The sequence below is a fragment of the Microbispora oryzae genome (genome assembly GCF_017896165.1).
In the GTDB taxonomy this organism is placed as follows: domain Bacteria; phylum Actinomycetota; class Actinomycetes; order Streptosporangiales; family Streptosporangiaceae; genus Microbispora; species Microbispora oryzae.
Genome location: NZ_JAFCNB010000012.1, coordinates 110,452 through 164,141, shown reverse-complemented (window position 1 = coordinate 164,141; position 53,690 = coordinate 110,452). Strand labels below are relative to the sequence as shown.

The 53,690-nt window shown below is 69.6% G+C and carries 63 protein-coding genes, 3 tRNA genes and 1 pseudogene (2 of these 67 only partly in view); 30 read left to right on the top strand and 37 right to left on the bottom strand.

All coding sequences use genetic code 11. The features are described 5' to 3' along the window. On the top strand, window positions 1-989 hold the 3' portion of the coding sequence (locus JOL79_RS22050; RefSeq protein WP_210157777.1) for an amino acid permease. It extends 559 nt beyond the left edge of the window; the window shows 989 of its 1,548 coding nt (coding positions 560-1,548); its start codon lies beyond the left edge, outside the window; it ends in the stop codon at window positions 987-989. Between the two features lie 42 nt (window positions 990-1,031). Here JOL79_RS22050 and lipB read toward each other — a convergent pair whose 3' ends face one another. The 3 genes from lipB to JOL79_RS22035 all read right to left on the bottom strand — a co-directional run bounded on the left by lipB (window position 1,032) and on the right by JOL79_RS22035 (window position 3,113). Further along, entirely contained in the window at window positions 1,032-1,667 is a 636-nt protein-coding gene (lipB, locus tag JOL79_RS22045) for a lipoyl(octanoyl) transferase LipB (RefSeq protein WP_210157776.1), read from the bottom strand. A gap of 99 nt (window positions 1,668-1,766) precedes the next feature. Continuing rightward, the gene (locus JOL79_RS22040) at window positions 1,767-1,961 is read right to left on the bottom strand and encodes a PspC domain-containing protein (RefSeq protein ID WP_210157775.1); all 195 of its coding nucleotides are present in this window, start codon (window positions 1,959-1,961) and stop codon (window positions 1,767-1,769) included. A 108-nt stretch (window positions 1,962-2,069) separates the two neighbouring features. After that, window positions 2,070-3,113: a lysylphosphatidylglycerol synthase transmembrane domain-containing protein gene (locus JOL79_RS22035; RefSeq protein WP_210157774.1), complete on the bottom strand. Its 1,044-nt coding sequence runs from the start codon at window positions 3,111-3,113 to the stop codon at window positions 2,070-2,072. Between the two features lie 305 nt (window positions 3,114-3,418). Here JOL79_RS22035 and JOL79_RS22030 point away from each other — a divergent pair, with 305 nt between their 5' ends. Together JOL79_RS22030 and rho are read left to right on the top strand one after the other, a co-directional pair. Further along, complete coding sequence (locus tag JOL79_RS22030; protein WP_210157773.1) at window positions 3,419-3,997, top strand: LURP-one-related family protein; 579 nt, start codon at window positions 3,419-3,421, stop codon at window positions 3,995-3,997. A 276-nt stretch (window positions 3,998-4,273) separates the two neighbouring features. Next, a pseudogene (rho, locus tag JOL79_RS22025) lies at window positions 4,274-5,413 on the top strand (transcription termination factor Rho); the annotation flags it as partial. 56 nt (window positions 5,414-5,469) lie between these two features. Here rho and JOL79_RS22020 read toward each other — a convergent pair. Genes JOL79_RS22020 through deoC form a run of 4 tightly spaced genes read right to left on the bottom strand, consistent with a single transcriptional unit; the run spans window position 5,470 to window position 8,928 of the window. Further along, a complete protein-coding gene (locus JOL79_RS22020; protein ID WP_210157771.1) occupies window positions 5,470-6,336 on the bottom strand; it encodes an aldehyde dehydrogenase family protein in 867 nt (288 codons plus the stop codon). After that, a complete protein-coding gene (locus JOL79_RS22015) occupies window positions 6,329-6,562 on the bottom strand; it encodes a hypothetical protein (RefSeq protein ID WP_210157770.1) in 234 nt (77 codons plus the stop codon). The genes JOL79_RS22020 and JOL79_RS22015 overlap by 8 nt, the downstream gene beginning before the upstream one ends. Next, window positions 6,552-7,979: an aldehyde dehydrogenase family protein gene (locus tag JOL79_RS22010; RefSeq protein WP_210157769.1), complete on the bottom strand. Its 1,428-nt coding sequence runs from the start codon at window positions 7,977-7,979 to the stop codon at window positions 6,552-6,554. Before JOL79_RS22010 ends, JOL79_RS22015 begins: the two co-directional genes overlap by 11 nt. A gap of 4 nt (window positions 7,980-7,983) precedes the next feature. Beyond that, on the bottom strand, window positions 7,984-8,928 hold the full coding sequence (gene deoC, locus JOL79_RS22005; protein WP_210157768.1) for a deoxyribose-phosphate aldolase: 945 nt from the start codon (window positions 8,926-8,928) through the stop codon (window positions 7,984-7,986). A gap of 205 nt (window positions 8,929-9,133) precedes the next feature. Here deoC and JOL79_RS22000 point away from each other — a divergent pair, with 205 nt between their 5' ends. Together JOL79_RS22000 and JOL79_RS21995 are read left to right on the top strand one after the other, a co-directional pair. Beyond that, window positions 9,134-9,301: a hypothetical protein gene (locus tag JOL79_RS22000; protein WP_210157767.1), complete on the top strand. Its 168-nt coding sequence runs from the start codon at window positions 9,134-9,136 to the stop codon at window positions 9,299-9,301. A gap of 176 nt (window positions 9,302-9,477) precedes the next feature. Beyond that, window positions 9,478-12,342 (top strand): ATP-binding protein, encoded by a 2,865-nt coding sequence (locus JOL79_RS21995; protein ID WP_230985210.1) that lies wholly within the window; start codon window positions 9,478-9,480, stop codon window positions 12,340-12,342. A gap of 88 nt (window positions 12,343-12,430) precedes the next feature. Here the strand turns inward: JOL79_RS21995 and JOL79_RS21990 are convergent, their stop codons facing one another. From JOL79_RS21990 to JOL79_RS21940, 11 genes are all read right to left on the bottom strand, one after another. Continuing rightward, window positions 12,431-13,006, bottom strand: coding sequence for a TMEM165/GDT1 family protein (locus tag JOL79_RS21990; RefSeq protein ID WP_210157765.1), 576 nt, complete (start codon window positions 13,004-13,006; stop codon window positions 12,431-12,433). A gap of 272 nt (window positions 13,007-13,278) precedes the next feature. Then, the gene (locus JOL79_RS21985) at window positions 13,279-14,328 is read right to left on the bottom strand and encodes a UDP-N-acetylmuramate dehydrogenase (protein ID WP_210157764.1); all 1,050 of its coding nucleotides are present in this window, start codon (window positions 14,326-14,328) and stop codon (window positions 13,279-13,281) included. A gap of 245 nt (window positions 14,329-14,573) precedes the next feature. Continuing rightward, window positions 14,574-14,999 (bottom strand): hypothetical protein, encoded by a 426-nt coding sequence (locus JOL79_RS21980; protein ID WP_210157763.1) that lies wholly within the window; start codon window positions 14,997-14,999, stop codon window positions 14,574-14,576. Between the two features lie 79 nt (window positions 15,000-15,078). After that, complete coding sequence (locus JOL79_RS21975) at window positions 15,079-15,507, bottom strand: MaoC family dehydratase (protein ID WP_210157762.1); 429 nt, start codon at window positions 15,505-15,507, stop codon at window positions 15,079-15,081. A 2-nt stretch (window positions 15,508-15,509) separates the two neighbouring features. Further along, window positions 15,510-15,959 carry a MaoC family dehydratase N-terminal domain-containing protein gene (locus JOL79_RS21970; protein WP_210157761.1) on the bottom strand — a complete coding sequence of 150 codons (450 nt, stop codon included), beginning with the start codon at window positions 15,957-15,959 and terminating at the stop codon, window positions 15,510-15,512. Window positions 15,960-16,173: 214 nt separating this feature from the next. Beyond that, complete coding sequence (gene rpmG, locus JOL79_RS21965; RefSeq protein WP_203881979.1) at window positions 16,174-16,338, bottom strand: 50S ribosomal protein L33; 165 nt, start codon at window positions 16,336-16,338, stop codon at window positions 16,174-16,176. A gap of 75 nt (window positions 16,339-16,413) precedes the next feature. Further along, a tRNA-Met gene (locus tag JOL79_RS21960) sits at window positions 16,414-16,490 on the bottom strand. A 160-nt stretch (window positions 16,491-16,650) separates the two neighbouring features. Then, a tRNA-Thr gene (locus JOL79_RS21955) sits at window positions 16,651-16,723 on the bottom strand. Window positions 16,724-16,816: 93 nt separating this feature from the next. Beyond that, entirely contained in the window at window positions 16,817-17,260 is a 444-nt protein-coding gene (locus JOL79_RS21950; RefSeq protein ID WP_210157760.1) for a hypothetical protein, read from the bottom strand. A 154-nt stretch (window positions 17,261-17,414) separates the two neighbouring features. Next, the gene (locus JOL79_RS21945; RefSeq protein ID WP_210157759.1) at window positions 17,415-17,624 is read right to left on the bottom strand and encodes a transposase; all 210 of its coding nucleotides are present in this window, start codon (window positions 17,622-17,624) and stop codon (window positions 17,415-17,417) included. A 103-nt stretch (window positions 17,625-17,727) separates the two neighbouring features. Continuing rightward, window positions 17,728-18,222: a C40 family peptidase gene (locus JOL79_RS21940; protein WP_372446803.1), complete on the bottom strand. Its 495-nt coding sequence runs from the start codon at window positions 18,220-18,222 to the stop codon at window positions 17,728-17,730. Between the two features lie 230 nt (window positions 18,223-18,452). On the opposite strand from JOL79_RS21940, the gene JOL79_RS21935 reads away from it, so the two are divergent. From JOL79_RS21935 to JOL79_RS21925, 3 genes are all read left to right on the top strand, one after another. Next, window positions 18,453-18,803 (top strand): STAS domain-containing protein, encoded by a 351-nt coding sequence (locus JOL79_RS21935; RefSeq protein ID WP_210157757.1) that lies wholly within the window; start codon window positions 18,453-18,455, stop codon window positions 18,801-18,803. A gap of 133 nt (window positions 18,804-18,936) precedes the next feature. Then, window positions 18,937-19,257, top strand: coding sequence for a hypothetical protein (locus JOL79_RS21930; protein WP_210157756.1), 321 nt, complete (start codon window positions 18,937-18,939; stop codon window positions 19,255-19,257). Between the two features lie 67 nt (window positions 19,258-19,324). After that, window positions 19,325-19,975: a class I SAM-dependent methyltransferase gene (locus JOL79_RS21925; RefSeq protein WP_210157755.1), complete on the top strand. Its 651-nt coding sequence runs from the start codon at window positions 19,325-19,327 to the stop codon at window positions 19,973-19,975. Between the two features lie 25 nt (window positions 19,976-20,000). Here JOL79_RS21925 and JOL79_RS21920 read toward each other — a convergent pair whose 3' ends face one another. The 5 genes from JOL79_RS21920 to JOL79_RS21900 form a co-directional block, all read right to left on the bottom strand. Beyond that, a complete protein-coding gene (locus tag JOL79_RS21920; protein WP_210157754.1) occupies window positions 20,001-20,363 on the bottom strand; it encodes a fluoride efflux transporter FluC in 363 nt (120 codons plus the stop codon). Further along, window positions 20,360-20,887, bottom strand: coding sequence for a fluoride efflux transporter FluC (locus tag JOL79_RS21915; protein ID WP_210157753.1), 528 nt, complete (start codon window positions 20,885-20,887; stop codon window positions 20,360-20,362). The genes JOL79_RS21920 and JOL79_RS21915 overlap by 4 nt, the downstream gene beginning before the upstream one ends. 206 nt (window positions 20,888-21,093) lie before the next feature. Next, the gene (locus JOL79_RS21910; protein ID WP_210157752.1) at window positions 21,094-21,351 is read right to left on the bottom strand and encodes a hypothetical protein; all 258 of its coding nucleotides are present in this window, start codon (window positions 21,349-21,351) and stop codon (window positions 21,094-21,096) included. Between the two features lie 209 nt (window positions 21,352-21,560). After that, on the bottom strand, window positions 21,561-23,387 hold the full coding sequence (locus JOL79_RS21905) for a ferritin-like domain-containing protein (RefSeq protein WP_210157751.1): 1,827 nt from the start codon (window positions 23,385-23,387) through the stop codon (window positions 21,561-21,563). Next, complete coding sequence (locus JOL79_RS21900) at window positions 23,380-23,610, bottom strand: hypothetical protein (RefSeq protein ID WP_210157750.1); 231 nt, start codon at window positions 23,608-23,610, stop codon at window positions 23,380-23,382. The genes JOL79_RS21905 and JOL79_RS21900 overlap by 8 nt, the downstream gene beginning before the upstream one ends. 208 nt (window positions 23,611-23,818) lie before the next feature. On the opposite strand from JOL79_RS21900, the gene JOL79_RS21895 reads away from it, so the two are divergent. After that, window positions 23,819-24,766, top strand: a complete 948-nt coding sequence (locus JOL79_RS21895; protein ID WP_210157749.1) for an RNA polymerase sigma-70 factor — start codon at window positions 23,819-23,821, stop codon at window positions 24,764-24,766. Here JOL79_RS21895 and JOL79_RS21890 read toward each other — a convergent pair. Beyond that, entirely contained in the window at window positions 24,696-25,937 is a 1,242-nt protein-coding gene (locus tag JOL79_RS21890) for a low temperature requirement protein A (RefSeq protein ID WP_210157748.1), read from the bottom strand. The genes JOL79_RS21895 and JOL79_RS21890 overlap by 71 nt on opposite strands. Window positions 25,938-26,189: 252 nt before the next feature. Here JOL79_RS21890 and JOL79_RS21885 point away from each other — a divergent pair, with 252 nt between their 5' ends. After that, on the top strand, window positions 26,190-26,954 hold the full coding sequence (locus JOL79_RS21885) for an SDR family NAD(P)-dependent oxidoreductase (RefSeq protein WP_210157747.1): 765 nt from the start codon (window positions 26,190-26,192) through the stop codon (window positions 26,952-26,954). 32 nt (window positions 26,955-26,986) lie between these two features. On the opposite strand, the gene JOL79_RS21880 is transcribed toward JOL79_RS21885, so the two are convergent. Beyond that, window positions 26,987-27,439 carry an ArsI/CadI family heavy metal resistance metalloenzyme gene (locus JOL79_RS21880; protein ID WP_210157746.1) on the bottom strand — a complete coding sequence of 151 codons (453 nt, stop codon included), beginning with the start codon at window positions 27,437-27,439 and terminating at the stop codon, window positions 26,987-26,989. A gap of 215 nt (window positions 27,440-27,654) precedes the next feature. Between JOL79_RS21880 and JOL79_RS21875 the strand changes: the two genes are divergently transcribed. The 4 genes from JOL79_RS21875 (at window position 27,655) to JOL79_RS21860 (ending at window position 32,933) form a co-directional block, all read left to right on the top strand. After that, window positions 27,655-30,444, top strand: coding sequence for an ATP-binding protein (locus JOL79_RS21875; protein WP_210157745.1), 2,790 nt, complete (start codon window positions 27,655-27,657; stop codon window positions 30,442-30,444). A 143-nt stretch (window positions 30,445-30,587) separates the two neighbouring features. Then, a complete protein-coding gene (locus JOL79_RS21870) occupies window positions 30,588-31,379 on the top strand; it encodes an alpha/beta hydrolase (RefSeq protein WP_210157744.1) in 792 nt (263 codons plus the stop codon). Window positions 31,380-31,476: 97 nt separating this feature from the next. After that, window positions 31,477-32,478, top strand: coding sequence for an alpha/beta fold hydrolase (locus JOL79_RS21865; RefSeq protein WP_210157743.1), 1,002 nt, complete (start codon window positions 31,477-31,479; stop codon window positions 32,476-32,478). After that, entirely contained in the window at window positions 32,475-32,933 is a 459-nt protein-coding gene (locus JOL79_RS21860) for a cupin domain-containing protein (RefSeq protein ID WP_210157742.1), read from the top strand. Before JOL79_RS21865 ends, JOL79_RS21860 begins: the two co-directional genes overlap by 4 nt. Window positions 32,934-33,235: 302 nt before the next feature. On the opposite strand, the gene JOL79_RS21855 is transcribed toward JOL79_RS21860, so the two are convergent. The 4 genes from JOL79_RS21855 to JOL79_RS21840 all read right to left on the bottom strand — a co-directional run bounded on the left by JOL79_RS21855 (window position 33,236) and on the right by JOL79_RS21840 (window position 37,308). Next, window positions 33,236-36,076: a helix-turn-helix transcriptional regulator gene (locus tag JOL79_RS21855; protein ID WP_210157741.1), complete on the bottom strand. Its 2,841-nt coding sequence runs from the start codon at window positions 36,074-36,076 to the stop codon at window positions 33,236-33,238. Window positions 36,077-36,243: 167 nt separating this feature from the next. Next, entirely contained in the window at window positions 36,244-36,951 is a 708-nt protein-coding gene (locus JOL79_RS21850) for a dihydrofolate reductase family protein (RefSeq protein WP_210157740.1), read from the bottom strand. A gap of 70 nt (window positions 36,952-37,021) precedes the next feature. Beyond that, the gene (locus JOL79_RS21845; protein ID WP_210157739.1) at window positions 37,022-37,117 is read right to left on the bottom strand and encodes a YciI family protein; all 96 of its coding nucleotides are present in this window, start codon (window positions 37,115-37,117) and stop codon (window positions 37,022-37,024) included. Further along, complete coding sequence (locus JOL79_RS21840) at window positions 37,114-37,308, bottom strand: YciI family protein (RefSeq protein WP_210157738.1); 195 nt, start codon at window positions 37,306-37,308, stop codon at window positions 37,114-37,116. Before JOL79_RS21840 ends, JOL79_RS21845 begins: the two co-directional genes overlap by 4 nt. A gap of 218 nt (window positions 37,309-37,526) precedes the next feature. Between JOL79_RS21840 and JOL79_RS21835 the strand changes: the two genes are divergently transcribed. The 3 genes from JOL79_RS21835 (at window position 37,527) to JOL79_RS21825 (ending at window position 38,983) form a co-directional block, all read left to right on the top strand. Further along, window positions 37,527-37,946, top strand: a complete 420-nt coding sequence (locus JOL79_RS21835) for a hypothetical protein (RefSeq protein ID WP_210157737.1) — start codon at window positions 37,527-37,529, stop codon at window positions 37,944-37,946. A gap of 2 nt (window positions 37,947-37,948) precedes the next feature. Further along, window positions 37,949-38,173, top strand: coding sequence for a helix-turn-helix transcriptional regulator (locus tag JOL79_RS21830; RefSeq protein WP_210157736.1), 225 nt, complete (start codon window positions 37,949-37,951; stop codon window positions 38,171-38,173). A 99-nt stretch (window positions 38,174-38,272) separates the two neighbouring features. After that, on the top strand, window positions 38,273-38,983 hold the full coding sequence (locus tag JOL79_RS21825) for a DUF4386 domain-containing protein (protein ID WP_210157735.1): 711 nt from the start codon (window positions 38,273-38,275) through the stop codon (window positions 38,981-38,983). Window positions 38,984-39,052: 69 nt separating this feature from the next. On the opposite strand, the gene JOL79_RS21820 is transcribed toward JOL79_RS21825, so the two are convergent. Next, a complete protein-coding gene (locus tag JOL79_RS21820; RefSeq protein WP_307848661.1) occupies window positions 39,053-39,457 on the bottom strand; it encodes a WYL domain-containing protein in 405 nt (134 codons plus the stop codon). Window positions 39,458-39,623: 166 nt separating this feature from the next. Between JOL79_RS21820 and JOL79_RS21815 the strand changes: the two genes are divergently transcribed. Both JOL79_RS21815 and JOL79_RS21810 read left to right on the top strand, forming a co-directional pair. Beyond that, the gene (locus JOL79_RS21815) at window positions 39,624-39,821 is read left to right on the top strand and encodes a VOC family protein (protein ID WP_210157734.1); all 198 of its coding nucleotides are present in this window, start codon (window positions 39,624-39,626) and stop codon (window positions 39,819-39,821) included. Beyond that, a complete protein-coding gene (locus JOL79_RS21810) occupies window positions 39,818-40,924 on the top strand; it encodes a winged helix DNA-binding domain-containing protein (protein ID WP_210157733.1) in 1,107 nt (368 codons plus the stop codon). Before JOL79_RS21815 ends, JOL79_RS21810 begins: the two co-directional genes overlap by 4 nt. A 37-nt stretch (window positions 40,925-40,961) precedes the next feature. Here the strand turns inward: JOL79_RS21810 and JOL79_RS21805 are convergent, their stop codons facing one another. Further along, on the bottom strand, window positions 40,962-41,831 hold the full coding sequence (locus JOL79_RS21805) for a TIGR03619 family F420-dependent LLM class oxidoreductase (protein WP_210157732.1): 870 nt from the start codon (window positions 41,829-41,831) through the stop codon (window positions 40,962-40,964). A gap of 325 nt (window positions 41,832-42,156) precedes the next feature. On the opposite strand from JOL79_RS21805, the gene JOL79_RS21800 reads away from it, so the two are divergent. The 3 genes from JOL79_RS21800 (at window position 42,157) to arsM (ending at window position 44,323) form a co-directional block, all read left to right on the top strand. Then, entirely contained in the window at window positions 42,157-42,657 is a 501-nt protein-coding gene (locus JOL79_RS21800) for an SMI1/KNR4 family protein (RefSeq protein ID WP_210157731.1), read from the top strand. Between the two features lie 71 nt (window positions 42,658-42,728). After that, complete coding sequence (locus tag JOL79_RS21795) at window positions 42,729-43,064, top strand: ArsR/SmtB family transcription factor (RefSeq protein ID WP_210157730.1); 336 nt, start codon at window positions 42,729-42,731, stop codon at window positions 43,062-43,064. Between the two features lie 11 nt (window positions 43,065-43,075). Continuing rightward, window positions 43,076-44,323, top strand: coding sequence for an arsenite methyltransferase (gene arsM / locus JOL79_RS21790; protein ID WP_210157729.1), 1,248 nt, complete (start codon window positions 43,076-43,078; stop codon window positions 44,321-44,323). Here arsM and JOL79_RS21785 read toward each other — a convergent pair. After that, window positions 44,310-44,891 carry a hypothetical protein gene (locus tag JOL79_RS21785; protein ID WP_210157728.1) on the bottom strand — a complete coding sequence of 194 codons (582 nt, stop codon included), beginning with the start codon at window positions 44,889-44,891 and terminating at the stop codon, window positions 44,310-44,312. The genes arsM and JOL79_RS21785 overlap by 14 nt on opposite strands. Beyond that, window positions 44,873-45,211, bottom strand: coding sequence for a PadR family transcriptional regulator (locus JOL79_RS21780; RefSeq protein ID WP_210157727.1), 339 nt, complete (start codon window positions 45,209-45,211; stop codon window positions 44,873-44,875). Before JOL79_RS21780 ends, JOL79_RS21785 begins: the two co-directional genes overlap by 19 nt. 87 nt (window positions 45,212-45,298) lie before the next feature. Here JOL79_RS21780 and JOL79_RS21775 point away from each other — a divergent pair, with 87 nt between their 5' ends. Next, on the top strand, window positions 45,299-45,805 hold the full coding sequence (locus JOL79_RS21775) for a hypothetical protein (RefSeq protein ID WP_210157726.1): 507 nt from the start codon (window positions 45,299-45,301) through the stop codon (window positions 45,803-45,805). A gap of 426 nt (window positions 45,806-46,231) precedes the next feature. Here the strand turns inward: JOL79_RS21775 and JOL79_RS21770 are convergent. Beyond that, window positions 46,232-46,316: transfer RNA gene (locus JOL79_RS21770), tRNA-Tyr, on the bottom strand. Between the two features lie 295 nt (window positions 46,317-46,611). On the opposite strand from JOL79_RS21770, the gene JOL79_RS21765 reads away from it, so the two are divergent. The 7 genes from JOL79_RS21765 (at window position 46,612) to JOL79_RS21735 (ending at window position 51,534) form a co-directional block, all read left to right on the top strand. After that, window positions 46,612-46,953: an STAS domain-containing protein gene (locus JOL79_RS21765; protein WP_210157725.1), complete on the top strand. Its 342-nt coding sequence runs from the start codon at window positions 46,612-46,614 to the stop codon at window positions 46,951-46,953. 176 nt (window positions 46,954-47,129) lie between these two features. Beyond that, complete coding sequence (locus tag JOL79_RS21760) at window positions 47,130-47,624, top strand: YajQ family cyclic di-GMP-binding protein (protein ID WP_210157724.1); 495 nt, start codon at window positions 47,130-47,132, stop codon at window positions 47,622-47,624. A gap of 543 nt (window positions 47,625-48,167) precedes the next feature. Further along, the gene (locus JOL79_RS21755; RefSeq protein WP_307848660.1) at window positions 48,168-49,031 is read left to right on the top strand and encodes an ABC transporter substrate-binding protein; all 864 of its coding nucleotides are present in this window, start codon (window positions 48,168-48,170) and stop codon (window positions 49,029-49,031) included. Window positions 49,032-49,036: 5 nt separating this feature from the next. Beyond that, window positions 49,037-49,861 carry an amino acid ABC transporter permease gene (locus tag JOL79_RS21750; protein ID WP_307848659.1) on the top strand — a complete coding sequence of 275 codons (825 nt, stop codon included), beginning with the start codon at window positions 49,037-49,039 and terminating at the stop codon, window positions 49,859-49,861. Then, window positions 49,858-50,598: an amino acid ABC transporter ATP-binding protein gene (locus JOL79_RS21745; protein WP_210157722.1), complete on the top strand. Its 741-nt coding sequence runs from the start codon at window positions 49,858-49,860 to the stop codon at window positions 50,596-50,598. Before JOL79_RS21750 ends, JOL79_RS21745 begins: the two co-directional genes overlap by 4 nt. A gap of 139 nt (window positions 50,599-50,737) precedes the next feature. Continuing rightward, entirely contained in the window at window positions 50,738-51,328 is a 591-nt protein-coding gene (locus JOL79_RS21740; RefSeq protein ID WP_210157721.1) for a pyridoxamine 5'-phosphate oxidase family protein, read from the top strand. Next, complete coding sequence (locus JOL79_RS21735) at window positions 51,325-51,534, top strand: hypothetical protein (RefSeq protein WP_210157720.1); 210 nt, start codon at window positions 51,325-51,327, stop codon at window positions 51,532-51,534. Before JOL79_RS21740 ends, JOL79_RS21735 begins: the two co-directional genes overlap by 4 nt. 18 nt (window positions 51,535-51,552) lie before the next feature. On the opposite strand, the gene htpX is transcribed toward JOL79_RS21735, so the two are convergent. The 3 genes from htpX to JOL79_RS21720 all read right to left on the bottom strand — a co-directional run. Next, complete coding sequence (gene htpX / locus JOL79_RS21730; RefSeq protein WP_210157719.1) at window positions 51,553-52,401, bottom strand: zinc metalloprotease HtpX; 849 nt, start codon at window positions 52,399-52,401, stop codon at window positions 51,553-51,555. Window positions 52,402-52,588: 187 nt separating this feature from the next. Continuing rightward, entirely contained in the window at window positions 52,589-53,302 is a 714-nt protein-coding gene (locus JOL79_RS21725) for a 4Fe-4S binding protein (RefSeq protein WP_307848658.1), read from the bottom strand. A gap of 292 nt (window positions 53,303-53,594) precedes the next feature. Continuing rightward, on the bottom strand, window positions 53,595-53,690 hold the end of the coding sequence (locus JOL79_RS21720; RefSeq protein ID WP_210157717.1) for an NADH-quinone oxidoreductase subunit C. It continues 453 nt past the right edge of the window; only the last 96 of its 549 coding nucleotides appear in the window; the start codon falls outside the window, past its right edge; its stop codon occupies window positions 53,595-53,597.

Sequence of the window (53,690 nt, the reverse complement as noted above, 5' to 3'; positions counted from 1 at the left end):
CGGCGGTCGTGGTGCTGATCCTGATCTTCGGCCCGTCCCGGCACCAGAGCGTCGGCTTCCTGTTCGAGCAGTTCAACAACTCCGGCTTCGGCAGTGGCTCGTCCGGCCCGTCCTTCTGGCTGTACGTCCTGCCGCTGGGCTTCCTGCTCACCCAGTACACGATCACGGGCTTCGACGCCTGCGCCCACGTGTCGGAGGAGACGCACGGAGCGGCGAAGTCGGCCGCGCGGGGCCTGTGGCAGTCGATCTTCTACTCGGCGGTCGGCGGCTGGATCCTGCTGCTGTCGTTCCTGTTCGCGGCGACCGACGTGGACGCGATCAACAAGGAGGGCGGCTTCGTCGGCGCGATCTTCACCTCGTCGCTGTCGTCCACCCTGGCGACCGTCGTCTTCGGCATCTCGACCATCGGGCAGTTCTTCTGCGGGATGAGCTGCGTGACGTCGATGTCCCGGATGACATACGCCTTCTCCCGCGACGGCGCCGTCCCCGGCTGGCGGCTGTGGTCGAAGGTCGACCGCAACCGCACGCCGGTCAACGCGATCATCGGCGGGTGCCTGGTGGCCCTGCTGATCACCCTGCCCGCGCTCTACGCGCCTCCCGGCAGCACCACCCCCGTGGCGTTCCTGGCCGTGGTCTCGATCGCGGTGATCGGGCTCTACCTGGCGTTCCTCATCCCGATCTGGCTCCGGCTGCGGGCCGGTGACTCCTTCCAGCCCGGGCCGTGGACGCTCGGCCGCAAGTACAAGCCGCTCGGCTGGATCGCGGTGATCGAGATCGCCGTCATCTCGATCTACTTCATCCTGCCCATCGCGCCGTCCGGCGTGCCCGGCGACGCCGACTTCACCTGGACCTCGGTGAACTACGCTCCGATCGCCGTCGGCGCGGTGCTCCTCGGCATCGCCCTGTGGTGGCACCTGTCCGCGAAGCGCTGGTTCACCGGCCCGCGCCGTACGGTCGACGACGTCGACCTGCCGGAGCCTGTCGGCTGAGCGCCGGCTGAGCGACGGCTGAGCGACGGGCCGAGCGGCGCGTCAGGACGCGTCGAACGCCTCCGCGACGGCTCGGCGGGCCTCTTCCATGGAGCCCCGGCCGAGCTCGTTCGCGACCGACGTCATCCGCACGTCCGGCATCCCGCAGGCGACGGCGAGGTCCCACGGCGTGAGGTCGCCGTCGACGTTGAGCGCGAAGCCGTGGCTGGTGACGGCGCGGCTGGCGCGCATGCCGATCGACACGATCTTCCCCCCGGTGTCGCGGGTCCAGACCCCGGTCAGCAGCTCCGACCCCGGCGGGGTGTCGCGCCGCTCGGCCGCCACGCCGAGCTTCTCCAGCGCCTCGACCAGCCGCAGCTCGACCTCGCGGATGTAGTCCACGACGCCCTCGCCGTCGCGCAGCTTGACGATGAGATAGCCCACGAGTTGCCCCGGCCCGTGGTAGGTGAGCTGGCCGCCGCGCCCGGTCGGCACCACCGGGATGCCCGCGGACGGCGCCGGAAGGTGCGACTGGAGCGTCCGCTTGCCGATGGTGAAGACGGAAGGATGGCTGAGCAGCCAGAGCGTGTCCGCCCGCGCGTCGTTCTGCCGCTCCTCGACCAGAGCGGCCATGCGCTCCATGGCCTGCTCGTAGTCGACGAGGTCGTCCTGGATCAGGGTCAGGGGCCGTTGCACCATAGTCGCGTCACCTCTCCACCAGCGAGCATAGACGCGGGCGCGGAGCGGGCAGGCCCGGGGGCGCCGGGCCCCCGGTCGGTCCCGCCGTCAGTCACGCGGTCAGTACGGGTGACCGTAGCGCTCCGGCTCGTTGGGAACGATGATCCACATGATCAGGTAGGCCACGAACTGGGGCCCGGGAAGCAGGCAGGAGAGCAGGAACAGCAGCCGCACCATGGTGGGCGGCATGCCGAACCTGTCCGCTATGCCCCCGCAGACCCCCGCGATGATCCTGTGCCGTCTCGATCGGTACATCCGTCGGCTCCCTTCCACGATCAGTCCGACCCGTCCAACGAACGGCCCTGCGATCAGGCTTCCACAGGCGGCCCTGAGAAAACCCTGATCGGCGAACCCTCACCGGGCTCAGGGGCGCCGGAAGGTGTTCAGGCGGAAGCCGTAGAGGCCGGCGGCGGGCTCCATGGCGGCCGCCAGGCGGAGCAACACGGACAGCAGCACCCGGCCGCCGCCGGCGAGCCGCGCGCGCACCGAGTCGAGCAGCAGCACCCAGCAGATCCAGCCGACCAGCAGCACCGCCCAGAAGGAGATGAGCCGGTAGAGCAGCACGACGGCCGTGGCGGCGCCGCCCGCGACCCCGGCCGCGACAAGCGTCGCGCCCAGGCCGAGCTCGGCCGCGCCCAGCCCGCCGGGGATCAGGGCGAGCATCCCGGCGCCCTTGGCGGCGACGTAGCCGAGCAGGACGGTCGGAGCGCCGACCTCCACGCCCGAGGCCGCGCAGACGGCGGCGAGGCAGGCCATGTCGAGCACCCAGTTGCCCAGGGCCAGGGTCACCAGCGCCAGCCGATCGCGCCCTCCCGGACGGACGGCGGCGAAGGCGGCCTCCAGCTGCGTCATCACCGCCGGCACGCGCGCCGTAAGCCAGGCGCGGACGGACCTGAACCGCGGCCGGGCGACCGCCCACACGATGAGGGGCAGCGCCACGAGCAGCGCCAGCACCGCCGCGGTGAACGGCCGGGCGGCCGGCTCGGCGAGCAGGGCCACCAGGCCGAGCAGCACGAAGGTGGCCGACGAATACACTCCGCTGAGCACGAGGGTGGCCGCGATCAGCGGCTTCGCCGCCCCCGCGCGGCTGAGCTGCCGGGTCACGTAGGCGAGCGACAGGACCGACCCCGCCGGGAGCGAGTTCGACAGCGCGGTGCGGGCGTAGGTGAGCGCCACCGCCCGAGGCAGGGGCAGCCGCGTCCCGCCCACGACGAGGACGCGCCGCACGAGCCGGGCGAACATCGCCATCGAGATCCACTGCGCGAGCGCCGCGACGCCCAGCCATCCGAGGTCCAGGCCGGTCAGCGCCTGTGCGACGGCGCTCCCGTCCGGCAACCGGTCTCTCAGGACGAAGACCGCGAGCCCGGCGGCGCCGGCCACCGGCACCCACCTCAACCGCGAAGACATCGCCACTCCTTCTATCCTGTACGACTCCCCCGCGCGGTGGCGGAGCGCTACCGCCGGATTCACCGGAATGTTGCTTCCGAAGGCGTGCCCGGCGCGATGCCGCGACCCGGGAAGATCGGGGCCCCCACGTTGCCGGGACCCGGAACACCGGCCTCCGACCAGCCCACCGCCGACCCCACGCGTGCCGAACCCCTCATCCGGACCGCGCATTCCCGGAAAGCCGGGTGATTTGCCCTTTCGTCGTGGTGATCTTCTCCGCCAACAGGGGCATATAGAGAGCCAAGACACGCCCTATGGAGATTCAGATGGATATCGCGGCGCTGCAGGCGCAGACCAGACTGTTCCTGCGTCAGAAGATCACCATGATGGTGAACCGGTACGTCGTGCATGGGGCCGGTCCCGGTGGCTCGGAGGGCCCGGTGATGGCCTTCGCCGAGCAGAAGCGGATGGCGTTCAAGGAGCAGGTCACGATCTACACCGACGAGTCGGGGAGCGAGCCCCTGGCCGGCTTCAAGGCCCGCCAGGTCATCGACCTCGGCGGCGAGTACGACGTGGTGGACCACACCGGGCTGCCGATCGGGATGTTCCGCAAGGACTTCGCCCGGTCGCTGCTCCGCTCGACCTGGCACCTCCAGCAGCCCGGCCTGCCCACTCTGACGGGCCAGGAACGCAACCTTCCGGTGGCCCTGCTGCGCCGGTTCACCGACTCGCTGTCGTGGCTGCCGTACCACTTCGACTTCAGCATCGGGGCGTCGATCGCCTTCTCGGTCGACCGTCGCTGGGGGCTGCGCGACCGCTACGTCATCGAGATCCACGACCCGCGGCTCGACCGCCGTCTCGTCATCGCCGTCGCCGTGGCCCTGGACGCCCTCCAGGCCCGCTGAGCCACCGGGCATTCGCCGGGAATCACGGAAAAACTACGGGAATCGCCGCGTGGGGTGCCCTGTTATAGTCGGCAGTGAGCCGCACGGTTCTGGCCCCATTTGGGGCACGTGCGGCGGTCTCTCCACTTAGGTGCGTTCGCGCACTTCGTGGCGTCATCGCCCGGCCCCCGTACGACCGGCTTCTCCGGCCGTCCCGCGTCTTCGCGTTCTGACCGCGTCCGGCGACCGCGCCCCACCCTTCTCTCCTCAGGAGTCGTCTTGACCACCACCAGTATTGGAACCGCCGGTTCCCGCCCACGGACGGCGGACGGCAGGGCCGGACACGCGCGGGCCCCGAGGCCGTCGCAGAGCCCCGTCACCGTCACCGGCCTGCTCGACGTCACCGGCAGGAACACCGTCATCCGGACCGCGGGCTACCTGCCCGGCCCGGGGGACGTCACCGTGCCGGCCGCCCTGGTCACGTCCCAGGGGCTGCGCCGCGGCGACGTCGTCCACGGCACGGCCGTCGGCGGCCGGCTGGCCGCCGTCGCCACCGTGAACGGTGAGCAGCCCGGCCGTCCCCGGTCCGACTTCGCCGACCTCGTCCCCGTCCATCCCAGCGAGCGGCTGCGTCTTGAGACCTCACCCGGCGTGCTCGCCACCCGCGTCATCGACCTGCTCGCCCCGATCGGCAAGGGCCAGCGCGGACTGATCGTCGCCCCGCCCAAGGCCGGGAAGACACTGCTGCTCAGGGCCGTCGCCGACGCCATCAGCACCAACCACCCCGAATGCCACCTCATGGTCGTCCTGGTCGACGAGCGGCCGGAGGAGGTCACCGACATGCGGGAGCACGTACGGGGCGAGGTGATCGCCTCCGCCTTCGACCGTCCCCCTCAGGACCACATCACCCTGGCCGAGCTCGCCGTCGAGCGGGCCAAACGCCTCGTCGAGCAGGGCCGCGACGTGGTGATGCTGGTCGACTCGATCACCCGCCTCGGCCGGGCGTACAACCTGGCGGCTCCGAGCGGCGGCCGCATCCTCACCGGCGGCATCGACTCCCGGGCCGTGTACCCGCCCAAGCGCCTGCTGGGCGCGGCCCGCGACGTCGAGGGCGGCGGCTCCCTCACGATCCTCGCCACCGCGCTCGTCGAGACCGGATCGAGGATGGACGAGCACCTCTTCGAGGAGTTCAAGAGCACCGGCAACATGGACCTGCGGCTCAACCGCTCCCTGGCGGAGCGGCGGGTCTTCCCCGCTGTCGACGTGACCGGGTCGGGCACACGCCGGGAGGAGCTCCTCCTCGACCCCGCCGAGTTGGTCCTGGTCCGGAAGCTGCGGCGGGCCCTGCAGGACCAGGAGGCGTTCGAGCCGTTCCTGGCCGGGTTGAAGGCCACGAAGACCAACGCCGAACTGCTCCTGGGCCTGCGGAACGCGTGACCACGGCGTGCGCGGCCCGGCCCCGGTCCGGATGACCGAGGCCGGGACCGGTGTGATCAGGTGCCGATGGGGTGCCAGACGGTCTTGGTCTCCAGGAACGCCGCCATCCGCTCCACGCCCGGATCGGCCAGCCAGTCCACCGGCTTCGCCGCGGGACGCAGCACCCGCTTGAGATTCTCCGCGGCCAGCTCCTCGCAGGTCACGGCGAGATCGGGGGCCGCGCCCGTGAGGTCGACGGCGTTCACGTCCATGTGCCCGGCCAGCCACGGCGCGATCTCGGCCGCCGAACCGGTGAGGATGTTCACCACACCGCCCGGCAGGTCGGAGGTGGCCAGCACCTCGGCCAGCGTGATCGACGGGAGCGGCGCCCGCTCGGAGGCGATGACCACGCAGGTGTTGCCCGTGACGACGACCGGCGCGATCACGCTGACCAGTCCGAGCAGCGGCGCCGACGGCGGCGCCACGACGGCGACCACACCGGTCGGCTCCGGGCTCGACAGGTTGAAGTACGGCCCGGCGACCGGGTTGGACGCCCCCAGCACCGCGCCGATCTTGTCGGACCATCCCGCGTACCACACCAGGCGGTCCACGGCCGCGTCCACCAGCTCACCGGCCTTCTTCGCGCCGACGCCGTCGGCGTCGGCCACCTCGGCCGCGAACTGGGCCCGCCGGCCCTCCAGCATCTCGGCGACCCGGTAGAGGATCTGCCCCCGGTTGTACGCCGTGGCGCCCGACCAGCCGGGGAACGCCTTGCGGGCGGCCGTCACCGCGTCCCTGGCGTCCTTGCGCGACGCCTTCGACACGTTGGCGAGGAAGTCGCCCTTCGACGAGGTCACCACATAAGACCTTCCGCTCTCCGAGCGCGGGAACGCCCCGCCGATGAACAGCTTGTACGTCTTGCGCACGGCGAGGCGCTCACTCATCGAAGGTTCCAATCTCGAGCGGACGGGCCGGCTGGTAGGTCTGGCCGCACCGGCAGACGCCGCCCCGGTGGGCGAACCAGCCGTGCCGGACGGCGAAGCGGCGGGAGCGGCGGCCGCGCGAGTAGCCGCCGCCGGCCCCGGCCGCGACGCGGCGGGCCAACCGGCGGCGACGGCGCCGGTCGCAGTCCGGCCCGTGCGCGCCCCTGCGGGCGTCGTCACACGTCAAGGTAGGCCTCCAGACCGTGGCGTCCGCCCTCGCGGCCGTACCCGGACTCCTTGTAGCCGCCGAACGGCGAGGTCGGGTCGAACCGGTTGAACGTGTTGGACCAGACGACGCCCGCGCGCAGCCGCGCCGCCGCCCACAGCATCAGGGAGCCCTTCTCGGTCCACACCCCGGCCGACAGCCCGTACGGCGTGTTGTTGGCCTTCTCGATCGCCTCGGCCGGGGTGCGGAACGTCAGCACGGAGAGCACCGGGCCGAAGATCTCCTCGCGGGCGATCCGATGCGACTGGGCGACCCCGGTGAAGACGGTCGGCGGGAACCAGAACCCCCGGTCGGGGATCGGGCACACGGGCGACCAGCGCTCCGCGCCCTCCGACTCGCCCGCCTCGGAGAGTTCCCGGATCTTGGCGAGCTGGGCGGCCGAGTTGATCGCCCCGATGTCGGTGTTCTTGTCGAGCGGGTCGCCCAGCCTGAGCGTGGACAGCCGCCGCTTGAGCGCGTCGAGCATCTCCTCGGCGATCGACTCCTGCACCAGCAGGCGGGAGCCCGCGCAGCACACGTGGCCCTGGTTGAAGAAAATGCCGTTGACGACGCCCTCGACCGCCTGGTCGATCGCCGCGTCCTCGAACACGATGTTGGCGGCCTTGCCGCCGAGCTCCAGCGTCAGCTTCTTGCGCGATCCGGCGACGGTCTTCGCGATGAGCCGCCCGACCTCGGTCGAGCCGGTGAACGCCACCTTGTCGACGCCCGGGTGACGCACCAGGGCGGCGCCGGTCTCGCCCGCGCCGGTCACGATGTTGACCACACCGGGCGGCAGGTCGGCCTGGCGGCAGATCTCCGCGAACGCCAGCGCGGTCAGCGGGGTCGTCTCGGCCGGCTTGAGCACGACCGTGTTGCCGCACGCGAGCGCCGGGGCGATCTTCCAGGCCAGCATGAGCAGCGGAAAGTTCCACGGGATGACCTGACCGGCGACGCCGAGCGGCCGGGGGTCCGCGCCGAATCCGGCGTGCGACAGCTTGTCGGCCCAGCCCGCGTAGTAGAAGAAGTGCGCCGCCACCAGCGGCAGGTCGACGTCGCGGGACTCCCGGATCGGCTTGCCGTTGTCGAGCGACTCCAGCACGGCCAGCTCCCTCGACCGCTCCTGGATGATCCGGGCGATCCGGAAGATGTACTTGGCGCGCTCCGACCCCGGCAGGGCCGACCAGGTGGCGAACGCCTTCCTGGCCGCCTCGACGGCGCGGTCGACGTCCGCCTCGCTCGCGTAGGCGATCTCCGAGAGGACCTCCTCGGTCGCCGGGTTGATCGTCTTGTGCCGCTCCTCGCCCTGCGGCTCGACCCACTCGCCGTTGATGAACAGGCCGTACGAGGGCCTGATGTCCACGATGTCCCGCGACTCAGGCGCGGGTGCGTACTCGAACATGCCCTCAGTCCAGGGTGAAGTAGTCGGGACCGGCGTACCGGCCGGTGGTCATCTTCTGACGCTGCATCAGCAGGTCGTTGAGCAGCGACGAGGCGCCCAGGCGGAACCAGTCGGGATCGAGCCAGTCCGGGCCGGCCGTCTCGTTGACCAGGACGAGATACTTGATCGCGTCCTTCGTCGTCCGGATGCCCCCGGCCGGCTTCACGCCGACCTTGCGGCCCGTCGTCCGCAGGAAGTCGCGCACGGCCTCCAGCATGACCAGCGTCACGGGCAGCGTCGCCGCCGGCGCCACCTTGCCCGTGGAGGTCTTGATGAAGTCCGCCCCGGCGATCATGGCGAGCCACGAGGCGCGGCGCACGTTGTCGTACGTCGCGAGCTCACCGGTCTCCAGGATCACCTTGAGGTGCGCGCCGCCGGGGCCGCAGGCGGCCCTGACGGCCGCGATCTCCTCGTAGACCTTCAGATAGTCGCCGGCCAGGAAGGCGCCGCGGTCGATCACCATGTCGATCTCGGACGCCCCGGCCGCCACCGCGAGCTCGGTGTCCTTCACCTTCACGTCGAGCGACGAGCGGCCGCTGGGGAACGCGGTGGCCACGGACGCCACCTTCACGCCCGTGCCGTTCAGGGCCGCGACCGCCGTGGGAACAAGGTCGGGGTAGACGCAGACGGCCGCCACGGACGGCACGGACGCGTCGACGGGATCGGGGTGGACGGCCTTGGCGCACATCGCCCGCACCTTGCCGGGGGTGTCGGCGCCCTCCAGGGTGGTGAGGTCCACCATGCGGATGGCGAGGTCGATGGCCTGCTTCTTGGCTGTGGTCTTGATGGATCGCGTGCCCAGCGTCGCGGCCCGGGCGTCCGCGCCGACCCGGTCTACACCGGGAAGGCCGTGCAGGAACGCCCGCAACGTCGAGGTGGAAGAGGCGACCTCCGCGAGCGGGGTAGTCATAGTCGACACGAGACCAGCATCGCCGACCGGCGGGAATGATTCCAAACCGGCCTCGGGCGAGAGCCGCTAAGGCGGCAGGCGACCGCCTTAGCGGTCCTAGGACCTCAGCCGTGTCCCTAGATAAGGCATACGCCCGATGTGGTGACCGGGGCCTTAGCCCGAACCTTGAAGGTGTCAGGAAATGAACGAACAAGGAGACACCGTGATGGGTCCCGAGATTCACTACCAGTTCGTCGTCGGCCGGGCTGCCGAGCTCCAGAGGGAGGCCGCGGACCAGCGCCGCGTCCGTGAGGCGGCGTCCGCCAGGAAGGCGAGCCAGCGGTCCGGTGAGCGCCGGCAGCGTGGCGCGTTCGGCAAGCTCCGCACCTCATGACGCCCGCCACGAAGCCCGGCCGGAGCCTCCCTCCCGGCCGGGCAGTACGCCCTCCGTGAGCCCCCGCGCCGCCAGGCACTGCGCCGCCGCGCCGGGACAGCGCGGCACGGACAGCGCGGCGGCACAGCCGAAAAACCAGGCGAAGCCCCACGAAGGGTCATGACATGCTTAACCCCATGGCGCGCCGGGCTGTCAGCCCCGTCTTCGTCGGGCGGGGCGCCGAGCTGGAGAACTTGACGGAAGCCTACGAGCAGGCACGCAAGCAGGCCGCTACGGCCGTCCTCGTGGGTGGCGAGGCCGGTGTGGGGAAGACCCGTCTGACCGCCCGGTTCGCCGAGCAGGCGGAGCAGGACGGCGCCCACGTGCTTGTCGGGGGCTGCGTGGAGCTGTCCGCCGAGGGACTCGCCTACGCCCCGTTCACGGCGGCGCTCCGCCAGCTCGTCAGGGAGACGAGCGCCGCCGACGTGGTGGCCCTCCTTCCGGAGGGCGCGGGCCGTGACCTGGCCCGGCTCCTGCCCGAATTCGGCGAGCCGAGCGGCGACGGCGAGAGCGAGTCCGCCCGCGCCAGGCTCTTCGAGCTCATCCTGACGCTGCTGGAACGGCTGGCCGAGCAGCGTCCCGTGGTCCTCGTGATCGAGGACATCCACTGGGCCGACCGGTCCAGCCGCGACCTCATCTCGTTCCTCAGCCGCAACCTCAAGTCCGCGCCGGTCCTCATGGTGCTGACGTTCCGGTCGGACGAGTTGCACCGCACGCATCCGCTGCGGCCGGTGCTGGCGGCGCTGAGCCGGGTCGACGGCGTGACCCGCGTCGATCTCCCCCGTTTCACGCAGGACGAGGTGGCCGCCCAGATGGCCGGCATCCTCGGCGTCACCCCGGAGTTCGCCCGGGTCGACCGCGTCTTCGCCCGCAGCGGCGGCATCCCCCTCTTCGTGGAGGCCCTGCTCGACTGCGGCAACGACGGGTCGTTCCCCGAGTCCCTCCACGATCTGATCATCGGCACGGTCGAGCGGCTGCCGGAGGAGACGCAGCGGGTACTGCGGATCGCCTCGGCCGGCGGGGTCCGCGTCGGCCACGACCTGCTCGCGGCGGCCAGCCGCCTGTCCGACCCGGACCTGGAGGACGCGCTGCGCCCCGCGATCTCCGCCAACGTGCTGCAGATCGCCGACGGCCGGGCCTACGCGTTCCGGCACGCCCTCATCCGCGAGGCCGTCCACGACGAGCTGCTTCCGGGTGAGCACGCCCGGATCCACGCGCGGTACGCGGAGGAGATCGACCGCGATCGCGGCCTGGTACCCCACGGCCGCGCGGCAATAGAGATCGCGCACCACTGGTACTCCGCGCGCGACGACGTCTGGGCTCTCATCTCGGCCTGGGAGGCGGCGCGCAAGGCCGCCAAGTCGTTCGCGTACACCGAGCAGCTTCAGCTCCTGGAGCGGGTGCTGGGCCTGTGGGACAAGGTCCCCGACGCCGGCGAGCGCATCGAGGTCGACCACTGCGAGGTGCTGGATCGCGCGTCCGAGGCCGCCTACGTCAGCGGCGACATGGACCGCTGCCTCAAGTACGTCAAGGGGGCGCTCGCGGAGCTGGACGAGAGTGAGTCGCCCGAACGGGTCGCCCTCCTCATGGTGCGGAAGGCCAACGCGTACCTCCACAAGGCGCGGCCCGGCGCCCTCGACGCGCTCCGCGGCGCCGAGCGGCTGGTCCCGACGCCCAGCGACACCCGCGCGGCCGTTCTCGGCCGGCTGGGCAACCTGCTCATGGTCGCCGACCGGGTGGCGGAGGGCACCGCGTTCACTGAGGAGGCGCTGCGCATCGCGCGGGCGACGGGCGACGAGCCCCAGGAGGCGGAGCTCCTGATCAACCTGGCCCTGGGCCACTCCGTCTCCGGCGACCTGGAGGGGACACTCTCCACCAACAACCGGGCGGCGTCGATCGGCACCCGCCTCGGCGAGCCCCGGATCATACTGCGGGCTCTGGGCAACAACGTCGACGCGCTCGACAACCTCGGGCGCTCGGAGGAGGCGATCCAGCTCGCCGTCAAGGGGGAGAAGCTGGCCCGCCAGTACGGCCGATACCGGAACCACGGCGTGTTCCTCGCCAACAACCGGGCCGAGGCGCTGGTGTCGCTCGGGCAGTGGGACGAGGCCCTCGTCGTCATCGAGCGGGTGCTCGCCATGGATCCCTCCCTGCTGCACCGCCGTCACCTGATGCGGGTCAGGGCCGACATCGCCGTCGCCCGCGGCGAGACAGAGCTCGCGGGCGACCTCCTCACCGAAGTCGGCGCCTTCTCCACGCAACCGGAGGAATGGGCCCAGGACTGGACGAACAACACCCGGCTGCGGCTGGCCTGGCACCTGCTGTCCGGCGAGCCGCTGAAGGCGCTGGAGGTGGCGGACCGGGCCCTGGTGGATCCCCCGCTGTCGAGCAAGGCCATGCTCGGCTGGCGGCTGCTCGCCGGCATCCGCGACGTCTGCGACGCCGCGTCGTCCATCGACGCCGGGCTCACCGCGACGGTCCGCGCCAGGGGCGACGAGCTGTGCGCCGGCCTGGAGGCGTTCGGGCCGGTCAGCGGCGCCTTCCGCCTCGTCTACCTGGGCGAGTTCGACGCCGCCGCGGCGGCGTGGGCCCGCCTCGACCGGCGGTACTCCCATGCGAAGGCGCTCGTGCGCGCCGCCGCGGCGGCCGCGGCGGCCGGCGACCGGGACGGCGCCACGGCCCGGCTGCGGCAGGCCAGGCCAATCGCCGCCGAGCTTCGGGCGGCCCCGCTGACGGACCGCGTCGACGCCCTGGCCCGCCGCGTGGGCGCGGTCCTGACCGAGACGGCGGACCCCGCCGCCGGCCGCACCCCGCTGACTCCCCGGGAGCTCGAGGTGCTCCGCCTGGTCGCGGCGGGCCTGAGCAACCGGGAGATCGCCGCCGAGCTGTTCATCTCGGCGAAGACCGTGAGCGTGCACGTGTCGAACATCCTGGCCAAGCTCGACGCCTCCACCCGCGGCGAGGCCGCGGCCGCGGCCCACCGCCTGTCCCTGCTCGGCTGAGCTCTCCCGTATTGCCCCGCATTACCGGGAGCCGCTATTCCGGGGGTGGGGGGTCGCTATTCCGGGGATCAGGACGGGCGAGGACGGGTCAGGACGCGGTGAGCAGCGGCTCGGCCAGCAGGACCAGCCCGAAGACCGCGAACGCACCCGCCGCGCCGTACTTGATCCACTTCTCCGGCAACCGCGCGCCGAGGAAGCGCCCCGCCAGGATGGCGAGCGCGTCGGCCGCCACCATGCCGACGGTGGAGCCGATCCAGGTGCCGAGCCAGCCGTTCTGGGTGGCGAGCGTGATGGTCGCGAGCATGGTCTTGTCGCCCAGCTCACTGAGGAAGAACGCCACGGCGACCGCGAAGAACGCGTTGCGGGTGGTCGTGGCCGCCTTGTTCGACTCCTCGTCGGTGAGCTCGTCGCCGCGCAGCGTCCACGCGGCGAAGCCGAGGAACGCCAGGCCGGCGACGATCGAGATGGCGGTCGTGGGGAGGGCGTCGCCGACGAACCGGCCGAGGGCGACGCTGACCAGGTGGACGAGCGCCGTGGCGACGGTGATGCCGGCCAGCACGGGCAGCGGCCTGAACCGGGTCGCGAAGGTGAGGGCCATCAGCTGGCTCTTGTCGCCGAGTTCCGCGACGAAGATGACCACCAGGGAGATCCAGAGGGCGTACAACGGGTCGCCTTTCGGGGTGGGGCGCGACCGGGCCGCCGCCTCACACCCGGGGGATCTCGGGCGCACGACTCCGGCCCGGCAGCGTGAATATGGACGCTGTCGGGCCGAAGGTCTCGTCCGCCGCTCGGGCTCCACGACCGGGCCTGATGAGCCTGATCGGCTCGGGCCAGTATGTCGATCGGTGGATTCGGGACTACTCCCCTTCGGTGTTCGCCTCAGAGTCTAACCGTGCCCGGTGACCGCTCGGCCCCCCGCACCACCGGAAGGGCAGGTCAGAGCGTGACGCCCACCAGCACAGGCTCGTTGACGAGGATCACACCGAACTTCTCCCGCACGCCGTCGCGGACCTCCCGGGCGAGGGCCATGAGATCGCCGGCTCCCGCCTCACCCGACGGGTTGGTGAGGGCCAGCGTGTGCTTGGTGGAGATCCGGGCCCCACCCTTCTCGTAGCCCTTCGGGAACCCGGCGTTCTCGATCAGCCACGCGGCGGGCACCTTGACCGAGCCGTCCGGCATGTCCCAGCGCGGGTGTCCCGGCGCCCGCCGCTCCAGCTCGGCCGCGTCCGCCGGGCCGAGGACGGGATTGGTGAAGAACGAGCCCGCGCTCCGCGTGTCGGGGTCGTCCGGGTCGAGGACCATGCCCTTGCCCCGGCGCAGCTCCAGCACCGCGCGCCGGGCGTCGGCCGGCGGCACCCGCTCGCCGATCTCCACGCCGAGCCGTGCGGCCAGCTCCTGGTACGCCACCGGCGTGGACAGCTCGGCCAGGTCGAGCGCGTAGGTGACGGCGAGCACGACGTGACGGCCCGGATCCTGCTTGAACGCGCTGTGCCGGTAGGCGAAGCCGCACTGGGCGGCGGTCAGGTCTGCGGTCTCCCCGGTCATCCGGTCGTACACGCGGACGGACGTGATCGTCTGGGAGACGTCCTGTCCGTAGGCCCCCACGTTCTGGATGGGGGTGGAGCCGACCAGGCCGGGCACCCCCGACAGGCACTCGACGCCCGACCAGCCCTCGCCGACGGCGCGCGCGACCAGGGCGTCCCAGTCCTCCCCTGCCTGGGCCGTGACCAGGACCCTGCCGTCCTCGGCCGCGACGTCGACGCCCCGGGTGACCACCCGGACCACCAGGCCCTCGACGCCGTCGTCGGAGACCACGATGTTGCTGCCGCCGCCCAGAACCAGCACGGGCTCGCCCTCGCGGTCGGCCTCGGCCACGATCTCGACCAGCTCGTCCTGCGTCCGCGCCTCGACGTACGCCTGGGCGGGGCCGCCCACCCGCAACGTCGTGTACGGCGCCAGCCGTACGTCTGCCAACCGGTCAGCCATGCGCACCTCAGCGTCTTGTCGCGGGACGGGAGGCCAGACGGCGGTCACCCCGCGCCGGGCCGGGACGCCGAGGCGGTCTCACAGCGGCGGGGCCGGGATGCCGGCGGGCGCCGCCCGGGAGAATCCGGAAACGTCCCGACGCACACAATAGCCAGGACCGGCGGCGGAGGCGGTGATCCACCCGCGCCGCCGCCTTCGTCGCGGCGACGCGGGCTCGTCACCCGGCCACCGTCACCTGCCCGCCGTCACCCGGGCCGTTCGTCCTCGCGGCCGGCGTCCTCCTCGGGGGCGTCCTCGTCGTCCGCCATCGCCGCCGCGATCGACTCGTCGATCCTCGACGTCGCGGAGCTGCCGTCCCACAGCAGCTGGGAGGCCACCATCGACGCGGTGCCCGAGGGCGTCAGCGCGGTCTCGATCGTCCCGCCGGGGGCGATGTCCCTTCTGGACTCGACGATCTCGTCTTCCCCGACGACTCGCCCGGCACTCCGGGCGGTCTCGGACCGTGGAGGCGGCAGCGGGGGATCGGTGGCGTCCTGCGTGTGCCCGGGCGCCTGGTCCTCCGTCGTCGTCCCGGCCGTGTCACCGGGATCCCCCTGGGTGATGGCGGGCTCGTCCACCACGCCCTCGGTCGCGCCGTCGAGGCGGCCGGTGTCACTGTTTCGCTCGTTCACGTTCCGAGCGCTACCCGCGAACGCCGAGATCAGTCGGCTCCCACGCGGCGGCGCGGGTCAGCGGGCCGGGAGACGCGGGTCAGGAGAGCTGGACGACCGCGCGGGCCTTGGACAGGACACGCGAGTCGCCCGACCTGGCGGTGAGCACGACCACGACGCGCTTGTCCTCGAGCTTCTCCTCGACGACCCCGCTGATGGTGATCGTGGCGCCCTCGTCGTCGTCGGGCACGACGACCATGGAGGAGAACCGGACGCCGTAGTCGACCACGGCGGCGGGGTCGCCGGCCCAGGCGGTGACGAACCGGCCGCCCTGGGCCATGGTGTACATGCCGTGGGCGATGACGTCGGGCAGGCCGACCGCCTTGGCGTACCGCTCGTTCCAGTGGATGGTGTTGAAGTCGCCCGACGCGCCGGCGTACTTCACCAGGTCGAGGCGGTGAACGCGGTAGTCGACGGCCGGGATCTGCTGGCCGGCCTCCACCTCGTCATACATGATCGTCGCGGCCATGGTCAGGCTGCTCCCCCGCGCTCGACGATGGTGTTGTACGTACGGCAGACCGGCTCGCCGGTCGTCGTGCTGATGTCGCTGCGCAGGGTCAGGAACTCGTTGCGGCCGACGCTGCGGATCTCGGTGACGGTGGAGGTGCAGACCAGCTCGTCACCGGCGTAGATCGGGCGCCGGTACTCGAACCGCTGCTCGCCGTGCACCACCATGCTGAAGTCGAGCCCCAGACCGGGATCGGCGAGTGCGCCGCTGGTGCTGGAGAGGCTGAACACGATGGGAAAGGTCGGCGGCGCGACCAGATCCCGGTGGCCCGCCGCGAGCGCGGCCTCCCGGTCGTGGCAGACGGGGTTCGACTCGCCGATGGCGGCGGCGAACTCCCTGATCTTCACGCGACTGACCTCGTAGGGCTCGGACGACTCGTACGTCCGGCCGACGAATTCGCGGTTCAGTGCCATCGTGCCCGCGCCCCTTCCTGGCAGAAGTGCTGATCAGGCCGACGGTAACAGAGAAGATTCGTCCGCCCTCGTGCCGCCACGTTTCAGGCGGGCAACGTGCGACGGCCCGGCGCGCCGTCTGTCGCACACCGGGTCCGTTCGCGATATCGCGAGTGGCACCGCACGCGGCCCACCCCGAACGCGTCCCGCCTCGCGGCGAGATCGCAGGAGACGCCTAGCGGGTCTCGCGGTGCGCCTGGTGGCACTTGCAGTTGGGGCAGTACTTCTTCAGCTCAAGCCGATCCGGGTCGTTGCGCCGGTTCTTCCGCGTGATGTAGTTGCGGTGCTTGCACTCCTGGCAGGCCAGCGTGATCTTCGGCCTAACGTCTGTGGCAGCCACGTGGGAGTGCCTTTCTGCGTTCGGGAACTACTGGACAACCCCGCCGGCCCGCTTGTCGCGGGCACCCGGCACGGGTGGTAGCGGAGGCCGGACTTGAACCGGCGACACAGCGATTATGAGCCGCTTGCTCTGCCTGACTGAGCTACTCCGCCTTGACCGGAAGAACAGGAACCGGCCAGCGCAAGGATACCCGACCTGGAGGGCTTTCCACGCAACGGGATCAGCCGGGATCGAGGTCGGTCATCCGGGGTGGAGGGGACCCCACCAAGCCAAAAGCCCCACCCGAAAACACGGACAGGACTTTACAGCTAGAGCCCCCAAACGGAATCGAACCGTTGACCTTCTCCTTACCATGGAGACGCTCTGCCGACTGAGCTATAGGGGCCTTGTCCGCCTGCGCCCTGCGCTCGCGGACAGGTGTAACCATACACGGCCGGACGGACCGATGCGAAATCATTCCGCCCCCGGCGGGGCACCCCTATGGCGTCGGCAGGACGCCGGCCAGGTCGGCCTGCCTGCGCTCCTCCTCGGGGATGTCGGCGACGACCCGGTAGCGCGTGAAGTAGCCCTTGCCCCGCACCGCGAGCACGTTGCTCAACGTCACCGTCGCGTCGTAGGGACGGCTGGCGCAGTGCGGCAGGCACCACACACCCGTGAGCTTGCCGGAACCGGTCGCGCGGGTCGGCCCCCAGGTGCGCCAGACCACCTTCGTCATCGCGCTGAACTCGGAGAGCACGAGGTCGCCGGGCCGCTGATCCGACCGGCCCTGCTCCGCGTGATGGAAGTTGAGCACGAAGACGGGGGGCCCCACCGCCACCGCGCTCCCCGGGGCGCCGCAGGCGACCAGGCCCGCTTCCAGCACGGACAGCGCCAGGACGAAGCACACGAACACGTGTCTCATGGGCGCTTGGGGCAGGCGCATCGATTCCCCTCTCCGCGATCCGGTGCCTGTACGCGGACGAGATTACGCACCGGGAAGGCATCGTGACGGAGAGTGAGAGAAGTTGTGGAAAAGGTCGCCGCGATCGGACCGGCCGGGAGCGGCGAAGCGGCGAGCCGGTAGGCGGAACCGCAGGTCAGCGGGCGGCGGTCCGCGCCTCACGGGCCCGCGCGGGAAGCGTGATCACTTCACATAAGTCGGCGAGATCGACATGGGCGGCGACCTCGTCCACGGACCGGCAGTCGGCGACGATCAGGCCGTCCCGCATGAGCCGGAGGACCTGGTGCCCTCCATGCCACGCCGGCACGATCTCGACCCCGCCGGGCCCCACCCATCGCCTGTCCATAGGGGAACAAGCTATCGGATTTCCCCAGAGCCATCTCAAAATGACACTCGCCCCATAGGGATCGGGTCTACCTAGGGACACACCCCCTCCACGTGCTAACGGGTCAGCCCGGGTAGTGATAGAAGCCGAGCAGGTCGCGCACGCGGGAGACGTCGTCGAGGCGAATCCGCGTACCCGTGGCGAGCGCATTGATCATTTTTCCACCGCCGATGTAGACGCCGACATGATGCGTCCTGCGGGGAGTGCCGAAGAAGACGAGATCACCGGGCAGGGGCGAATCCACCCGGCGCATCCGGCGAATGTGGTCGTCGGTGTTTCCCGGGCCCAGCACGTCGGAGCCGAAGGCACGCTCGTAGACCCAGCGGGCGAACCCGGAGCAGTCGAATCCCCGCGTGCGCGCGGCCGGGCAGGGCTTGATGGCGCCGTGATAGCCCTGGCAGGTGCCCTTCGACGGCCCCGGCAGCCGGCCGTGTCCCCCACCCCACGAGTACGGCAGGCTCCCCCTGCTCGCGTAGGCGATGTCGACCGCCCGCACCAGTTCGTCGTTCAGGGGCGCGGAGCCCGCGGCGAGTACGAGAAGCAACGCCACGAGCCCCATATGGCGCCGATTAACCCCCATGGATCGTGACACTATGCGATATTTCATCATCGCGTGACCGTGGGATAACGACCTCTACCACAGCTCGCAGCCTTTACCTTTACAGATCGACGATACGGGGGAAGGTTGTTACTCTAAGTAAGAAGGAACCGTATCTGGCTTAACAGCCGTCCCTCGCGAGCGGTTCCGGTGCGTTCGGTCCACGGCTGAGACAGCGGAAGGGAACCACCGTGGAGACGTGGACGATAAAGACGCCCGACGACACCAGGTGGGCAGTGATCGCCCTGAGCGGCGAGTTCGACCTCTACGCGGTACGACGGCTCCGTGAGCCGATCACGACACTGATCGAGGACAACGGGCCCTGGATCGCCCTCGACCTGAGTCAGGTCTGGTTCATCGACACCACCGCGGTCGGCATGCTCGTCCGGCTGGTGCACCACCTGCGCGCCGGCGACGGCGACCTCGCTCTGGTCGCCCCACGCGGCCAGGTGCGGCGCATCCTCCGGTGGACCAACCTGACCTGCCTGTTTCCCGTGTTCGACTCCCTATCCGACATGCTCGGCGATCCCGCCACGCGCTGACCGCTAAAGAGCCGGTCATCATCACCGCCGCAATTCAGCGGCGGCGTGACCGGTGCGCGGCGCACGGGTATGCACGCATCTGGTTGGTGAGTTACCTGACGGGATGGAAATGACTGCGAAACGCGCATTCTGCGTGGTTCTTCGGATATGGCGGCCTGCCTTCGCCGTCCTCGCGATCCTGGCTTTCGGGTCCCTGCAGCAGGGACAGGCGAGCGCCGACGCGAAGGGCAGCCACGGAGGCAGCTGGACCGTCCGCAACCACGGCACGGTGACCGTCACCGCGGGCAACGGGAGCAACAACCAGAACGAGCCGCGCGTCTTCAGCCCGACGAACAACCAGGGTGTGCAGATCGTGTCGGCGAACAGCAGGAACACGGCCAACATGACCGGTTTCTGCAGGAAGAGCGCCCGGGTGTGCAAGATCAACGAGAACCTCTGGTTCCCGGTCCACTGAGTCACCGGCACGCCCGGCGAGCCGGATCGGCCGGGGCCCGCCGGCTGAGGGGTTACTCTTCTCCGCTGTGACGGAAACCCCTCACCTTCAGGAGACCAGGGCCGCCTACGACGCCGTGGCCGTCCTTTACGCGGAACTGTTCAGGGACCACCTCGCCACCCAGCCGCTGGACCGGTCGTTGCTGGGCGCCTTCGCCGAGCTCGCGGCGGACCTGGGCGCCGGGCCCGTCGGCGACCTGGGCTGCGGGCCCGGCCGGATAACGGCGTACCTGAGCTCCCTGGGACTGTCGGTGTTCGGCGTCGATCTGTCGGAGACGATGGTCGAGACGGCCCGGCGGGAGCACCCCGACCTGCGGTTCGAGGTCGGCTCCATGACGGATCTCGACCTGGCGGACGGCTCCCTCGGCGGGGCCGTCGCCTGGTACTCGATCATCCACACTCCGCCGGAGGACCTGCCGGTGGTGTTCGCCGAGTTCAGCCGGGTCCTGGCGCCCGGCGCCCCGCTGATCCTGGCCTTCTACTCCGCGGACGCGCCCCTGACGCCCCCGCGGACCTTCGACCACAAGGTGACGCCCGCCTACCTGCGCTCGCCGGAGGCCGTCCTCGACCTGCTCCGCCGGACCGGCTTCGACGAGATCGCCCAGGCGGTGCGCGAGCCGGCTCCGGACGAGCGGTTCCAGCAGGGATACCTGCTGGTTCGCAGGGCCGCCGCGGCGTGACCCACGCCTGCGGCAGCCGTACGGATCACGAGGTCAGCGCCCGGGCGATCGTCATGCCGATGAGGCCCGAGCCGAGCCCGGACGCGACACCGGCGACGACGTTGGCCACCGCGTAGAGGCGGGCGCCGTCCTGGGCCAGGCGCAGCGTCTCGTAGCTGAAGGTGGAGTAGGTGGACAGCGTCCCGCAGAAACCCGTCCCGGCGAGCGCGGTGATCCCCGGGCCGGCGGGCAGCCCGGCCAGCAGGCCCAGCAGCAACGACGCGACGAGATTGACCGTCAGGGTGCCCCAGGGGAACACCGAGTCGTGACGCGACTGGATGAAACGGTCGGTCAGATAGCGCAGCGGCGCGCCGATCGCGGCGCCGAGCGCGATGAGCAGAACCGTCACGACCGGCCCTCCGGATGTCCGCCACGGCAGGCCCGGATCGCCCACGAGGTCGCCGCAGCCCCCGCCCACACGGCCGTCAACGCCCCGGCGAGGGTGGACACCAGGTAGGCCAGCGCCATCCCGGTCTCACCCGCCGCCAGGGACTGATGGACGTCGACGACGTACGTCGAGAAGGTGGTGTAGCCGCCCAGCACCCCGACGCCGAGGAACGGCCGCAGCAGCCGCCGGCCGCCCCACACGTCGCCGATCAGCACCATGAGCACCCCGATAAGCAGGCATCCCGACACGTTGATCAGGAACGTCGACCAGGCGAAGGCGTGGGGGTCGTGCGGCAGCGCCACAGAGATCCCGTAGCGTCCCAGGGCTCCGGCCACGCCCCCGGCGGAGATCGCCGCCAGCACCGGCAGCGGACTCGGCAGCGTCTCGGCGCGTTCCGCGGCGACCCGGAGATCGACGTCGGGGTCGACGGACGAGCCGGCAGATGGGCCCGTAGACGAGTCGACGGATGGAAAAGGCTCCCGCACTCGGTCCTCCTACCAGCGTGATCACATCGTGGTAGGGACCGTTGGCGGCACAAGTGTTGCGGTTCTCCCCGGAGGGGAACGGCGGGCCCCACCGCCGTAGCCCATTGACAGGGGCGTCCCGACACTATATCGATCCGACCGCCGGTGCCGGGATCGCCCCGTCTCCGGCCCGTGCAGGAGGCGGCCGCTCTCCCGGGCCGATGTGACTAGTCGCCGGAGCCGCCCTCGCAGTACTGCTGGTCCCAGCGCGCGGTCCGGTAGCTGTAGCAGTAGTAGCAGTCACCCCTCCACACGCACTGACCGTCGCTGGACGGAACGGCGCCGTGCCGGGCCGACCCGCAGGCCGCCGGTATAGAGGCGTTCACGGAGGCGTTCGCGGTGCCGGTGACGACGCCGGTGAAGGCTCCGGTGAGAACGAGTGTGGACGCCGCGAGCACGACGGCTGAGAGTAAACGCTTGAGCATCAGAGATCACTCCCTGAGATGAGAAACGCATCCCGATCCACGGAGATGCGAGCGTCGATCCGAGTCGACGGCACGCGCCCATACGGCGCTTGACATCACTCAGACTAATCCCGCCATCAGCGGAAATCTCCCAGCCAGCGGCAAAAGGTGACTTATTACCCCGCACTACAAAATGGTAATTGCACATTGAACGGAGAAATGTCCAGGGATCACTTCCCCGGCTCTGTCGCCTCCTCCCGGAAGCCGATCTTCCGGTGGGTGCCGTCGCACAGCGGTTTGTTGCCGGAATGGCCGCAGCGGCACAGCGTCATCCTGTTGCGGGTCTCCAGCGGGCGGCCGTCCGCCCGGAGGACCGGCACCCTGCCGGTCACCCACAGCGCGCTGGCCAGGCCGTCCTCCTCCTCCAGGACCGAGACGGCCCGCGGGAGGTCCGGCTCGATCGTGTCGCCGCCACGTTCGAGGGCGTAACTGTACGAACCGGACGGGCAGTGATCGATCCGGCCCATGACGCCGGAGCGCACGTCGCTGTCGCCGGTGTCGGCCAGCATCTCGGCGATCGGCCTGGTCCGGCCGATGCAGAAGGCCGCGTGGATGCACAGCTCTCCCACCCGTTGAGCCGAGATGCCCACCCCGTCGTGCACGTGTCGCAGTTCCTCATACGGTTGTTCGCCCGCGGTCTCGGTGCCGTCGAATCCGATCACCGCGTGGGTCCCGTCGCAGAACGGCTTGGCGCCCGAGTGTCCGCAGCGGCACAGCGCGTAGGTGTCCTCGGTCTCCAGGGCTTCGCCGGTCTCCCAGGTCAGCGCGTTGCCCTCCGCGGACACGATCTTCCGCTTGCGTCTGAGGGGGACACCGCCGTACACCACGTACGGGCCGTCGCGGAGCACGACGATCCGCTGCCGGGCGCCGACGCTCCATCGGCGCAGCTCGGGGTCCACGTACTCGAACGTGGGACCGGCCGTCGTGCCGTCTCCGTCGGGCATCCGCATCAGAGCCTGGGCCTGCGCCTTGAGCGCGTACATGGTGCCGGTGGCGACCGCGAGCAGCCTGGGGCTGCCGTTGAACGCCCGTTCGAGGAGATGCAGCACGGCGCAGTAGGTGTGGTTGAACTCCTCCTGCGCCGTGCGGATCGCGCTGCCCGGAGGGTGGTCGGACAGTCGCGGGTCGCGCCGCATCGGATGGATACCGGCGAAGTCCACGGAGATCGCCTCGCCGGTGGGCCCGGATCGCGGGGTGTCGCCCCTCCGGTAGCGCCGGCCGGTCTTGAGCTCCTGGAACCGGTAATAGTGCGCGACCTCGTCTCGTTCGGGATGGAAGACGTCCTTGTCGCCGTCCCAGACTCCGCCCCGGGCGGTGCCCTCCCCCTGCTCGACGATCTCCTCAAGCGCCGCCAGCGCCGAGGCCAGATCCGTGACCGTGACCAGCCTCCCGGCCGTGTGGCGGAAGTGCGCGGCGCCCACCTGGCGGGCCGGATCGCCGCTGAAGACCGCCTGCTCGCCGAGCCGGTCGCACAGCCCGCGCAGTCCTGCTTCTATCGCCGCGTAGAACTGCCCGATCGTCTCGTAACCGTCGCCCTCCGCCGGCGCGCCGGGCGGCCCCGGCTGCTCGATCCGCAGGAACATCTCCAGCGCGTCGGGGCCGAAGGGGACCAGGGAAAGCTCCAGCGAACGGTCGCCGTGGGGCAGCGGCCGGGGATGCGCCGGGAGCATCCGGGGCGTGTCCAGCCGCGGCCGGCCGCCGACGGCGTTGAGCAGGTTGGCGGCAAGCGCGAGGTGGAGCATCTCCTCGGCGAAGACGCCGCCCACCACCTCCACGGCCTCCGGGTTCCGCTCCGGGTCGAGCGAGTACAGCGCGCACAGGTAGGGCGGCAGGGTCGCGTGTTCCAGCTCGATCGCCCACTGCAGGTGTTGGCGGAGGCTGTCGATCGTGTCGATCCGGTCCGGCGAACCGGGAGACGTCATGCCCTGACCGCCGGATCGAAGGGGCTCCGCCGGCGTCAGATCGGCCCGCGCGGGCGCCTCGGACAGGTCACGCATGGTGCTCCCCCGGCCGGGAACGCTCCTCCAGCGCCTCGACCGCGTCGAGCACACCGCGCAGGCCGATCTCCTCACGCTCGGCGTCGGCCGGGTCGTACAGCCACTCGGTGACCGGCAGGGCGGCGGCGTCCTCCGGACGGCTCTCCTCGACCAGTGTCACCTCCTCCTCGATCTCGACCTCCAGCTCGTACAGGAAGCCGTTCTCGCCGCTTGGAGTGCTCATCTTTCCTCCATACGTAGCTTTCGCCGAGGATCTGTCACCGGCCGACCGTCAGCTAAGACCGGGCAGACCGCCGGCTTGTGACAATCGCCGCGAAAACCGCCAGCCCTCCCCGCCCCTCACGGGAGAGCCGAGCGGGTTGTGGTCCAGGATGGGACTCGTACGGGTGGTAACGCCGACAAAACAGGGGATCTCGGCCGAGTGAGGGGCGATGGCATTGGCTGATCCGCGACCGGACGACTTGGGGGACCTTGAGCAGGCCGCGGCGGCTTTCGGCGAGATGCGCCCACGCCTGTTCGGGATCGCGTACCGGATGCTGGGCAGCGCCACCGAGGCCGAGGACCTGGTGCAGGACGTCTGGCTGCGCTGGCAGGCGTACGACCGCACCACCGTGGACAACCCGGCCGCGTTCCTGGCGACGACGACCACACGACTGGCCATCAACGCCGCCCAGTCGGCACGCGTACGCCGCGAGACCTACGTCGGCCCGTGGCTGCCCGAGCCCGTCGACACCGGCGCGGACCCCTACCTCGGCGCCGAGCGGGGCGAGGCCCTGGAGTTCGCCGTCCTGCTCCTGCTCGAACGCCTCTCACCCACCGAGCGCGCGGCGTACGTGCTGCGGGAGGCGTTCGACTATCCCTACCGCCAGATCGCCGAGATACTTGAGCTCAACGAGCCTGCCGTACGTCAGCTCGTCAGCAGGGCCCGTAAACGCGTGCTCGTCGAACGCCACACGCCGGTGTCGAGAGCCGAACAGCGCCGGCTGCTGACCGCCTTCGTGGCCGCCGCCCGCGCGGGCGACATGGTCGCGCTGGAGGAGCTCTTCGCCGCGGACGTGATCAGCTACTCCGACGGTGGCGGCGCCGTACGCGCCAGCCGCATCCCCGTCGTGGGCGTGCCACGGGTCGCGAAGTACATCAAGGGGTTCGCGAACCGCTTCTGGGTGGGTGCCGACGTGGCCTGGGCGAGCACGAACGGCCAGACCTCCGCCGTGGTGAGCCGCGACGGGGAGGCCTTCGCGGTCGTCACCGTCAGCGCCTCGCGCCAGGGCATCCATCAGGTGCTCTGGATGATGAACCCGTCGAAGATCACTGCGGTGTCCCCAGAGCCGACTCCGTCATCCCGGCCCGTGCCTCCCGACCGGCGGTCGCGATCGTGACGGCAACCAGCAGCACGCAGACCACCGCGATCGCCGCGACCACGGCGGCCACGCCGGCCCGGGGCGCTGCCAGCGGCAGCACCATGACGGCGGCGACGGCGCACACGACCGCGACGCGCCGGATGACGGGCTCCCCGAGGACGAGCACGCTCACCGCCCAGAGCAGGAGCAGGAACCCGCCCACAGGGGCGGCGACCGCGTAGCCGAGCGCCGTCGCCGACGCCTCCACCTCGCGCCCGGTCTGCTCCACCGCCACCTCCAATCCGGCGCCCAGCGCCGCCAGGGCCGCGAAGATGCCGTAGTGGCCGTACCCCCACAGGTACGACCGGTGCCGGCGGTCGCTCAGGCCTTCCCCGGTCTGCCCGAGGAAGTAGAGCCACCAGAGCGCGAACAGCAGGACGAGGCCGGAGACGGCGATCACGATGAAGGGACCACTGACCTCGCCGCCTTCGATCGATCCTTCGATGCCCCGGCTCGCCGCCAGCACGCTCTCACCGAGCAGGATGATCGTGAACAGCCCGTAGCGCTCGGCGATGTGGTGCGGGTGCCAGGTGGTGGCCCTGGCCCGTTCCGCCCACCGCGGCACCATGAGTTCCAGTACGACCAGCAGAACGAACGACGGCAGTGCCAAGGACGAGGGCAGGGCGTCCGCCTTGTAGAGGAAGAAGCGGAGCAGCCACGCCAGCTGCAGGACGCCGATGCCGGTGGCGTAGCGCAGCGCGGTGCGGCGGCCCGCCGGGTCTTCGAGACCCGCCCGCACCCATTGGGCCCCCAGGGCCATCCTCATGATGATGTAGCCCAGCGTGACGGCGCCGTAGTCGGAGCGCTCGACCGCGGCGGGCACACCGGCGGCGAGCACCAGCACGCCCGCCATCTGCACCATGGTGAGCAGCCGGTAGGCCACGTCGTCGGTGTCGTAGGACGAGGCGAACCACGTGAAGTTCATCCACGCCCACCAGATCGCGAAAAAGACCTGAAGGAACGGGATCAGCACGGTGAGGCCGTGCCCCTCGGCGAGGCCGTGCGCGAACTGGGCGGTGACACCGGCCACCGCGACCACGAAGGTGAGGTCGAACAGCAGCTCAAGCTGGCTGGAGACGCGGTGAGGCTCATCGATGGGACGGGCGCTCATCCGTACTCGGACCCGGATCGTGGTGCCGGGTGGTGGCATGGTCTCGCTCCTGTCGCTCCGGCGGTCCGGGTCGCTCCAAAAGACCGCGCACCGGCCTGATCTGTGACAAAGCCCCCAAGATCTTTTCAGGGACCTGTCACATCCCACCGAAGTGCGCTGTCCTAGCTGGAAACCGAACGGCAGCATATGTCCCGCCGCCACGCTCCGTCGCGCAGACATTCGCCGGCGGGATGGACCGCCGCACCCCCTCGTCGCCGCCCGGGTGTCTTCCTTTTCAAGAAAGGATCATGCATGACCACCCAGCCCACCGGCCGGCCGCACGACCGGGTCGCGATCGTGACCGGAGCCGGATCCGGCATCGGCCGCGCCGCCGCGATCACCCTCGCCCGCTCGGGAGCCCACGTGCTCGGCGTCGGACGCCGCGCCGGAGCCCTGCGCGAAACCGCCGACCGGCATCCCGGCATCACCGTCCTGCCCGCCGACATCACGGCCGACGGCGCCCCGTACGCCGTCGTCCGGGCGGCCGTCGACCGCTGGGGGCGGCTGGACGTGCTCGTCAACAACGCCGGCGCGACCGCCGTCATGCCGCTCGCCGACACCGACGCCGTACGCGTCGCCGAGCTGCTGGCCCTCAACGTCACCGCGCCCAGCCTGCTCGCCCACGCCGCGCTGCCGCACCTGCGCGCCCGCCGCGGCACGATCATCAATGTCTCCAGCACCTTCGGTCACCGCCCCCTGCCCGGCGCCGCCCACTACGCCGCCACCAAGGCCGCCCTGGAACAGCTGACGCGCAGTTGGGCGCTCGAACTGGCCGCCGACGGCGTCCGCGTGAACGCCGTGGCCCCCGGCCCGACGGAAAGCGAGGCCCTGAGCGCGGCGGGGCTGCCCGACACGGTCGTCGAGCAGATCAAGCAGGACGAGATCAGCCGCATCCCGCTCGGCCACCGGGGCACGCCCGAGGCCGTGGCCGCCTGGATCGCCCACCTCGCCGATCCCACCGCCACCTGGATCACCGGCCAGGTCCTCACGATCGACGGCGGTCTGGAACTCACCTGAACCGGTATCCGAGAGCGCCCCGACCCGGCCCGTCAGCAGCAGGTGCACGTGGCCGAGGACGCGGTCTCCCGGTCGCCGCTCGCGCAACAGACGGAGCCGGTCTCCTTGGTGAGGTCGCCGGCGTCGGCCTTGACCACGTACACCTCCCATGGCTCGCGACCCGGGCCGTGCACCCAGACCTTGTCCTGGAGCGCGTAGCAGCAGGTGGTGTCGTTCTCCTCCAACGTCGCCAAGCCGGCCTCCTTCAGCCTCTCGGCCGCGGCCGCGACCTGGGCGGTGTCCTCGACCTCGACGCCGAGGTGGTCCATCCGGGTCTCCTCGCCCGCCGCGCCCTCCAGGAGGACCAGCTTGAGCGGAGGCTCGGCGATCGCGAAGTTGGCGTAGCCGGGCCGCCGCTTGGCCGGCTCGACGCCGAACAGCTTGGAGTAGAACGCGACGGACCCTTCCAGGTCGGCGACGCGGAGGGCGAGCTGGACACGGGACATGGCAACTCCTGCTTAGATGATTGTCGAATCAGCAACCAGGCCAAGCTTCCACCGCCACATAGATCTATGTCAAATTAGAGATATATCGAATCAAGATCTGCCGATCACCCTCTTCGAACGGCGGAGCCATCTGGCCGTACCGCCGGATCCCTTAGACACCCACGACGCTTCACCCCGATCGCCCCGGTATCGGCTTGATCCTTCATGCTTGAGGGGTGACAGGTGGAGAGTCGCTGCTGGGCCGGGACGATGAGCTACGCGGTCTCTGCGACCGCCTGGGCGGCATTGACGCGCGCGGCTGTGCGATCGGCCTGGTGGGGGAGGCCGGCGTCGGCAAGAGCGCTCTCCAGGCCGCCGTCGTCAACGAGGCTCGCGCCCGGGGATTCACACTGCTGACCGCGCGGGGCAGTGAGTCGGAGACGCATCTGCCCTTCGCCAGCCTTCACCAGATGCTGTGGCCCATCCTGTCGCGCAGCGCCAACCTGCCGGTACGCCAGAGAGATGCCTTGTTGTCCGGATTCGGCATGAGTGACGTGGCCGCGCCGGACCCGTTCCTTATCGCGCTCGCCGTCCTGGAGCTGGTGGTGGACGCGGCTCGGCAGGCGCCCGTCCTCCTTTCGCTGGACGACATGCACTGGATGGACGAGCCGTCAGTCGACGTCGCCGCGTTCGTCGCCCGGCGCATCGAGGGCGAGCGGGTCATGCTGCTGGCGTCGGTGCGGGCGGAATCGACATTACTCGCGGACAATCCGTCGATGGAGTGGGTGTCTGTCGCCGGCATCGACGAATCCTCGGCGTCCGCGCTGGTCGACGGGCGCGCGCCGGATCTGACCCCCGCCCTGCGCGAACGCGTGTTGCGGGAGGCGGGCGGCAATCCGCTGGCGTTGCTCGAGTTCCCGACGGCCATGAGGGCCGGCCGGCTCGGGTGGAGCGAGTTGTCCGAGGATCTGCCGATGACCGTCCGGCTTGAACGCGCGTTCGCGACCCGGGTCGAGCATCTGCCCGCCGCGACACGGGCGCTGCTGACCGTGGCCGCGCTGGACGACGGCACCGACCTGGCTGAGATGCTGGCCGCCGCGGGTCTCGTCCTGGGCGCCGCGGTGGACCTCGAAGCAAGCCAGCCGGCGCTCGATGAGGGCCTGCTCATCTCGGACGGAGCCTCCGCCCACTTCCGGCATCCCCTGGTTCGATCGGCGCTGCGGCACGCGACACCTCTCGCGCAACGGCAGGCGGTCCACGCCGCCCTGGCCCAGATCCTGTCGGGTCCGCATCCCGACCGGGCCGCGTGGCATCGGGCGTCGTCGACCACGGCGCCCGACGAACACGTCGCCGCCGAGCTTGAGCGGGCCGCCCAGACCGCGGTCCGGCGCGGCGCCCTGGTGTCGGCCGTGGCCTGGCTGCAGCGAGCGGCGGCGCTCAGCCCGGATCTGCCGGCGCGCGGGGCGCGCCTGCTCAGCGCGGCGGAGATCGCGTTCGAGCTGGGCCGTTTCAGCCAGGTCGAGCAGATGAAGAGGCAGGTCGCCGGCATGCCGCTGCTGCCTCGGGACCAGTCGAGGCTGGCGTGGCTGGAGGGCGTCTTCGACGACGGCTCATCGATCGACCCCGCGGAGACGCGGCGGCTGATCAGCCTGGCCGGTCAGGCCCTGCGCGACGACGACACCGACCTTGCCGCGCAGCTCCTGGTCGGCGCTGCCCGCCGGTCGTGGTGGAGCGACCCTGGGGCGGACGTCCGCCAGGAGATCGTCCTCGCGGCGCAGCAGGCGTCGCTGCCGGACGACGATCCCCGCTTGCTGGCCATCCGCGCGATGTCCGAATCCCATGAGCGCGCGTCGTTCGTCATCAGCCGGCTCTCCCAGTGGCCTGCCGACGTCCACGGCCGGCCGCAGGCGGCCGGTCTACTCGGTATCGCCGCGTTCTGCACGGGCGACTTCGCCCACGCGATCGGGTTCCTGTCCACGCCGGTCGAGGCGCTGCGCTCTCAGGGCCGGCTGAGCCTGCTCGCGGAGGCCCTCGCGATTCGAGCGTGGGCTGCGATCTATCTCGGTGCCTTCGACCTGGCACGCTCCGCCGACGAGGCGATGCGGCTGGCCGACGAGACCGGTCAGACCCTGTGGGCCGCGACGGCACGGATCGCGATCGCCGTCCTCGGCGCGCTCCGCGGCGTCCGCGACTCGGACGCGGCGCTGCTCGGTGAGGCCGAACGGGCGGCTCTTCGCTCGCCGATCGCCACGTCCTCATTGCTGGCCGGCGTTCAGTTCGCCCGCGGCATGGGCGACCTGAGCGCGGCCCGATACGAAGAGGCGTACCGGCAGCTGCGCCGCGTATTCGATCCGGGGGATCCGGCATTTCACCGCGTCCAGCAGGTGTGGGCCCTGAGCTATCTGGCCGACGCCGCCGTTCACACCGGTCGCCAGGACGAGGCGCGCTCTCTGCTGGCCACTGTCCAGCGCATCACCGGTGACGATCCGTCTCCGGCGGCCAGGATCGCCCTGGAGTATTCGCGCGCGGTACTGGCCGGGGACGCGGATGCCGAAGCTCTGTTCCGCAGTGCCCTCGACGGCGGCGGCCGCCGCTTACCGTGGCACCGGGCCCGGGCGGAGCTCGCCTACGGCACGTGGCTGCGACGGCATCGCCGCATCGTCGAATCCCGCGTCCCGCTTCGGGCCGCGCGCCGAACCTTCGACGTCCTGGGTGCGCGCGCCTGGGCCGAACGTGCCGACCAGGAGCTTCGCGCGACCGGCGAAGGAGGCTGGCAGCCCACGATCAGTCCAAGCGAGCTGCTGTCACCACAAGAGGCGCAGATCGCCCAGCTGGCCGCGCAGGGCCTGTCGAACCGGGAGATCGCGGAGCGCCTGTACCTGTCGCACCGCACGATCAGTTCTCACCTTTACCGCATTTTCCCGAAGCTCGGCATCACGTCACGGGCGCAACTGGGCGCCGCGCTGTCCAACGGCGCCGATCCGCGGACATCGGGATCAGACTCGGGATCAGACACCGTCATGTGACGCTAGCCAGTCGGCCACCGTCGCGTTTCGCCCCCGCCATGCGACCCAACCGGCGACCGAAGCTCACGCGAGCCGCGTCTTTCTAGGGTCGACTTCGCAGCCCCGGCCTGACCAGGCCGGGCGCACGACGAAGGGAGCGAACCATGGCGACGCCGGTGCTGTTCATCCATGGCCTGTGGCTACATGCGACCTCGTGGGAACCCTGGATGAACCTGTTCCGGGACGCCGGATACGACGTTCACTCGCCAGGTTGGCCAGGGGATGGCGACACGGTCGAGGCATCCCGGCTCAACCCCGATCCGATCGCCGACCACGGTATCGACGACGTGACCGAGCACTACGCCGGCATCATCGCCGGCCTACCGTCCCCACCCATCCTGATCGGGCACTCGTTCGGCGGGATGATCGCGCAGAAGCTGCTCGGGCAAGATCGAGCGGTGGCCGCCATCGCGATCGACGCGGCGCAGATAAAGGGTGTCCTGCCGGTACCGCTGTCGGCTCTGAAGGCGACGCTGCCGGTGTTCAAGAACCCGGCGAACAGGCACCGCGCGGTATCCCTGACCGAGGAACAGTTCCGGTTCGCCTTCGCCGGCGCCGTGTCGGAGGAGGAATCCCGGGAGCTCTACGAGCGCTGGACGATCCCGGCGCCGGGACGCCCGCTGTTCGAGGCGGCGGCCGCCAACTTCAATCCGCACTCGCCGGCGCAGGTCGCCACGGGCAACCAGAACCGGGGCCCGCTGCTGCTGATAACCGGCGGCAAGGACAACACCGTTCCGGTGTCGGTCACTCGCGCGACCCTCAAGCAGTACCGCCACTCCGAGGCCGTCACCGACATTCTGGAATTCGAGGACAGATCACATTCGCTGACCATCGATTCCGGCTGGCGCGAGGTCGCGGACGCGTGCCTGGACTGGCTGAAGAAGCAGTCCCTGTGAACCTCGGCCTCACCGGCCGACACCGCCACCCCGGCAGCGGTCTCGTCAGCATGCTCCGACGCCGGCCGCCCACCCTCTCTTCACCCTGGAGCCATCGATGCGTCCGTCCATTGGCCCGTCAAAACCGCGCGCTCTGGCGTTGCTCGCCGCGGCCGCGGTCGTCGGGCTGACACCTGTCGTCGTCACCGGGCAGGCGAGCGCCGCCTCGCCGACGTCCGCGCATTCCGTGAAGGAGCGGATGCCGGCTGGATTCTCAGAACACAAGGTGCAGGCCGGCTCGGTCGGCATCAACTACGTGATCGGCGGCCACGGACCGACTCTGGTCCTGATCCACGGATACCCGCAGACCTGGTACGAGTGGCGGCACATCATGCCGGCCCTGGCCAAGCACTACACGGTCATCGCCCCCGACCTGCCCGGCGCCGGGCGCAGCGACGCCCCGGCGGCCGGCTACGACAAGAAGACGATGGCCGGGGAACTGCACGCGCTGCTGGTGCACCTCGGCAGGGACAAGAACCTCCGCATCGTCGGGCACGACATCGGCACGATGGTCGCGTACTCCTATGCCGCCGCGCACCCGGCGGACGTAAGGAAACTGGTGCTCAGCGAGGCACCGATCCCCGACCCCGCCATCTACTCCTTCCCGTCGCTGACCGCGGACGGTCCTGGCGCGTGGCACTTCGGCTTCTTCGCGCTCGGCAACAGCCTGCCCGAAGACCTCATAAGAGGCCGCGAGACGCTGTGGACCCGCAAATTCATCGAGGACCTCGAGGTGAAGCGGGGCGCCGTCACCCCGGACGAGCTCTCGGTCTTCGCGGGCTACCTGCGGGACAAGGCGCACCTGAAAGCGAGCCTCGCGTGGTTCCGTACGCTGCCGCAGGACATGAAGGATGACGCCGTCTACCGCAAGCACAAGCTCACCATGCCCGTGCTCGCGATCGGCGCTTCCGGCAGCCTCGGCTCCTTCGTGCCCGACCAGGTGAAGCGGTACGCGAAGCACGTCACCGGCATCGTCGTCCCCGATTCCGGCCACTGGCTCTACGAGGAGCAGCCGGCCAAGATGACCCGCGTCCTTCTCGACTTCCTGAGGTCCTCATGATCACCCCGCGTCAGGCCGCCGAGCCGTTCTGGTTCCTCGGCGGACAGGTCCGCGTCCTGGTGCCCGGACACGCGACGAACGGCTCGCTCTCGGTCATGGAGTTCACGGACGCGGCCGGTCACGCGCCGCCGCTCCACATCCACGACGACGAGGAGGAGGTCTGGATCGTCCTGGACGGGAAAGTGACCTTCTTCGTCGGCGACCAGCGATTCGACCTGGAACCCGGTCAGGCGGCACACGGCCCGCGCGGCGTCGCACACGGCTACCTCGTGCGCACCGCGACCGCCCGCCTCGCAGCCGTCTTCTCCCCCGCTCGCGTCGAAGACTGGTTCACGGCCAACGGTTCGCCCGTCACCGGCGTCGGCGAGACCCCGGCCCCCTTCGACATTGAGGCGATCATCGCCTCCGCCGAGTCGTTTCACGTGCGAGTCGCAGGCCCGCCCCCCATCGGCTAGTGGGATGACCGCTCAGGTCCGTCGCCTGCGGTACGCCGCCAGGTGACGGGCCTACCGACCGCCGTTCCGTATCCGGTCGTGCTTCAGCGCGAGCCGCACCGCGAGGTAGACGACCGCGAACACTACGGCGAGCTCAACCACGACCAGTACCAACTCTGGCAGCCCGAACAAGAACACCCACCACCCTCAAACCGCAGGAAAGGAACCGACCGCAGTATGCGCCAATGGTGCGCCCGCAGTCGAGTGAATGCCCCAGTGCGGGCCCTGGATATCGCCCGTCCGTCGGCCGCTGTGCCACGGCTTCATTTCGGTTCGCCGGCGAGCTCGGGGCATTGCTCGGCGACGATGCGGGCCAACTGCGCACGGGAGGAGATGTCGAGTTTGCTGAACATCCGGCGAAGGTGAGTGGACACCGTGTGCGGGGAGAGGAACATGCGCTCGGCGGCCTGGCGGTTGGTCATCCCTCGGGCGACCAGGCCGGCCACCGCGCGTTCTGTGTCGGTGAGGCTGTCCCATCCGAAGGTCGGCCGCTGGGATTGACTCCAGTGGCGGCGCCGTACGCCAAGCGCCCGCAGCCGGGCTCGCACGCGGGCGACGTCCCAGAGCGCACCGATGCGTTGGTAGCCGTCGAGCGCCTCATCCAGGCTCTCGACGGCCTTCGCCGAGGCATCGGCGCCGGAATTGGCGGCCCAAAGGACGCCGAGGTCTTCGGCGACCAAGGCGCGTGCCCACGGTTCGGGCTGATCGGCGGCGGCGGCCAGCGCGTCGGGGTCGTTGTGGAGAATGCCGCGGGCGTGGGCGAATGTGGTGGCGAAGACGGGGAAGTCCGGGTTGTTTCTGGCCAGGTACTCGGCCGTGTCGACGATGGCCTGCGCATACGGGCGGTTCGCCGCGGCCAGCGCCAGCCGGGTCATCCAGGCGGCCGTGAGAGGCGTCGTGAGCAGTGCCCAGCGCCGCTTCTCCTCGTCGGTGTAGATGGCGTCGAGTATGTCGACCGCGCGCCCGGGATCACCCTGGGCTTCGGCGACCGCCGCCATCACCCACTTCTCCCACACGGATCCGTACAACATCTCGGGCGCGGCGGGGATGGACTGGAAGCGTTCGATGTGCCGGACCGCGGCGTCGATGTCGCCCTGCCGCAGGGCGATGACAGCGAGTATGGACAGCCCGACGCGGATGAACCCGTGGGTGCCGAGTTCTTCGGCGGTCATGCTCCCGGCCTGGGCCTCGGCGGCGGCGTCGTCAAGTCGGCCGGCGCCCAGATGCAGAACGGAGCGGAACAGCGCGGGCTGTGCGGCGAGCACGGTCAGGCCGAGGTCGTTGATCTCCTCCTCGGCGGCCTGGATGGCGATGTCGGCCGCATCGAACTCGCGCATGGCCCTGTGGTAGAGGCTCAGTATCAGGCGCGTATACGGGCGCTGGATGGCTTCGGCGGTGCCGCGGTCGGTGATGCGCAGGGCCTCGCAAAGGTGCGTGAACGAGTCGGCGATCCGCCCGTCGACCATGGCGAACTGGGCGAGCAGCAGGAGTGCTCCGACGACCGCGGCATCGGTGTGCCGCTCGCGGTCGGCGAGAACGGCTTCCGCCTGTTGCCGTCCTTTCTGGTAGTTGTTCAGGCAGGTAAGCCCCCAGAACATCGTCCATTCGGCGATGCCGCGAAGGTCATTTGGAATGTCCTGCTGGGCGAGCAGGTTTTCGGCCTCGGATATCGCATCCGCCGGTCGGCCGCTCAGGAGCAGGATGTGCGCCAGCGCGCAGCGCAGGCGAGGGGCGTGGAGAGGTGGGGCCCTGCCGAGTGCGGCACGGGCAAGTTCGGCCGCCTCGGACAGCCGTCCGATGACCGTCAGGGCGTCGACCGCGGTGGCGGCGCGACCGAACCAGTCAGGGTCGGTGGAGTCGCTGAGTTCGAGCGCGCGCAGGGCGAGGTCGGCGGCGGTCTGAGGTGAGGACCGCAGCACCTCGCGCGCCGCCTGGTCCAGTCCGAGCAGTGCGGGGGCATCGCCGTGACCGGCGCTGTGAATGAGGTGCGCGGCGGCCGGAACGGCCGACCCGCCTCGCTTGAGCAGCATCTGTCCGACATCGCGGTGCAGGGCTCGGCGGACCGGGGCGGGGATGGCTCCGATCACCGCCTGCCACAGCAGATCGTGCCGGAAGGTGAGTTCGTGCCCTGCGGGTTGGACGATGCCCGCCGACATCGCCTCCTCCAGTATCGGCAACAGGCCGCTGGTCGATTCGCCGAGCATCTCGGCCAGATCCCGCACCGAGAACGAACGGCCCAGGATTCCGGCGCACTGGAGCAGATGCCGGGTCCGTGCGGACAACTCCGCCAGGCGTTCCTGCGTGACCGTCTGAGCGCACGGCAGCCGCGGCGAGACCATCCGCGCGTGACCGCCGGTGATCTGGAAGGCGCCCTCCTTCTTGAGTTTCTCCAGGCGATCGACGAGCAGGAAGGGGTTGCCGTCCACCAGAGCGGCCAGGTCCAGCACGTCCGGCTCGGGCGTCGCGCCGAGGACGTCGGTGACGACGTCCGCCACTGCTCGCGCGTCCAGTGCTTCCAGTGTGATCCGGGTCGCGCCGTCACGTTCCAGCAGGTTGAACAGACAGTCGAGGCGGGGGCCCTCGCCGCTGCCGCTGGTGCGAGACAGCATCCAGACGAGCGGATAGGACGCGAGGTCTCTGGTCATCGACCGCAGCGCCAGCAAAGTCATCGGGTCGGCCCAGTGCAGGTCGTCCAACGTGAGGAGGATGGGTCCCCGGGCCACCCGCTGCTCCAGCGGTCCACGCAGTTGTTCCACCAACAGCAAGCGCTGGTCGGCCGGACAGGACATGTTCATGCGATCGTCCGCGGGAAGCGCGCGGCTGGATTGTCCGAGCGCCGACGTCAGCGGGGCCAGCGGTACCAGTTGGGTCAGTTCGTCCGCCGCGCCCTGGGCGACCTGCAGCCCCGCCTTCGCTGCCGTGGTCGCGGCCATGCGGAGCAGGTGGCTTTTGCCGACGCCGGATCGGCCCTCAACCAGTAAAATCCCACCCCGGCCCACCTTGGTCGTCTGCAGCGATCGAACGACAAGCTCCCACTCCCGTGCGCGGCCACGCCAACCAGGCCACGATGATCGACAGAAATTGGACTCGCCAATACGGCCCATTTGGGATGAATACCCCATATATCCATAAATCACCCTGGGTGTCGGACGTGTCAAGCATCCTCCTCGCTCCATCACGCGACATCGTCTGAGGAGCACGGGCCTGCACGGAGGTGCGGCAGGAAGCCCGCACGCCGGGCTTCACTGCTCGTCACCAAGGCACCCCCGCCTCACGGCACATCCGCTCCGCGGAGATCCGCTCCGCTGCCGCGGTCGTCCAGGACGAGGGCGGCTCGTCCGTCGACGGTGTAGCGCAGGTGCGTGACGTTGGGGGTGTGGATCACGCGGGTAGGGGTCAGCTCGATTCCCTCTTTGTCGGCCAGGCCGAGGCCGGCGTCGAGCAGGCGCATCCCGGCACCCAGCACGACCGGCGCGACGTGCAGTTCGAGCTCGTCCAGCAGACCGGCCGCGATCACCTGGCGCAGCAGGGTCCCGCCTCCGGCGATCGCCACGTTCTTGCCGCCGGCGGCCGCACGGGCCTGTTCGACGGCACTGGCGACGCCGTCGGTGACGTAGGTGAAGCTGGTCGCGCCCCGCCGTACGGTCTCGCGGGGGCGGTGGGTCACCACGAACACCGGCGCGCGGAACGGCGGCTCCTCGCCCCAGGGCACCTCGCCGCCGTCGGCCATGCGGCGCCCCATCACATAGGCCCCGGCGCTCTCGAACGCCTCGGCGACGATATTGGAGTCGGCGTTCTGCTCACCGCCCGCGAAGCCCTGCCGCTCGCGCCAGGCCATGGCGGCGGTCACCCATCGCGTGACCCGGAAGAAGCCCGCCGCCTCCGCCGAGTCCAACCAGTCGGCCGGTGCACCCCCGTGACGCCGCCCGGCGTAGCAACCGTCCAGCGACACCGACATCTGTGCCGTCACCTTTGTCATGTTCCGCTCCCGTTCTGCCGGGCCTCGGTAGGGCCCGCTCAGGAGAGGATCGGAGCCGCGAACCGGATTTCTACACGATCTCCATCACCCGCCGGTCGTCGGCGACCTCGACCACGAAGTAGGACCCGACGAACTCCTTCGCCTCGAAGTAGGGGCCGTCGGTCACCACGACCTCGCCACCCACCGGCCGGAACGAGCGCGGCCGGGAAACCAGCCCCTCGCCCCCCCGGGCAGCTCCCCCGACTCACGCAACGCGTCGTTGAACCCGTCCACCTCATCGATCAGGCGTGTCAGAGCCTCCGGGGGAAGACTGTTCCAGATGTCCTCGTTGCCGTAGATCAACATCAGGTACTTCACGTGCCGCCCCCTCCTCGAACCTCCGGCGTACCAGCCGGCGGCACGCGCCGCGACCGGGCCCGCAGCGGGTCGGCCTACGGCGGCCCGCCCATGCCAAGTTTTGCCGGGCCCTGAGCTCCTCCCCTCACCACCGTCGAAGGTGGAGTCAAAGATACTAGACATCATGTCGACCTTGCTTTACCTTCATGATGTCAAGTTTTTTATACATAGGAGCGGGCATGTCATTCGGAGAGAAGCGCTCGTGGATCTATGCCGTGTCCGCGCTCGTCGTGCCCGTGGCCTACTTCGCCACCGTCCTCGGGCGGGTTCCAGGGGCGGACGTCACGAAGATCGCCTACGTATGGCCGATGCTCACGGCCATCGGCGTCGCGGTGGTTTTGAACATCGTCGCGAGCATCGTGGCCACGATCGCCTCGCCCGGCGACGCCGACAAGGAAGACGAGCGCGACAAGGAGATCAACAGGCTCGGGCAGCACGTAGGGTTCTACGTCGTCAGCGTCTGCGCGCTGGTCCCGCTCGGCCTCGCGATGGTGGAGGCCGAGCACTTCTGGATCGCCAACGCGCTCTACCTGGCGTTCGTCGTGTCCGCAATCACCTCTTCGATCGTCAAGATCGTCGCGTACCGCCGAGGCTTCTGACCATGGCCAAGCCCACCAAAGTGACCAACTCGATCCGAGCCCTGCGATTCGCCCATGGCGAGATGACGCAGGCGGAGCTGGCCGACCGCATCGGCGTGACCCGTCAGACCGTCATCGCCATCGAGCAGGGCCGCTACTCACCGTCGCTCGAGATGGCCTTCCGGATCGCCCGGGTGTTCACGGTGCCGCTCGACGACGTGTTCCAGTACCCCGACACCGAGGAGTAGCCGCCAGACCACCACACAGGCACGCGTGAGACACCACCACGCGGCCTCCGTTCAGCACGCCGGAAAACGCCAGAAAACCCCCGAAAACAGGGAGGAACCATGCGCACGCCCCAGCGTCTCGCCAGAACGGCCGGACTGTTCTACCTGATCGTCGCGATCTTGGGCGGCTTCGCCCACTTCTTCTCCCGTGCCTCGGTCTACCGGCCCGGGGACGCCACCAGCACGGCGCGGAACGTCGTGGCCCACGCGGACCTGGTCCGTGCCGGCTTCGTCGCCGACCTCGTGCAAGCCACGTTCTTCCTGCTCACAGCCATGACGCTGTATGTGCTCCTCAAGCACGTGAGCAGGAACGCCACACGTGTGATGGTGATCTTCGTGGCGGTCGCCGTCGCCATCATCTGCCTCAACATGGTTCACCAGCTCGCGGCGCTGCTCGTCGCCACCGACACCTCCTATGCCGGCGCGCTCGGCGCGCGTGGGTCCGACGCGCTCGTGCTGCTCATGCTCGACCTGCAGCACTACGGCTACCTCATCGCGCAGATCTTCTTCGCCCTGTGGCTCCTGCCGCTGGGGTATCTCGTGCACAGGTCAGGAATGTTCCCCCGCGTGCTGGGTGTCCTGCTCGTCATCGGATGCGTGGGCTACCTCCTCGACACGTTCACGCTGTTCCTGGCACCGGATCTCGGTGCGGCGCTGGACCCGTACCTCGTCGCGCCGGCTGGAATCGCGGAGATCGCGATGCTTTCGTGGCTGCTCGTGAAGGGTGTCAGGATCCCCCGCCAGGACCCATCCGTACTCGCGACGGTCTGACAGAACGGTTAGCGAGTAAGCGTGTACGCGCGCATCGAGCCGACGGTAACGAGTGCGTTCGGGTCGCTCTCACGAGCCTGCGGCCTTGGCGTAGCGCGCGGCGAGTTCGGCGAACGCACCGATCAGCTCTGGTGGACCGATGACTTGGATGTCTGTGTCGAAGCGGCCGATAGCGGCGGCAAGGCCGCTCCACGACCAGGAACCGAGGGAAAGGCGACAGCGGTCGGGGCCGAGCCCTTCAACGATTCCGTCCTGCGCGAAGGGGGCCACAGCCCGCGCTGGGAGGTTGAGGATGACCTCGCCGCGGCAGGGCCAGTCGGTGGTAGAGCCGTCGGTTCCCCGGAATCGGCCGGTGGCGAACGCGGCTACGTCAGCGCCAGGGAGATCCCGTGGCCTGAAGCGCGGGCCGGTGGGGGTGCGCGGGCGTATGCGGTCGGACAGCAGCGCGAGCAGCCGCGAGGACGTCTTATGCACGTTCGGCATTCTGCCCGCATTACAGGACACCAACTGTCCTCTATTCATGGAACGGTGGGTACCAAGATCCGTCGGAGAGGCCATAACCCCTGGCCACAAGGTCGCCGCCCCAGGGCTCCATCGCTGCGGCAGCGCACCTCGCCGAACCGCGAGCAAGGAGAAGGCCATGTTCGTCACGACGACCACCCACCTGAACCTCCAGGGCGACGCACGGGCGGCGCTGGGCTACTGCCAGTCCGTCCTCGGTGGGCGCATCGCCGCCGTCACGTACAAGGACATGGGCGGCGTGCACGACGAGAACTCGCCCGACCCGGCCTGCGCCGCCGCCCGGTCGACGAGCGTGCCGCGGCCTGATCATTCATGACCATCCTCAGCACGCGCGCTCTCAACCGCGCGACCCTGGCCCGCCAGTACCTGCTCGCGCGCACCACCGCACCGGTCGGGGCGGCGGTGGCACATCTGTGCGGCCTGCAGGCCCAGGAACCGCATGAACCCTTCGCCGGCCTGTGGTCGAGGCTGCACGCCTTCACACCCGACCAGCTCGATCAAGCGCTGACGAACCGGCAGGTTGTGCGCACCCACCTGATGCGCCGCACCGTCCACCTGGTCACCGGCAACGACGCGCTCGCGTGGCGGGGCCGCCACGACAGCATGCTGCGCCAGCGGGTGATGGCCACCTACCGACGCGAACTCGCCGGCATCGACCCTGACGAAGTCGCCGCGGCCGGCCGAGCGGTCATGGCCGACCGCCAGCCCCGCACCATGACGGCCCTGGTCCAGGCGCTCCAAGACCGCTGGCCCGGCCCGCCGCGCCGCGCTCTGGGCGAACTCCTCGTCGCCGCACTCATCCCGATGGCGCAGCTTCCCCCGCGAGGTCTATGGCAGACGACGGCCGGCGTGCGGAATCTGCCCCTGGCCACCTGGCTCGGACAAGACCTTGCCCCGCTGCCCGACGACGCCGACGACCCTGTCGGCCAGCAGCTGGTGCGCCGCTACCTCGCCGCGTACGGGCCCGCCACCACCGCGGACATCCGCGCCTGGAGCGGCCTGGCCGGTCTCCCCGCCGCGGTCAAAGCCATCCGGGACGAGCTGATCACCTTCCGCGACGAACGCGGCCGGGAACTACTCGACCTGCCCGACGCACCACGTCCGTCCCCGGACACGCACGCCCCCGTCCGGTTCCTCCCGGCCTTCGACAACGCGATCCTCGGCTACCGCGACCGCAGCCGCATCATCGACGACGCCCATCTCGGATTGTCCGTAGCAGGCCAACGCGCCGTGCTCGTCGACGGACGCGTCGCCGCCACGTGGACTGTGCACGACCGGCAACTCCGCATCACGCCCCCGCGGCCCCTTGCCGCCCAGGAACAGGAGGCTGTCGGAGAAGAGGCGCACAACCTGGCCGCCTTCCTGGATCAGGGCATCGACTCCGTAAAGATCACGGCCACCCTCGCCGCCGTCGGCTGACCGCGGCGAGTTCGATAGTCCCACCGGCCGGCACGCTCTAGCGAGGGAAGTGCTCAAGGAGGCCGAATCGCCGGGCGAACACCGACAGCTCCTCGCGTTGCCGGTCAGGTTCAGTGGCGGCGGTATTCACGACGATGCGGGTCACTCCTTGCGCGGCGAGTTCCTCGACCCGTTCAACGGGCATGTCGATCGACCCGAAGCGGGTGTACTCGAGCGCCTCTGGGTCGCGACCGGCCTCGGCGGCGCTCGACCGGACGAGCTCCCACTGAACGGCCCGCTCGCCCGGGTCGAGTGCACCGCCGGGGAAGTAGCCGTCGCCGCGCCGCCCGGCCCGCCGGGCGGCCGCCCGGCTCGACCCCCCGATGTGGATCGGCAGCCGCGTGACCTCGTAGGGCTTGGGGAAACTGCACAGGTTGTCGAAGGAGAAGAACTCGCCGGCGAAGCTGACGCCATCCTCACCGCCGGCCCAGAGCAATCGGAGCACGTCAATCGCCTCGTCGGCGCGGCGGCCGCGGCTGGCGAAGTCGACCCCCATCGCCAGGGCCTCGCCCGACAGGGCGCCGAGCCCTACGGTCAGTAGCCGCATCCTGCCCTTGGACAGCACGTCGACGGTGGCCAGGCGCTTGGCGAGGATCACCGGATGGTGGTACGGCAGCAGCAACACACCGGTGCCGAGCAGGATCCGCTCCGTAGCCGCGGCGACGAAACTCAGGCAGTCGAGCGGATCGACGTACGGCAGTGACGGCGGCATCTCGTAAGGCCCCACCATGGCGCCCGGATACAGCACGATGTGCTCAGGCAGGTACAGCGACTCGAAGCCGCACTCCTCCGCAAGCTGCGCAAAGGCCATGATCCGGTCGGGGTCGACTCCGTAATAGGGCGTGCTGTAGCTGACTCCGAACTTCATCGCCGTTCCTCCACTCCGCTCGTGCCGTGGACCCACGGTGTGTGGGTGCTTGTGCCGGAGGACTCGGCCCAACTGTCCGATCGGCTACCGGTCCACCCGGCGCCGCGATGCTAGAACCCTGTCACCGGCGTCAAGGCAACACGCGCTCAATCCCACTGGCAGGACCCGAAGTAGGACGCACCACCATGTTCACGCACGTTCGCCGGCCTCGACGGCGCGTCGCTTCAGAGACGAAACCATCTCCAGCCGATTGCAGTGATCGTCTAGTCTTCCGGGGGTGGCGAATACGTCTGAAGATCTTGCACTCCCTCCTGCCCTGGCCGAGGTGGCCGAGGTCGGCTTCGAGTGGGAGTGGGAGTGGGATGAGGAGGCCGACGAAGCCCGCGGCTGCGACTTCGAGCCGTATAACCAGTTCGAGGCGCCCGAGCGGACGGCGTGGTGGTTTCGCCTGTGGACCGGCAATCAAGAGGTCGACGGCAGCGAGTTCCGCTTCTTCGGCACGACCGGGTCGGGCGACTACACCGGCTTCTGGCTGGAACGACCCGATGCGGCGATCACGGACCAGCCCGTCGTCTACATCGGCTCCGAGGGGGAGCACGGCGTGATCGCCCGTAATCTCGGCGATCTCCTCTGGCTGTTCGCCGCCGGCCTGGGCCCCGCTGAGGCCTTCGCGGACCCCGACTCCACGGCGCAGCCGAACGAGGCATTCCGTGCCATCGCCGAGCGACACGCGCCCGGCGGCCGCTGTTCTCCAATCCAGATCGTGGCTGCCGCACGAGCAGAGTTCCCGCATTTTCCGGATCTCATCGACGCGATGCGCCGCTGAGCGGACTCCGCCGTTGAGGCCGGTCTCTCGCCTTTCGCGACAGGCACTTCATCGTTTATCGTCGATGAGCGATGAATGAGGAAACGAGGCCGCTCGACCGGGCCACCGCCGCCGAGTACGCCAGTTGGTTCAAGGCCCTGGCCGACGCCACACGCATCCAGATCGTGACCCTGCTCGCCCGCGCCCAGACGCCGATGGCGGTCAAAGAGATCGTGGAGGCCGTCGCGGTCGGGCAGTCGACCGTCTCCGCGCACTTGAAGGTGCTGGCCGAGGTGGGGTTCGTCCTGGTCGAGCATCGCGGGACGGCAAGTCTGTACCGGATCAACGACGCCTGCGTGAAGTGCTTCCCCACCGCCGCCGACGTCGTCATGGGCCGCCCCGTACCCGACCCCGCGCCGCCCTGCTGAACGGAGAAGACATGTCCGAGAACGTGGAAGCGGTCAGAGCCGGCGTCGTCACCCGCTACGGCGAACTGGCCAAAGCCGCCCAGGCAGGCAGGAAGGTCATCGACTGCGAGCCACAGGAGTTCACCGACGGCTGCTTCGGCGCGGCCGGCTACGACGACACCACCGGCCTGCCCGACGGAGCCCTGCGGGCCAGCCTGGGATGCGGCAACCCGGTCGCCGTCGCCGACCTCCAGCCCGGCGAAACCGTCCTCGACCTGGGATCGGGCGGCGGCATCGACGTCCTGCTGTCGGCCCGCAGAGTCGGCCCGACCGGCAAGGCGTACGGCCTGGACGCCACCTCCGAAATGATCGAACTGGCCAAGGCCAACGCCACCGAGGCCGGAGCGACCAACGTCGAGTTCCTGCATGGCCACATCGAGGACATCCCGCTCCCCGACGGCAGCGTGGACGTCATCATTTCCAACTGCGTGATCAACCTGTCCGCCGACAAACCCCGCGTGCTCGCCGAGGCGTTCCGCGTACTCAAGCCCGGCGGCAGGCTCGCCGTCTCCGACGTCATCGCCGACGACGGGCTCGACCCCGCCCAGCGCGCCGAGGCCGAACACCTCGTCGGCTGCACGGTCGGCACCCTCACCGAAGCCGAGTACCGCACCCTGCTCGCAGCGGCCGGGTTCACCACGTACACCATCACGCGCACCCACGCCGCGACCAGCTGCCTGCACTCGGCGATCGTTCATGCGTCCAAGCCCGCAGCGCCGTCAGGCGTCACCATCCGCCGGATGCGGGAGGCCGACGCGGCGCAGGTCCTCGCGATTTACCAGGCCGGTCTCGACGGCGGAAACGCCAGCTTCGAGACCACGGCACCGACCTGGCAGGCGTTCGACGCCGCGAAACTGCCCCTCCATCGGCACGTCGCCGTCGATGCTGTCGGCGGGCAGGTCATCGGCTGGATCGCGGTCAGCGCCGTCTCCTCCCGCTGCGTGTACGCCGGCGTGGTCGAACACTCCGTCTACGTCCACCCCGATCACGGCGGCCGCGGAGCCGGGCTGGCACTCCTGAACGCCCTGATCCAGTCCACCGAGGCTGAGGGTATCTGGACCATCCAGTCGGGCATCTTCCCCGAGAACACCGCCAGCCTGCGCCTGCACGAGAAGGCCGGCTTCCGCGTCGTCGGCACCCGCCACCACATCGGCCGCCACTACGACCGCTGGCGCGACGTCGTCTTCCTCGAACGCCGCAGCACCGTCACGGGCGCATGACCAGTTCGGGTATGGCTTGGGCCGCCAGCATGATCCTTGTGATGCTGCCGGTCAGCGCCACGAGCAGCAGCAGGGAGGGCGGTGGCAGAAGTGTGAGGACCGTGCCCAGTATGGCCGTGTCCAAGACGGCCACGGTTGCCGTGCCGACGAGTGCGGCCAGCCGTACCCTGCGGTAACGCCGTCCCTCCCGGATCGCGATCAGCAGCATGAGCACGGCCGACCCCAGCAGGAGGCCGAGAGCCAGGCGCGATGATGGCGGAATCGTCGAGGCCCAGGCGTTGCCGGTGACGAGAACGGCTCCCCAGCTCAGCCCGACGATCGGCCCGGCCACGAGCAGCCTGAACGCGGCTTGCCTGCCGGGAGAGGCGCGGACGAAGGCGGCGATGACGGTGTCGGCGTCGCCGAAGTCCGCCAGTGCGGCCCGGGCCGCCGCGTCAGGATCGCCGAGCCGCTCCATCTGGTCGTCGTACGAGGCGAGGAGACCGTCGGCGAGCTCCTCCACCACGGGATCGGGCAGCCGCTCGGCGAGCGTCTGAAGGTGACGTTCGATCAGTTCGTGGCCGGCCACAATCCACCACCTAGTGCCGCGGATATGACGGCGGCGAACTCCTGCCAGTGGTCGCGTGCCCCCGCCAAAGAGCGTCGCCCCTGCTCGGTCAGCTCGTAGGTGCGTCGTCTGCGACCGCCCACCACCGACCAGTCTCCCTTGATCAGTCCCGCGCGCTCCAGACGGTGCAGCGCCGGGTAGACGGTGCCGGTGGGCAGGTCGAGTCTGCCGCCTGTGGCGTCACGCAAGGCTTCCTTCACCGCGTAGCCGTGCTGCGGCCCGTCCTCCAGTGTGGCGAGTAGGAGGCCATCCAGGTGTCCTTTGAGTGCTTCTGCCCTCATAGGTAGCAACGCTACATCTGCTCTTTCCATCGGCCAAGACCCGGAGTAGCGTCGCTATAGGTAGCAACCCTACGTATTGGAGATGCGATGGACACCATCGACATCCTGGGCACTCCGATCCCCAACGCCGGACCGGTCTTTCTCTCCGCGCTCGCGGTCCACGTCACCGCCGGGATCACGTGTGTGATCTGCGGCGCGATTGCCGCGTTGACGAGAAAGGGAAGCCCACGACACATGCGATTCGGACACGTCTACCTGTGGGGACTGGCCGTCGTCTACGGCACCCTGACCGTCATGTCGGCGATTCGCTGGCGAGAGAACATTCACCTGTTCATCATCGGTTCCCTGGCGATCATCACTGCGCTGACCGGGTACGCCTACCGCCGACAGCGGCCCGACGTCCACATCCTCGGGATGGGGACGTCCTATGTCCTGCTCCTGACCGGCTTCTACGTCGACAACGGCCCGCATCTGCCGTTGTGGGACAGGCTTCCGGCCGTCGCCTACTGGCTGCTCCCGGCTTTGATCGGCTTCCTCGTGATGACACGCGCCATCGTCCGCAGACGCCATCCGAGCGCACCAGCCCGAACGTGACACTCGACCACAGCCACATGCCTGTGCTGATAGGGATCAAGGCGGCAGCGCGGGGCTCCGCCGCGTAGCGGCCCGTCACCTGCCTGCTGTCCCGACGTACGGGTCTTCGATGCCCAGAGCGGGGAGCACCTCGAACAGTTCACGAGCTGGGAAGCCGGCCGTCAGTGGATCGCGGAACGCCTGCGATCAGCTTGATCACCGAAGTCCAGAGGGTCCCGGAAGCCAGCCGGGACCCTTCACCGTTTCGTAGGCTCGTCTCGTCGTCCTTACGAGGCCGAAAAGTGCGGTGCGACCTGCGAAAACGCGTCCAAGATCATTGCACGCATATTAGTGGACCGGCGACAGACAGGGGCTCGCAGTGGCCTACGGCTGCATAGGCCGGAAAAGCAGAAGAGGCCCCGGAGGGCCTCTGAACTGCTGCTTCGCTGGTGGCAGGTCCAGGGTTCGAACCTGGGTAGGCTGAGCCGACGGTTTTACAGACCGCTCCCTTTGGCCACTCGGGCAACCTGCCTTGTCTTCCGCTCTCGGCGGCGACAGGTAGAAGAATAGCGGACTTCCCGGGTACACGTGACATGGCTTGTCGCTGGGCCCTCAGGCGTCCCGGCCGCTCCCCTGCCGACGCGCCCGGCACCTCGGCGTCCCGGCGTCCCGATCTTCAGGACAGGTCCGCCGGCCGCCGGTGAAGCGGGCGCCGATCAACCCGCCGCACCCCTGATCGGCAGGGACGTCCCGCGACGGCAAAGCGGCGCCGGGGCGGCCGTACTTATGCTGGAGGTGACTGCTCCGCTTCAGCGGGGGTGAGCAGCGTGCCCGATCTTCACATCACCACGAACGTACGGCGGCCTTTCGCGATCATCAGTGTGGCCGGCGAGCTCGACATCGCGACCTGCGACCAACTCGGCGAAGCGGCCGAACGGATGCTGGACCGGCCCGGCGTCCGGCTACTGTTCGACCTTACCGATGTCACCTTTATGGACAGCTCGGGCATCGACGTCATCATCGAGGTCCACGTGCGCCTCGGCGGCGACAGGGTGGCCGTGTGTGGCCTGTCCGCTCGCCACCAGCGGCTGTTCGATCTGCTCGGTCTGACCGAGCGCCTTCCCGTCTATCCCACCCTGCGGGACGCGTTGAGCGACGAGTGCGAGTAGGGCACGCACCCCGCTAGCGTCCAGCCCCCACGGGGCGAGGGGTGGTCGCTAGGCTGGTCGGACAACACGAAGGTCTACCGTTGGGCCGCGAAAGCCGGTGCTGATCGTCACTACGCCCATACGGATGGTGCGTGCGGCGGCCGGGGGCGGCCCGACAGATCAGAGAGGTTCCTGCTTTGGCAGATTCGTCATTCGACGTGGTCAGCAAGATCGACCGGCAGGAGGTCGACAACGCCCTGAACCAGACGGTCAAGGAGGTCGGGCACCGCTTCGACTTCAAGGGCACCGGCGCGAGTATCTCCTGGTCCGGCCAGAAGGACATCGAGATCAAGGCGAACAGCGAGGAGCGTGTGAACGCCGTCCTCGACGTGTTCAAGGAGAAGGTGGTCAAGCGGGGGCTGTCCCTCAAGATCCTCGACGTCGCGGGCGAGCCCAAGCTGTCGGGGAAGGAATACCGCCTGGTGGTCGCCCTCAAGGAGGGCATCGACCAGGAGAACGCGAAGAAGATCTCCAAGCTCATCCGCGACGAGGGCCCCAAGGGCGTGAAGGCGCAGATCCAGGGCGAGGAGCTGCGCGTCAGCTCCAAGAAGAAGGACGACCTGCAGGAGGTCATCACCCTGCTGAAGGGCAAGGACCTCGACATCGCGCTGCAGTTCACGAACTACCGCTAGCACAGGTGCGCTGACCTGGCCTTTCATCGATGAGCGGCCTTGTCAGGGCACACGTAGGGCACACGGCCCAGAGCAGCATCAACGATGCGTCGGGTCTTCTCATGAGGCTCAGGCCACTCCCCCACGTAGGTATTCAGCGTGATCATGGGAGTGGCATGGCCTACGTTTTCAAAACAGCCGGTCTGCCAACGAGTTGCTACAGCAAATCGAGACCTTCAACGCCACTGCCCTCACAGGTCAACCAGACAAGGGCGGTCAATGAGCCCTCTGCCAACCCATTCGGTGACCTGGCGGGCACCTGCTCCAGGACGCGGGTGCCCCGCCCGTCCGATCGTCCCGCTCCCCATGTCTTCGCCGGCCAGATCACGGGCCGGCTTCGACGTCTCGTGGAGGCGGTGAACCGGCCCTGAGCCTGAGCAGGGAAAACGGGTCTGACGGGGCTTTACACCCCTGACATCAGGCCGTGGCCAACTTGCCGCCACCTGCCCATAAACTGCGCGTACCAAGCAGTACCTTTATGAGCAAAAGAGCAAGGAGGCCGGTGTGGCTCCCTGGTCCACCTACCGGAACGCGGCGAGCGTCAGCGCCACGGCGCTGGTGACGGCACTGATGATCTCCGCCTGTGGAGGGGGATCGAGCGGCGACACCGCGACCACCTCGGCGAGCGCCGCCGGTGGCGGCGCCAGCGGTGGCGGCGATGTCCAGCTCATCTCGTCGGGCAAGCTGACCACTTGTACGAACCTGCCGTACGAACCGTTCCAGTTCACCGAGAACGGCAAGGTCGTCGGTTTCGACGTGGACATCGTCGACCTGGCCGCCAAGAAGCTCGGCGTGACGCAGGACATCGTGGACATCGACTTCGCCGCCATCAAGAGTGGCGCGGCGCTGAACGCGGGCAAGTGCGACGTGGCCGCCGCCGGTATGACGATCACCGACGAGCGCAAGCAGAACATCGACTTCTCGATTCCCTACTTCGACGCCACCCAGGCCCTCATGGCGAAGAAGGGCTCGGGCATCACGTCGCTGGCCGACGTCAAGGCGAAGGGCCTCAAGCTCGGCGCGCAGGCGTCCACCACGGGCCTCGACTATGTCACCAAGCAGGGTTTCGACCCGGTCCAGTTCGCCGACTCGCCGAAGGAGCTGCTCGGTCTCCAGACCGGACAGGTCGACGTGATCGTGCAGGACCTGCCGGTCGTGCTGACCTGGCTGAAGAAGCCCGACATCGGCGCGAAGTTCGAGGAGGTCGCGAGCCTCGACACCGGTGAGCAGTACGGCATCGGCATGAAGAAGGGCAACACCGCGCTGGCCAAGGTGATCAACGACGCGATCACGCAGGCCCGTTCGGACGGCACGTACGACGCCATCTACAAGAAGTGGTTCGGCACCGAGCCGCCGAAGACATCGTGAGCACGGTGAGCGACGAGCAGACGGCCCTCCCCGCGAAGGGAGGGCTGAGCCCGCGCAAGAGGCAGCGGATCAGCCGGGCCGTCCAGTACGTGATCCTCGTCGCCATCGTGGTCGTCCTGGCCTCGCTGGCGAACTGGACCGATATCCGGCAGTCGTTCCTCAATGGTCAGGTGGCCGGCGAGGGCCTGCCCGAGCTGTTCACCGTGGCCCTGCGGAACACGGTGATCTTCACCCTGAGCGGGTACGTCGTGGGCTTCGCCGCCGGCCTCGTGCTGGCGCTGATGCGGCTGTCCTCGGTGGCGCCGTACCGGTGGATCTCGATGGCCTACGTCGAGGTCTTCCGCGGCCTGCCCGCTCTGGTCATCTTCCTCATGATCGGCAGCCTGCCGCTCGCGTTCCCCGGCCTCAAGGTGCCCGGCGACGTGTACGGCCAGGTGGCCCTCGGCCTCGGCGTCGTCAGCGCGGCGTACATGGCCGAGACGTTCCGGGCCGGCCTGCAGGCGGTGCCGAAGGGACAGATGGAGGCCGCCCGTTCGCTCGGCATGCCGTACATGCGGGCGATGGTCTCGATCGTGATCCCGCAGGCGATCCGGATCGTCATCCCGCCGCTCACCAACGAGCTGGTCCTGCTGTTCAAGGACTCCTCGCTGGTCTTCGCCCTGGGCGTGACGGCGCAGCAGGTGGAGCTGGCCAAGTTCGGCAACGACCAGGCCTCCACGTTCGCCAACCCGACGCCGCTGCTGGTCTCCGGCCTGACCTACCTGCTGATCACGATCCCCCTCGGGTACGTGGCGCGGCGGCTGGAAGCACGCCAGGGAGCGACCCGATGAGCGCTGTCGAGATCAAGAATCTGCACAAGTCGTTCGGCCAGCTCGAGGTCCTCAAGGGCATCGACTTCACCGTCGAGAGCGGGCAGGTCGTCTGCGTCATCGGGCCGTCGGGCTCGGGGAAGTCGACGTTGTTGCGCTGCGTCAACCTGCTGGAGCAGCCGACGTCCGGCCAGGTGATCGTGGACGGCGTCGACCTGACCGACCCGGACGTCGACCTCGACGCGGCTCGGCGGCGGATCGGCATGGTGTTCCAGCAGTTCAACCTGTTCCCTCACCTGACGGTCCGGCGCAACGTCACGATCGCGCAGGAGCGGGTGCTCGGGCGTGGTCGCGGCGAATGCGACCAGATCGCCCGGGAGAACCTGGAACGCGTCGGTCTCCTCGACAAGACCGACGCATATCCGGGGCAGTTGTCCGGCGGACAGCAGCAGCGCGTCGCCATCGCCAGGGCCCTGGCGATGCACCCGTCGTTGATGCTCTTCGACGAGCCGACCTCGGCGCTCGACCCCGAGCTCGTCGGCGACGTCCTCACCGTCATGCGGAAGCTGGCGGAGGACGGCATGACGATGCTGGTCGTCACGCACGAGATGGGCTTCGCCCGGGAGGTCGCCGACCGGGTGGTCTTCATGGATCAGGGCGTGATCGTCGAGGACGGCCCGCCCGAGCAGGTGATCGCCGACCCGCAACACGAGCGGACCCGCGAGTTCCTCCGGCGGGTGCTGCACCCCGGCGTGTGACCTGACGAGGAGATCGGGGCCCCGTGGATCCGTCCGCGGGGCCCCGCACCGTTTCCGCGGTCACTCCGCCCCGACAAGATCGAGTCCACCTGGTGAGCGATCTGGTTGCCGGGAGGGCGGCGGAGTTAGGGTCACGACCATGGGCAAGATCTACGACAGGCTTACCGACCGGCTGCGCGAGTTCGTCTCCACACAGCCGGTCTACTTCGTCGGAACGGCTCCCGCCGGCGGCGGGCACGTCAACGTGTCGCCCAAGGGGTACGCCGACACCTTCACGGTGATCGACGACACCACCGTGGCGTACCTGGATCTCGACGGCAGCGGCGTCGAGACGATCGCCCACATCCGCGACAACGGCCGTATCACCATCATGTTCTGCGCCTTCAACGGCTCTCCGAAGGTCGTCCGCCTGTACGGCACCGGCCGCGTCGTCACACCCCACGACCCCGGCTTCGGCGAACTCATCACCCGCTTCGGGCCGCATCCCGGCGTCCGCTCGATCATCGTCGTGACCTGTGACCGGATCGCCGACTCGTGCGGCTTCTCCGTCCCCTTCATGGCGTACGAGCAGGACCGCACCTACCTCGACGAGTGGGCCTCCAGGAAGGACGTCCGGCAGCGGCGCGACTACCGGGCCAGGAACAACCGGGAGAGCATCGACGGCCTCCCGGCGCTCGCCGCCGAGGAGACCGACCCGGCGACCATCACCTCGAACAGGGGGACGGCATGAAGTGCACCCAGTGCGGCTCCACCGACCTGGATTCCGGCTTCATCGAGGACAGCGGCGAGAGGTCGAAAGGGTACAGCCGCTGGATCGCGGGACCCCTGGAGATCGGTCTGCTCGGCGGCGCGAGACGCCTCGGCAAGCCCCGCTGGGCCATCGAGGCCTTCCGCTGCGTCCAGTGCTCCCATCTGGAGCTCTTCGCCCGTCAATGAGAGCCTGATCGAGCGGTTTCACCTGCGGTAGCCGGCCATTCGTTCCAGGCGGGAGATCCGGTCGGTGATCGGCGGATGGGTGGAGAAGAGCCGCCCCACGCCGGTGCCGCGGAACGGGTTGGCGATCATCATGTGGCTCGCCGAGGCCAGCCGGGCGTTCTCCGGCAGCGGCAGCCGCCTGACCTCCATCTCGATCTTGCGGAGCGCCGAGGCCAGGCCCAGGGGATCGCCGCTCAGCCGCGCCCCCGACTCGTCGGCGGCGAACTCGCGGGACCGTGAGATCGCCATCTGGATCATGGAGGCGGCGACCGGGCCGAGGATCATCACGAGCAACGCTCCGAGGAACCCCGGCCCCTCGTCGTCGTCCGACCCGAAGAACAGGCCGATGTATCCGAAATATGTGATCATCGTGGCCAGGGCGCCCGCGATCGAGGAGATCAGGATGTCCCGGTTGTACACATGGGACAGCTCGTGGGCGATGACGCCCCTGAGCTCACGCTCGTCGAGCAGCCCGAGAAGGCCGTGAGTGACGCAGACGGCCGCCTTGCGCGGGTTGCGGCCCGTCGCGAACGCGTTCGGCTGCATGGTCGGCGAGACGTACAGCCGGGGCATCGGCTGGCGGGCGTCGTACGAGAGCTCTCGGACGATCCGGTAGAGGACCGGCTGCTCGACCTCCGACACCGGCCTGGCACGCATCGCGGACAGCGCGATCACGTCGGAGAAGAAGTAGGCGACGCCGTTGGCCGCCAGGGCCAGGAGAAAGGCGAGGCGCAGGCCGGAACCGCCGCCGAGCCAGGCCCCCGCCAGCAGGATCATCCCGGACAGTGCCCCCAGAAGAACCGCGGTGCGCAGACCGTTGTGGTGCACGCCTCCTCCTAACGGCTTGCCGTCCTGAGGTCATCTGCGACAGATCACACTCGCCGACGTGGCGGGCGGCATTTGTCGGACCCTCCGTAGCAACGCGTACGGCCTGGGCGAACGTTCCCGTGGGACATGGCGGCCGTGGCAGCCTCCCGGCAGTCGCCACCTGAGCACCGGGGATGTCACCGCATCGCTATGACTCGTCCTTCTCCGTCCCGGGAGACCGCTTGGGGAGCGACCCCGGCGGCCGGATGGAGCGGACGTCCCTCATCGGCCTCGGCGCCCGGCGCTCGGTCCTTTCCTGGGCCGGCGGTCTGAGCGGCGCGGCAGCAGGCCCCGCCGAGTCTTCGGGCGGCTCGGGCCGGGCGCCCTGCGCCGCCGGCTCCGGCGAGACGGCGGGGACGGCCGGGGCCGCCGCCGAGGTTCCGGCCGGACGTGGACGACCGGCGGGTGCGGGCCGGGACCCGGTGGTCATCTCCTTGGGCCGCTCCGCCCCGATCTCGTGCGCGGGGGGCGGCGGAACGGTCGGCGCCCACTCCCCCAGCCGCTCCTTCTCATGGAGGAGGTCACGGACGTCGTATTCGGCGTATTCGAACTCCGGAGACCAGAACAACGCGTCGAACGGGCAGACCTCGATGCAGATGCCGCAGTACATGCACAGCGAGAAGTCGATCGCGAACCGGTCGAGCACGTTGCGGGCCCGGGGCCGGCCGCCGTCGGGCGCGGGAAGCGTCTCCTTGTGCGAGTCGACGTAGACGCACCAGTCGGGGCACTCCCTGGCGCAGAGCATGCAGACCGTGCAGTTCTCCTCGACCAGGGCGATCACGCCCCGGCTGCGGGCAGGCGGGTCGGGCCGGACCTCGGGATACTGCCGCGTCTCCGATCCGCGCGACGGGTGACCGGTCACCGCCGACCCATCTCCTGGTACGCCTCCTGGTATTCGCCCCACACGAGACATCATCGCGCACTCCGGGCCTCGCGCGGACGGATGGCTCCCTCCATGGGTTTTCCACATTGTCCACAGGGCTGTCCCCAGCTTCTCCACAGGATGTTCACCGAAACGACGCACGCAGGTAGGCCGCGATTGCCGAGAAATTACCCACCGTGGGCCTCTCCCGGCTCCGGACGAAACCGGCGTTCACTCGGCGAGTCGCAGCGGGAGCCGTCGTCGCCATGGTGATCTCGGTTCTGGGGATGGCTCAGTCGTCTGCGCGTTCCCGGCCCGACCAGTCGGCCGGGACGCCGGGCGGCAGCATCTTGCGGCGGGACGGCGATCCGTGGCCGGACTCACCCGG

Bases quoted from the DNA above. Each gene is read 5' to 3' on its own strand.
- lipB (WP_210157776.1), bottom strand. From the start codon at position 1,667: ATGGTGCAACGGCCCCTGACCCTGATCCAGGACGACCTCGTCGACTAC.
- JOL79_RS22040 (WP_210157775.1), bottom strand. From the start codon at position 1,961: ATGTACCGATCGAGACGGCACAGGATCATCGCGGGGGTCTGCGGGGGC.
- JOL79_RS22035 (WP_210157774.1), bottom strand. From the start codon at position 3,113: ATGTCTTCGCGGTTGAGGTGGGTGCCGGTGGCCGGCGCCGCCGGGCTC.
- JOL79_RS22030 (WP_210157773.1), top strand. From the start codon at position 3,419: ATGGATATCGCGGCGCTGCAGGCGCAGACCAGACTGTTCCTGCGTCAG.
- JOL79_RS22020 (WP_210157771.1), bottom strand. From the start codon at position 6,336: ATGAGTGAGCGCCTCGCCGTGCGCAAGACGTACAAGCTGTTCATCGGC.
- JOL79_RS22010 (WP_210157769.1), bottom strand. From the start codon at position 7,979: ATGTTCGAGTACGCACCCGCGCCTGAGTCGCGGGACATCGTGGACATC.
- deoC (WP_210157768.1), bottom strand. From the start codon at position 8,928: ATGACTACCCCGCTCGCGGAGGTCGCCTCTTCCACCTCGACGTTGCGG.
- JOL79_RS22000 (WP_210157767.1), top strand. From the start codon at position 9,134: ATGGGTCCCGAGATTCACTACCAGTTCGTCGTCGGCCGGGCTGCCGAG.
- JOL79_RS21995 (WP_230985210.1), top strand. From the start codon at position 9,478: ATGGCGCGCCGGGCTGTCAGCCCCGTCTTCGTCGGGCGGGGCGCCGAG.
- JOL79_RS21985 (WP_210157764.1), bottom strand. From the start codon at position 14,328: ATGGCTGACCGGTTGGCAGACGTACGGCTGGCGCCGTACACGACGTTG.
- JOL79_RS21975 (WP_210157762.1), bottom strand. From the start codon at position 15,507: ATGGCCGCGACGATCATGTATGACGAGGTGGAGGCCGGCCAGCAGATC.
- JOL79_RS21970 (WP_210157761.1), bottom strand. From the start codon at position 15,959: ATGGCACTGAACCGCGAATTCGTCGGCCGGACGTACGAGTCGTCCGAG.
- JOL79_RS21950 (WP_210157760.1), bottom strand. From the start codon at position 17,260: ATGCGCCTGCCCCAAGCGCCCATGAGACACGTGTTCGTGTGCTTCGTC.
- JOL79_RS21945 (WP_210157759.1), bottom strand. From the start codon at position 17,624: ATGGACAGGCGATGGGTGGGGCCCGGCGGGGTCGAGATCGTGCCGGCG.
- JOL79_RS21940 (WP_372446803.1), bottom strand. From the start codon at position 18,222: ATGGGGCTCGTGGCGTTGCTTCTCGTACTCGCCGCGGGCTCCGCGCCC.
- JOL79_RS21910 (WP_210157752.1), bottom strand. From the start codon at position 21,351: ATGCTCAAGCGTTTACTCTCAGCCGTCGTGCTCGCGGCGTCCACACTC.
- JOL79_RS21905 (WP_210157751.1), bottom strand. From the start codon at position 23,387: ATGCGTGACCTGTCCGAGGCGCCCGCGCGGGCCGATCTGACGCCGGCG.
- JOL79_RS21900 (WP_210157750.1), bottom strand. From the start codon at position 23,610: ATGAGCACTCCAAGCGGCGAGAACGGCTTCCTGTACGAGCTGGAGGTC.
- JOL79_RS21895 (WP_210157749.1), top strand. From the start codon at position 23,819: ATGGCATTGGCTGATCCGCGACCGGACGACTTGGGGGACCTTGAGCAG.
- JOL79_RS21890 (WP_210157748.1), bottom strand. From the start codon at position 25,937: ATGCCACCACCCGGCACCACGATCCGGGTCCGAGTACGGATGAGCGCC.
- JOL79_RS21885 (WP_210157747.1), top strand. From the start codon at position 26,190: ATGACCACCCAGCCCACCGGCCGGCCGCACGACCGGGTCGCGATCGTG.
- JOL79_RS21880 (WP_210157746.1), bottom strand. From the start codon at position 27,439: ATGTCCCGTGTCCAGCTCGCCCTCCGCGTCGCCGACCTGGAAGGGTCC.
- JOL79_RS21870 (WP_210157744.1), top strand. From the start codon at position 30,588: ATGGCGACGCCGGTGCTGTTCATCCATGGCCTGTGGCTACATGCGACC.
- JOL79_RS21865 (WP_210157743.1), top strand. From the start codon at position 31,477: ATGCGTCCGTCCATTGGCCCGTCAAAACCGCGCGCTCTGGCGTTGCTC.
- JOL79_RS21860 (WP_210157742.1), top strand. From the start codon at position 32,475: ATGATCACCCCGCGTCAGGCCGCCGAGCCGTTCTGGTTCCTCGGCGGA.
- JOL79_RS21855 (WP_210157741.1), bottom strand. From the start codon at position 36,076: ATGGGCCGTATTGGCGAGTCCAATTTCTGTCGATCATCGTGGCCTGGT.
- JOL79_RS21850 (WP_210157740.1), bottom strand. From the start codon at position 36,951: ATGACAAAGGTGACGGCACAGATGTCGGTGTCGCTGGACGGTTGCTAC.
- JOL79_RS21835 (WP_210157737.1), top strand. From the start codon at position 37,527: ATGTCATTCGGAGAGAAGCGCTCGTGGATCTATGCCGTGTCCGCGCTC.
- JOL79_RS21830 (WP_210157736.1), top strand. From the start codon at position 37,949: ATGGCCAAGCCCACCAAAGTGACCAACTCGATCCGAGCCCTGCGATTC.
- JOL79_RS21825 (WP_210157735.1), top strand. From the start codon at position 38,273: ATGCGCACGCCCCAGCGTCTCGCCAGAACGGCCGGACTGTTCTACCTG.
- JOL79_RS21815 (WP_210157734.1), top strand. From the start codon at position 39,624: ATGTTCGTCACGACGACCACCCACCTGAACCTCCAGGGCGACGCACGG.
- JOL79_RS21810 (WP_210157733.1), top strand. From the start codon at position 39,818: ATGACCATCCTCAGCACGCGCGCTCTCAACCGCGCGACCCTGGCCCGC.
- JOL79_RS21805 (WP_210157732.1), bottom strand. From the start codon at position 41,831: ATGAAGTTCGGAGTCAGCTACAGCACGCCCTATTACGGAGTCGACCCC.
- JOL79_RS21795 (WP_210157730.1), top strand. From the start codon at position 42,729: ATGAATGAGGAAACGAGGCCGCTCGACCGGGCCACCGCCGCCGAGTAC.
- arsM (WP_210157729.1), top strand. From the start codon at position 43,076: ATGTCCGAGAACGTGGAAGCGGTCAGAGCCGGCGTCGTCACCCGCTAC.
- JOL79_RS21780 (WP_210157727.1), bottom strand. From the start codon at position 45,211: ATGAGGGCAGAAGCACTCAAAGGACACCTGGATGGCCTCCTACTCGCC.
- JOL79_RS21775 (WP_210157726.1), top strand. From the start codon at position 45,299: ATGGACACCATCGACATCCTGGGCACTCCGATCCCCAACGCCGGACCG.
- JOL79_RS21745 (WP_210157722.1), top strand. From the start codon at position 49,858: ATGAGCGCTGTCGAGATCAAGAATCTGCACAAGTCGTTCGGCCAGCTC.
- JOL79_RS21740 (WP_210157721.1), top strand. From the start codon at position 50,738: ATGGGCAAGATCTACGACAGGCTTACCGACCGGCTGCGCGAGTTCGTC.
- JOL79_RS21735 (WP_210157720.1), top strand. From the start codon at position 51,325: ATGAAGTGCACCCAGTGCGGCTCCACCGACCTGGATTCCGGCTTCATC.